Origin of the sequence: Oscillatoria nigro-viridis PCC 7112, assembly GCF_000317475.1 — a bacterium.
Taxonomy (GTDB): domain Bacteria; phylum Cyanobacteriota; class Cyanobacteriia; order Cyanobacteriales; family Microcoleaceae; genus Microcoleus; species Microcoleus nigroviridis.
In genome coordinates this window covers 517,460-567,500 of the sequence record NC_019729.1, presented here as the reverse complement: position 1 = coordinate 567,500, position 50,041 = coordinate 517,460, and the positions used below count along the sequence as shown (strand labels likewise).

The 50,041-nt window shown below is 46.5% G+C and carries 47 protein-coding genes, 1 rRNA gene and 3 pseudogenes (2 of these 51 cut by a window edge); 23 read left to right on the top strand and 28 right to left on the bottom strand.

Annotated features, from left to right (window positions below):
• Positions 1-975 (bottom strand): 16S ribosomal RNA (locus OSC7112_RS02540); it reaches 525 nt to the left of the window's first position.
• A gap of 483 nt (positions 976-1,458) precedes the next feature.
• Here OSC7112_RS02540 and OSC7112_RS02535 point away from each other — a divergent pair.
• From OSC7112_RS02535 to OSC7112_RS42295, 6 genes are all read left to right on the top strand, one after another.
• The gene (locus tag OSC7112_RS02535; RefSeq protein ID WP_015174433.1) at positions 1,459-2,715 is read left to right on the top strand and encodes an ABC transporter substrate-binding protein; all 1,257 of its coding nucleotides are present in this window, start codon (positions 1,459-1,461) and stop codon (positions 2,713-2,715) included.
• Between the two features lie 164 nt (positions 2,716-2,879).
• Positions 2,880-3,830 (top strand): branched-chain amino acid ABC transporter permease, encoded by a 951-nt coding sequence (locus OSC7112_RS02530; protein ID WP_015174432.1) that lies wholly within the window; start codon positions 2,880-2,882, stop codon positions 3,828-3,830.
• A 53-nt stretch (positions 3,831-3,883) separates the two neighbouring features.
• On the top strand, positions 3,884-4,447 hold the full coding sequence (locus tag OSC7112_RS02525; protein ID WP_223300744.1) for a GNAT family N-acetyltransferase: 564 nt from the start codon (positions 3,884-3,886) through the stop codon (positions 4,445-4,447).
• A gap of 39 nt (positions 4,448-4,486) precedes the next feature.
• A complete protein-coding gene (locus OSC7112_RS02520) occupies positions 4,487-5,422 on the top strand; it encodes a branched-chain amino acid ABC transporter permease (RefSeq protein WP_015174430.1) in 936 nt (311 codons plus the stop codon).
• A 146-nt stretch (positions 5,423-5,568) separates the two neighbouring features.
• A complete protein-coding gene (locus tag OSC7112_RS02515) occupies positions 5,569-5,799 on the top strand; it encodes a DUF433 domain-containing protein (RefSeq protein ID WP_015174429.1) in 231 nt (76 codons plus the stop codon).
• Between the two features lie 68 nt (positions 5,800-5,867).
• Positions 5,868-6,155: a DUF5615 family PIN-like protein gene (locus tag OSC7112_RS42295; RefSeq protein WP_397319627.1), complete on the top strand. Its 288-nt coding sequence runs from the start codon at positions 5,868-5,870 to the stop codon at positions 6,153-6,155.
• 201 nt (positions 6,156-6,356) lie between these two features.
• Here the strand turns inward: OSC7112_RS42295 and OSC7112_RS02510 are convergent, their stop codons facing one another.
• Complete coding sequence (locus OSC7112_RS02510) at positions 6,357-6,698, bottom strand: hypothetical protein (RefSeq protein WP_015174428.1); 342 nt, start codon at positions 6,696-6,698, stop codon at positions 6,357-6,359.
• Between the two features lie 502 nt (positions 6,699-7,200).
• Here OSC7112_RS02510 and OSC7112_RS02505 point away from each other — a divergent pair.
• Entirely contained in the window at positions 7,201-7,713 is a 513-nt protein-coding gene (locus OSC7112_RS02505; RefSeq protein ID WP_041622870.1) for a helix-turn-helix domain-containing protein, read from the top strand.
• A gap of 67 nt (positions 7,714-7,780) precedes the next feature.
• Here the strand turns inward: OSC7112_RS02505 and OSC7112_RS37740 are convergent.
• From OSC7112_RS37740 to rppA, 14 genes and pseudogenes are all read right to left on the bottom strand, one after another.
• Positions 7,781-8,010 (bottom strand): annotated as a pseudogene (locus OSC7112_RS37740) (ISKra4-like element ISMiva1 family transposase); the annotation flags it as partial.
• Positions 8,011-8,200: 190 nt separating this feature from the next.
• A complete protein-coding gene (locus OSC7112_RS02500; protein WP_015174426.1) occupies positions 8,201-8,608 on the bottom strand; it encodes a VOC family protein in 408 nt (135 codons plus the stop codon).
• Positions 8,609-8,706: 98 nt separating this feature from the next.
• Entirely contained in the window at positions 8,707-9,117 is a 411-nt protein-coding gene (locus OSC7112_RS02495; protein WP_015174425.1) for a VOC family protein, read from the bottom strand.
• A gap of 91 nt (positions 9,118-9,208) precedes the next feature.
• Positions 9,209-9,640, bottom strand: coding sequence for a YciI family protein (locus tag OSC7112_RS02490; RefSeq protein WP_015174424.1), 432 nt, complete (start codon positions 9,638-9,640; stop codon positions 9,209-9,211).
• A gap of 37 nt (positions 9,641-9,677) precedes the next feature.
• Positions 9,678-10,130 carry a YybH family protein gene (locus OSC7112_RS02485; RefSeq protein WP_015174423.1) on the bottom strand — a complete coding sequence of 151 codons (453 nt, stop codon included), beginning with the start codon at positions 10,128-10,130 and terminating at the stop codon, positions 9,678-9,680.
• 73 nt (positions 10,131-10,203) lie between these two features.
• A complete protein-coding gene (locus OSC7112_RS39260; RefSeq protein WP_190274320.1) occupies positions 10,204-10,356 on the bottom strand; it encodes a hypothetical protein in 153 nt (50 codons plus the stop codon).
• A 93-nt stretch (positions 10,357-10,449) separates the two neighbouring features.
• Positions 10,450-10,809, bottom strand: a complete 360-nt coding sequence (locus tag OSC7112_RS02480) for a YciI family protein (protein WP_015174422.1) — start codon at positions 10,807-10,809, stop codon at positions 10,450-10,452.
• A 197-nt stretch (positions 10,810-11,006) separates the two neighbouring features.
• Entirely contained in the window at positions 11,007-12,251 is a 1,245-nt protein-coding gene (locus OSC7112_RS02475) for an RNA polymerase sigma factor (RefSeq protein WP_015174421.1), read from the bottom strand.
• Positions 12,252-12,401: 150 nt separating this feature from the next.
• Positions 12,402-12,968, bottom strand: a complete 567-nt coding sequence (locus OSC7112_RS02470; RefSeq protein ID WP_015174420.1) for a GNAT family N-acetyltransferase — start codon at positions 12,966-12,968, stop codon at positions 12,402-12,404.
• A gap of 24 nt (positions 12,969-12,992) precedes the next feature.
• Positions 12,993-14,864 (bottom strand): serine/threonine-protein kinase, encoded by a 1,872-nt coding sequence (locus OSC7112_RS02465; protein WP_015174419.1) that lies wholly within the window; start codon positions 14,862-14,864, stop codon positions 12,993-12,995.
• A gap of 196 nt (positions 14,865-15,060) precedes the next feature.
• Positions 15,061-16,020, bottom strand: a complete 960-nt coding sequence (locus OSC7112_RS02460) for an aldo/keto reductase (protein WP_015174418.1) — start codon at positions 16,018-16,020, stop codon at positions 15,061-15,063.
• Positions 16,021-16,657: 637 nt separating this feature from the next.
• Positions 16,658-17,062, bottom strand: coding sequence for a DUF3124 domain-containing protein (locus OSC7112_RS02455; RefSeq protein WP_223300743.1), 405 nt, complete (start codon positions 17,060-17,062; stop codon positions 16,658-16,660).
• A 231-nt stretch (positions 17,063-17,293) separates the two neighbouring features.
• Entirely contained in the window at positions 17,294-18,574 is a 1,281-nt protein-coding gene (locus OSC7112_RS02450; protein ID WP_015174416.1) for a sensor histidine kinase, read from the bottom strand.
• Positions 18,575-18,592: 18 nt separating this feature from the next.
• Positions 18,593-19,270, bottom strand: coding sequence for a two-component system response regulator RppA (gene rppA / locus OSC7112_RS02445; protein ID WP_015174415.1), 678 nt, complete (start codon positions 19,268-19,270; stop codon positions 18,593-18,595).
• A gap of 75 nt (positions 19,271-19,345) precedes the next feature.
• On the opposite strand from rppA, the pseudogene OSC7112_RS02440 reads away from it, so the two are divergent.
• Positions 19,346-19,669, top strand: a pseudogene (locus OSC7112_RS02440) (YnfA family protein).
• 164 nt (positions 19,670-19,833) lie between these two features.
• Positions 19,834-20,220 (top strand): hypothetical protein, encoded by a 387-nt coding sequence (locus OSC7112_RS02435; RefSeq protein ID WP_015174414.1) that lies wholly within the window; start codon positions 19,834-19,836, stop codon positions 20,218-20,220.
• Positions 20,221-20,352: 132 nt separating this feature from the next.
• On the opposite strand, the gene OSC7112_RS02430 is transcribed toward OSC7112_RS02435, so the two are convergent.
• Entirely contained in the window at positions 20,353-20,757 is a 405-nt protein-coding gene (locus OSC7112_RS02430) for a BON domain-containing protein (protein ID WP_015174413.1), read from the bottom strand.
• A gap of 344 nt (positions 20,758-21,101) precedes the next feature.
• Here OSC7112_RS02430 and OSC7112_RS02425 point away from each other — a divergent pair, with 344 nt between their 5' ends.
• The 4 genes from OSC7112_RS02425 to OSC7112_RS02415 all read left to right on the top strand — a co-directional run bounded on the left by OSC7112_RS02425 (position 21,102) and on the right by OSC7112_RS02415 (position 26,995).
• Positions 21,102-23,816: a cation-translocating P-type ATPase gene (locus tag OSC7112_RS02425; protein WP_041622334.1), complete on the top strand. Its 2,715-nt coding sequence runs from the start codon at positions 21,102-21,104 to the stop codon at positions 23,814-23,816.
• A gap of 220 nt (positions 23,817-24,036) precedes the next feature.
• On the top strand, positions 24,037-24,564 hold the full coding sequence (locus OSC7112_RS02420) for a hypothetical protein (RefSeq protein WP_015174411.1): 528 nt from the start codon (positions 24,037-24,039) through the stop codon (positions 24,562-24,564).
• A 568-nt stretch (positions 24,565-25,132) separates the two neighbouring features.
• The gene (locus OSC7112_RS37735; protein ID WP_150111475.1) at positions 25,133-25,321 is read left to right on the top strand and encodes a hypothetical protein; all 189 of its coding nucleotides are present in this window, start codon (positions 25,133-25,135) and stop codon (positions 25,319-25,321) included.
• A gap of 42 nt (positions 25,322-25,363) precedes the next feature.
• The gene (locus OSC7112_RS02415; protein WP_015174409.1) at positions 25,364-26,995 is read left to right on the top strand and encodes a cation:proton antiporter; all 1,632 of its coding nucleotides are present in this window, start codon (positions 25,364-25,366) and stop codon (positions 26,993-26,995) included.
• Here the strand turns inward: OSC7112_RS02415 and OSC7112_RS02410 are convergent.
• The 3 genes from OSC7112_RS02410 to OSC7112_RS02400 all read right to left on the bottom strand — a co-directional run bounded on the left by OSC7112_RS02410 (position 26,952) and on the right by OSC7112_RS02400 (position 28,864).
• Positions 26,952-27,668 (bottom strand): potassium channel family protein, encoded by a 717-nt coding sequence (locus OSC7112_RS02410; RefSeq protein ID WP_015174408.1) that lies wholly within the window; start codon positions 27,666-27,668, stop codon positions 26,952-26,954. The two genes, OSC7112_RS02415 and OSC7112_RS02410, sit on opposite strands and share 44 nt — an antisense overlap.
• A 209-nt stretch (positions 27,669-27,877) precedes the next feature.
• Positions 27,878-28,159, bottom strand: coding sequence for an Asp-tRNA(Asn)/Glu-tRNA(Gln) amidotransferase subunit GatC (gatC, locus tag OSC7112_RS02405; protein ID WP_015174407.1), 282 nt, complete (start codon positions 28,157-28,159; stop codon positions 27,878-27,880).
• Between the two features lie 183 nt (positions 28,160-28,342).
• Positions 28,343-28,864, bottom strand: coding sequence for a photosystem I assembly protein Ycf3 (locus OSC7112_RS02400; RefSeq protein ID WP_015174405.1), 522 nt, complete (start codon positions 28,862-28,864; stop codon positions 28,343-28,345).
• A gap of 627 nt (positions 28,865-29,491) precedes the next feature.
• Between OSC7112_RS02400 and OSC7112_RS02395 the strand changes: the two genes are divergently transcribed.
• A complete protein-coding gene (locus tag OSC7112_RS02395) occupies positions 29,492-30,808 on the top strand; it encodes a hypothetical protein (RefSeq protein ID WP_015174404.1) in 1,317 nt (438 codons plus the stop codon).
• 193 nt (positions 30,809-31,001) lie between these two features.
• Here the strand turns inward: OSC7112_RS02395 and OSC7112_RS02390 are convergent, their stop codons facing one another.
• Together OSC7112_RS02390 and OSC7112_RS02380 are read right to left on the bottom strand one after the other, a co-directional pair.
• Complete coding sequence (locus OSC7112_RS02390) at positions 31,002-31,265, bottom strand: hypothetical protein (RefSeq protein ID WP_223300742.1); 264 nt, start codon at positions 31,263-31,265, stop codon at positions 31,002-31,004.
• Positions 31,266-31,560: 295 nt separating this feature from the next.
• Positions 31,561-32,736: a SpoIID/LytB domain-containing protein gene (locus tag OSC7112_RS02380; protein ID WP_015174401.1), complete on the bottom strand. Its 1,176-nt coding sequence runs from the start codon at positions 32,734-32,736 to the stop codon at positions 31,561-31,563.
• Positions 32,737-33,006: 270 nt separating this feature from the next.
• Between OSC7112_RS02380 and OSC7112_RS02375 the strand changes: the two genes are divergently transcribed.
• From OSC7112_RS02375 to OSC7112_RS02365, 4 genes are all read left to right on the top strand, one after another.
• Positions 33,007-33,945 (top strand): ribonuclease Z, encoded by a 939-nt coding sequence (locus tag OSC7112_RS02375; RefSeq protein WP_015174400.1) that lies wholly within the window; start codon positions 33,007-33,009, stop codon positions 33,943-33,945.
• 406 nt (positions 33,946-34,351) lie between these two features.
• Positions 34,352-37,168, top strand: a complete 2,817-nt coding sequence (gene secA / locus OSC7112_RS02370; RefSeq protein WP_015174399.1) for a preprotein translocase subunit SecA — start codon at positions 34,352-34,354, stop codon at positions 37,166-37,168.
• 241 nt (positions 37,169-37,409) lie between these two features.
• Complete coding sequence (locus OSC7112_RS35160; protein WP_015174398.1) at positions 37,410-37,664, top strand: DUF4160 domain-containing protein; 255 nt, start codon at positions 37,410-37,412, stop codon at positions 37,662-37,664.
• Positions 37,627-37,896: a DUF2442 domain-containing protein gene (locus tag OSC7112_RS02365; protein WP_015174397.1), complete on the top strand. Its 270-nt coding sequence runs from the start codon at positions 37,627-37,629 to the stop codon at positions 37,894-37,896. Before OSC7112_RS35160 ends, OSC7112_RS02365 begins: the two co-directional genes overlap by 38 nt.
• A 384-nt stretch (positions 37,897-38,280) precedes the next feature.
• Here OSC7112_RS02365 and OSC7112_RS34275 read toward each other — a convergent pair.
• The 4 genes and pseudogenes from OSC7112_RS34275 to OSC7112_RS02340 all read right to left on the bottom strand — a co-directional run bounded on the left by OSC7112_RS34275 (position 38,281) and on the right by OSC7112_RS02340 (position 42,213).
• Positions 38,281-39,970 (bottom strand): annotated as a pseudogene (locus OSC7112_RS34275) (IS1634 family transposase).
• A 265-nt stretch (positions 39,971-40,235) separates the two neighbouring features.
• Positions 40,236-40,529 (bottom strand): DUF3288 family protein, encoded by a 294-nt coding sequence (locus OSC7112_RS02350; protein WP_015174396.1) that lies wholly within the window; start codon positions 40,527-40,529, stop codon positions 40,236-40,238.
• Positions 40,530-40,679: 150 nt separating this feature from the next.
• Positions 40,680-41,588: a hypothetical protein gene (locus OSC7112_RS02345; protein WP_015174395.1), complete on the bottom strand. Its 909-nt coding sequence runs from the start codon at positions 41,586-41,588 to the stop codon at positions 40,680-40,682.
• Positions 41,589-41,643: 55 nt separating this feature from the next.
• Complete coding sequence (locus OSC7112_RS02340; protein ID WP_015174394.1) at positions 41,644-42,213, bottom strand: tetratricopeptide repeat protein; 570 nt, start codon at positions 42,211-42,213, stop codon at positions 41,644-41,646.
• 172 nt (positions 42,214-42,385) lie between these two features.
• Here OSC7112_RS02340 and OSC7112_RS02335 point away from each other — a divergent pair, with 172 nt between their 5' ends.
• Positions 42,386-43,126, top strand: coding sequence for an SDR family oxidoreductase (locus tag OSC7112_RS02335; RefSeq protein ID WP_015174393.1), 741 nt, complete (start codon positions 42,386-42,388; stop codon positions 43,124-43,126).
• A gap of 51 nt (positions 43,127-43,177) precedes the next feature.
• Positions 43,178-44,164, top strand: a complete 987-nt coding sequence (locus tag OSC7112_RS02330; protein ID WP_015174392.1) for an NADPH:quinone reductase — start codon at positions 43,178-43,180, stop codon at positions 44,162-44,164.
• 188 nt (positions 44,165-44,352) lie between these two features.
• On the opposite strand, the gene OSC7112_RS02325 is transcribed toward OSC7112_RS02330, so the two are convergent.
• Complete coding sequence (locus tag OSC7112_RS02325; RefSeq protein WP_015174391.1) at positions 44,353-46,407, bottom strand: protein kinase domain-containing protein; 2,055 nt, start codon at positions 46,405-46,407, stop codon at positions 44,353-44,355.
• A 500-nt stretch (positions 46,408-46,907) separates the two neighbouring features.
• On the opposite strand from OSC7112_RS02325, the gene msrP reads away from it, so the two are divergent.
• The 3 genes from msrP (at position 46,908) to OSC7112_RS02305 (ending at position 49,548) form a co-directional block, all read left to right on the top strand.
• Positions 46,908-47,891, top strand: a complete 984-nt coding sequence (gene msrP, locus OSC7112_RS02320) for a protein-methionine-sulfoxide reductase catalytic subunit MsrP (protein ID WP_015174390.1) — start codon at positions 46,908-46,910, stop codon at positions 47,889-47,891.
• Between the two features lie 268 nt (positions 47,892-48,159).
• Positions 48,160-48,822 carry a Uma2 family endonuclease gene (locus OSC7112_RS02310; protein ID WP_015174389.1) on the top strand — a complete coding sequence of 221 codons (663 nt, stop codon included), beginning with the start codon at positions 48,160-48,162 and terminating at the stop codon, positions 48,820-48,822.
• A 66-nt stretch (positions 48,823-48,888) separates the two neighbouring features.
• Positions 48,889-49,548, top strand: coding sequence for a Uma2 family endonuclease (locus OSC7112_RS02305; RefSeq protein WP_015174388.1), 660 nt, complete (start codon positions 48,889-48,891; stop codon positions 49,546-49,548).
• A gap of 109 nt (positions 49,549-49,657) precedes the next feature.
• Here OSC7112_RS02305 and miaA read toward each other — a convergent pair whose 3' ends face one another.
• Positions 49,658-50,041, bottom strand: the final stretch of a protein-coding gene (miaA, locus tag OSC7112_RS02300; RefSeq protein WP_015174387.1) for a tRNA (adenosine(37)-N6)-dimethylallyltransferase MiaA. 519 nt of this gene lie beyond the right edge of the window; only the last 384 of its 903 coding nucleotides appear in the window; the start codon falls outside the window, past its right edge — the gene reads right to left on this strand; the stop codon is at positions 49,658-49,660.

The window sequence follows — 50,041 nt, the reverse complement described above, 5'->3', positions numbered from 1 at the left end:
TGTTTCCAGAAGATTCGCGACATGTCAAGTCCTGGTAAGGTTCTTCGCGTTGCATCGAATTAAACCACATACTCCACCGCTTGTGCGGGCCCCCGTCAATTCCTTTGAGTTTCACACTTGCGTGCGTACTCCCCAGGCGGGATACTTAACGCGTTAGCTACGGCACTGTCCGGGTCGATACAGACAACACCTAGTATCCATCGTTTACGGCTAGGACTACTGGGGTATCTAATCCCATTCGCTCCCCTAGCTTTCGTCCCTGAGTGTCAGTTATGGTCCAGCAGAGCGCCTTCGCCACCGATGTTCTTCCTGATCTCTACGCATTTCACCGCTACACCAGGAATTCCCTCTGCCCCTACCATACTCTAGCTGTTCAGTTTCCACTGCCTTTCCGAAGTTAAGCCCCGGTCTTTGACAGCAGACTTGAACTGCCACCTGCGGACGCTTTACGCCCAATCATTCCGGATAACGCTTGCATCCTCCGTCTTACCGCGGCTGCTGGCACGGAGTTAGCCGATGCTGATTCCTCTGGTACCGTCAGGTTGCTTTCACAACTTTCTTCCCAGAGAAAAGGGGTTTACAACCCAAGAGCCTTCTTCCCCCACGCGGTCTTGCTCCGTCAGGCTTTCGCCCATTGCGGAAAATTCCCCACTGCTGCCTCCCGTAGGAGTCTGGGCCGTGTCTCAGTCCCAGTGTGGCTGATCGTCCTCTCAGACCAGCTACCGATCGTCGCCTTGGTGGGCTTTTACTCCGCCAACTAGCTAATCGGACGCGAGCTCATCTTCAGGCTATAAATATTTTCCCTTTCGGTTCATCGGGGCTTAGCAGTCGTTTCCAACTGTTGTCTCCGTCCTGAAGGCAGATTCTCACGCGTTACTCACCCGTCCGCCACTAAGTATTTCTACTCCGTTCGACTTGCATGTGTTAAGCAGACCGCCAGCGTTCATCCTGAGCCAGGATCAAACTCTCCGTGTTGTTGAGTTCTTTTTGGCTCGTCAAGTTCTTTCTACTCATCCCTAAGGCTGGTTTGTTTCCCTTGACTTTTTTCTCGTTGTTTGCGATATTAAGTATCAGCTCTCGCTTTGACTCTCTACCTTGATTTTTTTGACGAGGTTAATAGTGCTTTAAGCTTTCAAACTATTCTTTTTTCTAGGTTCAGTTTTTACCTTCCGGTTGCGGTTCAGTGAACCGCTTCCCTTCTGGCGCTTTATTAATGTATCAACTCTCCCCAGGGTTGTCAAGCGTTTTGCGAAAATATTTTTGATTTTTTTTTGAAGCCATACACACCAACGGTTTCGGCTAGTCAGCACCGCTCCTGCCTCCCCTGGCTGATTCCTCTTTCCCGGAAGGGGTCTTTTTTTTGGGCAAGATTGGACTTTTGAGGGGAGTATCTACCGCAAATCGGTAGAATATCTCTACGTGTAGATGTTCTATATATAGATGTTCGATCGCCCGCTCATGAAAAAACCTACAGCCCGCCCTAGTGGCTTATTCATTACCTGCGCTTCACTGCTGCTGGCTTGCAGTCAGACGAACACTCCCCAAACCTCTACTACAGCATCTCCGGCGAATTCGCCATCTCCCGGTGCTTCGCCAGAGGGTTCACCTGGGGGGAGTTCCAAAACTATATCTATAGGTATTGGGGTGGCCCAAACTAGCAATGTGGCTTTACTGGGTCAAGAACAGGTGGCTGGGGCGAAAATTGCTGAGAAGTATTTCAACGATAAGGGCGGTGTGGATGGGACGCCGATTAAACTGGTGTTCCAAGATACGGGTGGAGATGAACAAGGGGCGATCAATGCCTTCAATACTCTGATCAATCAGGATAAGGTGGTGGGTATTGTGGGCCCTACTCTCTCGCAGCAGGCTTTTAGTGCCGATCCGATCGCCGATCGAGCAAAAGTTCCCGTACTCGCACCCTCCAACACCGCTAAAGGCATTCCCCAGATTGGCGATTATGTGACCAGAGTCTCCGCGCCTGTCGCCGTAGTAGCACCTAATGCGGTGAAAGCTGCACTGAAGCAAAACCCCAATATTAAGAAAGTAGCAGTGTTCTTTGCTCAGAATGATGCTTTTAGCAAATCTGAGACTGAAACTTTTCAGACAACGGTTAAAGATATGGGGCTGGAATTGGCAACAGTCCAAAAATTCTTGACTACTGATACAGATTTCCAATCTCAAGCCACTAATGGGATAAATGTCAAGCCTGATTTAATCATTATTTCTGGGTTGGCCGCAGATGGAGGCAATTTAATTAAGCAGTTGCGGGAGTTGGGATACAAAGGCGTTATCATTGGGGGCAACGGTCTGAATACTTCTAATGTGTTTGCAGTTTGTAAAGCACTTTGTGATGGAGTTTTGATTGCCCAAGCCTACAGCCCGGAATATGAAAATGAAGTTAATAAGGCTTTTCGCGATGCTTATCGCGCTCAATTTAAGAAGGAACCACCTCAATTTAGCGCTCAAGCTTTTACTGGCGTACAAGTTTTTGTTGAGTCATTAAAGGCAATTAATGCTAAGTCGAAGGTTAGCAAAAAGCCTTTGGTAGAATTGCGTACAAATTTGAATCAGCAGTTGTTGAGTGGAAAGTACGATACTCCTTTGGGGGAAATTTCTTTTACGCCTGAAGGTGAGATTAATCAGAAACAGTTTTATGTGGCACGGATTAAGATGGAGGCGGATGGCAATAATGGTAAGTTTGAGTTTTTGAAATGAAGGCACGACAAGGATTTTGACACGGATACACGGATGAGTTATTGAGTGTGAGTCTGAGGCTAACCCCGCTGCCCCCCCTTGGGGGGAAGTCAGAAATCAGAGTAAAAATTGTATGCTGTTTGTTTTTGAATGATTTAATGTTGATGCCGAATCTCTAACTGGTGATGGACTTAACTCTGTTTTTGCAACAATTTTTGAATGGTTTGTCGATCGGCAGCGTGTATGCTATTTTTGCCCTGGGATACACGCTGGTATTTTCTATTCTGGGAATTATTAATTTTGCTCACGGTGCAGTATTTACTTTGGGTGCTTATTTCACCTATGCGCTGATGGGAGGTGCTTTCGGTTTTAATGGGTTGTGGGCTAACGCTCGAATTCCTGTGGATTTGCCTTTTGCTGTGGCGTTAATTTTGGGAAGTGTCATGGCTGGTTTGGTAGGAGTAATTGTTGAACGAATTGCTTTTTTGCCTTTGCGCCGCCGACACTCTGATTCTCTGCTGACTGTGGTTTCTAGTTTGGGTGTGGCAGTTGCGATCGCCAATATCATCCAATATCTTGTCGGTGCGGAAATTTACACTTTTCCTGCTAACACTTACGGCTATTTACCTGCTGCAATTAACTTCGGAACAGCGGATAAACCTATTCCGATTCGGACTGTTCAAATAGTAATTTTTTTGGTATCAGTTGCGATTGTGGCTGTCTTAACTTATTTAATAAATTTTACTAAATTTGGCAAAGCAATGCAGGCTGTGGCTGAAGATGCAACAACTTCTAGTTTATTGGGGATTGATACTGATAGGTACATTGTGTTGACGTTTTTTGTGAGCAGTTTTCTGGCTGGTTTGGCGGGGAGTTTGGTGGGTTCTAGTGTGAGTATTGCTGGGCCGTATTTTGGGATTGCTTTTGGTTTAAAGGGTTTGGCGGTGATTGTGCTGGGTGGGTTGGGGAGTATTCCTGGGGCAGTTTTGGGTGGGTTTATAATTGGTTTGGTGGAGGCTTTTGTACCTGGAGATTTTTCGGCTTATAAGGATGCTGTTGCTTTTGCTATATTGTTTATTATGCTATTGGTGAGACCGCAGGGTTTGTTTGGACGGCGCTTGATTCAAAAAGTTTAGGATTATTTGCAATAACTGTAGTGGATCAGTCGCTAAAGGGAGGTTATCTGAAAGTGGAAGTTCCATTAATTGTAAGCGATCGCCTTTTTTTGCGATTAGCAAATCAAGACGATATCTGCGAAATTATTAAATTTTACAGTGACAATCAAAAGTTTTTTACTCCCTGGCACCGACATTGGGCGGAGGATTTTTTAACGGAAAGTTATTGGCAAAAACAAGTAGAGAAAGATTTCCAAGGATTTGAGTCTGATAAATCTTTAAAGCTGTGGATTTTTGATAAGGCTAATCCTGAGTATATTCTCGGCAACGTTAACTTTGATAATTTTGTACGAGGTGCCGGTCATTTCTGCTTTTTGGGATATAATCTGGCAGAAGCGCAACAAGGTAAAGGTTATATGAGTGAATCTGTGCGAGTTGCAATTCAATATGTTTTTGAAGAGTTAAATTTACATCGCGTTATGGCAAATTATATGCCTAACAATCAGCGTAGTGGTAATCTACTTAAAAGATTGGGATTTGTGGTGGAAGGTTACGCTAGAGACTATTTGTTCATAAATGGTCGGTGGGAAGACCACATTCAGACTAGCTTGATCAATCGTAATTGGAAACCAAGTTAACCAGATTTTCCCTAATAAATTCCAATCTAAAATCAAGTTATGGCTACATTTTTTATTACTTACGGGTTTCTAATCGTTTCGATGTTGCTGGGTGCGATGTTGGGAATGTCGCTTTATTTGCCTCTAATGACTGGACAATTGTCTCTGGCTAGCCCTGGTTTTTATGCTTTGGGTGGGTATATTGCGGCGATTTTATCTACGACGGTGTTTCAACAGACAGGGGGTTTATTTCCTCTGCCATTGTTGTTATTAGAGATGATAATTGCAGGGATTGTTTCGGGGTTGCTGGGGATTTTGGTGGGAATTCCGGCGCTGCGGTTGAGTGGGATTTATTTGGCGATCGCAACTATTGCTTTTGTGGAAATTTTGCGGGTTTTATCGCTGAATTTAGATATCACTGGCGGGGCTGTGGGCATTTTTGGGATTCCGCAACCGTTTGCAACGCCGATCGAGTATTTGTGGATTGTACTACCTTTACTGTTGGTAAGTATGGCGATTGTCTATCGGCTGGAACGGATTCGGGTGGGGCGGGCTTTTGCTGCGATCCGCGCTGATGAGTTGGCGGCGGATGCGATCGGCATTAACCCAACTTTTTATAAAGTTTTGGCTTTTACGTTAGGTGCTGTTTTAGCTGGGGTTGTGGGTGCAGTTAGCGCTCATTTTCTGAATACTTGGAACGCCCGTCAAGGTACTTTTGATGCTAGTATTATTTACTTGACTTCTGTGTTGATTGGTGGTAGCAGAACGTTTTTGGGAGCAGTTTTGGGCGGGATGGTTTTTACTGCTTTGCCGGAGGTTTTGAGGGGGATGGCGACTATTCAAGGATTGCCGGTTTGGTTGGCGCAATTTCTGCGGGATGGGCGGTTAATTGTGTTTGGGTTGTTGATTGTTTTGGGGACGATATTTTTTCCGCAAGGGTTGGTGACGCCGGAGTTGTTGAAGAGGTTTAAAAAGGGCGATCGTACTTCTGTTTAAAATTAGATTTTTGGTGATGATGGCTACCAGTCACTGGCTTTAACGTCTAGACCAAAAGAGCGATCGCCCTGTCGGTGAAAAAAGACAAAGTGCGCTCGCCAACCTTATGACTTAAAATAGAAGAGACATATAGCTCTGCAGTCAACATGGACAGGATCTCCGTCAACCCTCAAATCCACTTTGGTAAGCCTTGCATAGCTCTTACGCGCATTACTGTGCAGAGCGTCCTCGAATTGCTCAATGAAGGACTTTCCTTTGCAGAAATTATCCAAGACTACTATCCAGATTTGCAAGTGGAGGATATTCGGGCCTGCCTACAGTATGCTATTGCACTGGTAGCGGCTGAAGATGTTCATTTGGCATTAGCAAACTCATGAAATTTCTGATTGACCAAGATGTGTATGCTGTCACCACAAAGTTTTTGATCGACACTTGACACGATTTAATTATTGTTGCTCAAATAGGTCTAGCACAAGCAAGTGATGAAGAAATACTTAGAGTAGCGCAGTCAGAAAATCGCATCCTTGTTACGCGAGACAGAGATTACGGAAATCTTGTTTTTGTTAGGGCGCTCGGAACTGGTGTGATTTACCTTCGAGTCTTACCAAAAACTGTGAACTCTATTCACAACGAACTAGCAAGAGTTATACAAACTTACTCTGAAGAAGAACTAAAAGGGGCATTTGTGGTTGTGGAACCGGATGGACATCGGTTTAGAAAACCACTTACATAAGGATTTGAGTTAGTTCGGTATTGGAAAGGAAAGAGCGATCGCCCTGTCGGTGAAAAAAGACAAAGTGCGATCGCATCTACACTTTTGATCGATCGCCTATCGATCAAAAAAGTAAGGGGCGATCGCATCCACACTTTTCATCTATCGCCTATCGATCAAAAAAGTAAGGGGCAATCGCATCATAAAATCTCAACCAATAACCTAAGTCCGCTTCATCTCCACTGGTTCCACCTCATATCGTCCCGATTTAAGAGTAATATTATACCTTCCTCCACCCCTTAATTGACGCTCAAGTATGTATCGAGGCTGGCGACCATATTCAGTATACAAAAGAAAGGTAGAAGCACCAGAAAAAGTACGACATTCACGAAGATCTAAAGCCTCGCCCTTACCGTTAAGTTTAAAGTGAAATCTTGCTTGAACACCTTCGCCGCTACAAATAGCAACTTGATTAGGTGCAATTTGAGCATTAACAGCGAGTGGCACAAATCCTAACACAGTGCTGAAAACAGTCAAAACGGTTATAGAAATTACATTACGCATTTTAATCAATCCTCCTTAAGGATGAATTCTTTATCTTTCCTACTAAGACCCAAGCCCGATCGCCCTGTCAGTCGGATTGAGTCGGAACTTTTCCAGAAAAATTTGCTCAAATGTCGGAAAGATCGGGTAATATCAGAAAAGCCTGCCTATCTGACCGATCTGTGGACATCGCAGAAGTCTTAAAACTGGTAGATGAAATTCTGTTCACCAATACAGGCGATCGCCCAAAACCTATAAGATAATTTGGAAGTGCGATCGCAACTCGCAAAATAGTAAAGCTCTATAGCTCGCCGTTGATGAGCGGAATTGGATGTGCAACAGCTTCTTCCAGCGAAGCTGATTTTTATCCTTTTCCACATCATAGATCGATCGCCCAAAACTGAAAAGCTAAAAAAGACGGAAAAAGACGGGTATTTCTAAAATCGCGATGCAAGGCGGAAAAAGACGGAAAAAGACGGAAAAAGTCGGGTATACTAACTGTGGTTCTCTAACACCCCTACTGATGGACACTGCCCATATCTTGCAATTTGTAGATGAAGTGCTCAGTGCGAAGACAGGCAAACATCTAAATGACTTGCAGCGTAAAATTATCGAGGGAATACTGAAGCGACAAAAGTATTCTGATATTGCAAATACTTATGGTTGCAGCGCTGGTCATGCTAAAGATGTAGGTTACAAGCTTTTGCAAATGTTATCTGATGTTTTTGATGAACCAGTTGATAAAGGTAATCTGGAATCAGTTCTAAAACGGCAATTAAATATAAATATTGCTCTAAATAATAGTAATAATATTGATATTGAGGGAAATAGCAACACAATTAACTATATAAATTCTTGCTCAGAACAACCCAATCCTACCCCAGATAAAAATCTGTCTGAAACTCCTGACTTCCAGGGAAACAAGAATCAAGTTAAGATTGAAATGGTTGGTAAATTACGGCAGTTGGGCTTGAGTGATGAGCAAATTGCAGAGGTGTTAGGGTTAGCCTTGGAGGTCGTGAAGCAGATGGATTGAAAAAAATGAGTTTATTAAAAGTTTAGTAATGGTTCATCAGCTCAATTGTTGTACGAGAACCGCTATTGAGGAACCCGACTACGGATTTTACTTTTCGGCTTCTTCCTGTTTTAATTCCTGATACTGTTGAAAGAAAAGCTACCTAGTTCGGAACCCACTTCTTTTAACATTTTTTGACGTAGAGATTTCTCGATACTTTCAGGCATTTGAGAGAGCGGCTGAATCTGTATTTCTGTAAATAATTTCTGCTACCCCTTTTAAGTATGCTTTTAGCTGCTGTTTATCTGAGGGTGTAATTTTCTCTATCTCATCCTTTTTTTACAGTTTTACTAAATTTTTTATTTTAGCCATTTTTACAGGGATTTGCCAAACTGAGATGCACCCTTTTTGGATTTTTGGAGATTCGATCGCTCTTCTCAATGCGATCGCTAACTTGGACCCATTGAGAAGAGCTTTGTATTGTTTTCAGGAAGCAGATAGAAAATGCCTAACCTTGATTGACTGCGCTGGGTTCCATGAACATAGTTTCCCAAATGTGACCATCTAAATCCTGAAAGCCATGACCATACATAAATCCGTAGTCTTTGGGTTCATTGTAGGTCGTTCCGCCAGCAGCAACTGCCTTGCCAATCATTTGATCCACTTCTTCTCGGCTCTCGGAAGACAAGCACACCAGCACTTCTGTACTCTTGGTAGCATCGCAAATTGGGTTGGGTGTAAATTCCTTGAACTTGGCTTCTGTCAAAAGCATGACGAAGATGTCTTCGCTCACAACCATACAAGTGGCAGTTTCGTCCGTAAACTGGGCGTTAAAACTGAATCCAAGTTTAGTAAAAAATTCTACAGACCGATCGAGATTTTTGACGGGTAAATTCACGAAAATTTTAGTGGCCATGTTTTCTCCTTTTTAACTTCGATCGCAAGGTGACACATTAACGATTTTTCGCTAATGTTTGAATTGAAGGGCAAGGCCTGTGAGCAAACTGGAAAGGGTTAGGTAGCTGGCTGGACATTAATCATCCACGGTGTGCCAAATCGATCGACAAGCATTCCAAAACGGGTAGACCAGAAGGTCTCTTGGAATGGCATCTTTACCGTTCCGTTTTCTGCCAATTTTTGAAATATCCGCTCCGCTTCGACCCGATCGTCAAATTGAAGATTCACAGAGAATCCCTGTGGTTTTTTAAAGCCATCGGGTGGAGTGTCAGAACCCATCAATACCATTCCACCAACAGTTAAGTTAGCGTGCATGATTCGATCGCGCTGTTCGGAGGGAATTTCCTCAGACACGGGCGCATCCCCATAGGTCATCATCCCGTCGAGTTTGCCACCTAAACACTGTTCGTAGAATTTAAATGCAGCTTCGCATTCACCGTCAAAAAAGAGATAAATATTCGATTGCATCACGTACTCCTTTGGTTAATAGTCGATCGAGCAATCCATTCACGGGAAATGATGTGGTGGCCGGACGAAAAGTTAGGCAGTATTGATGCCCTCAAGAACGCTGGAGTTGCTCTGCCCCCGCCCGAATGCGTTCTTCCTGTTCCCGGAGTTCGGGCGTCAAGGATTCGCCGAAGTCCTCTGCTGTAAAGATCGGGCGAATTTCGATCGCGGATTCTCCTGGCATCGGGTTGGGGCAGCGTTTGACCCAGGCAATCGCTTCGTCCATCGACTCCACTTGCCAGATCCAGAATCCGGCAATCAGTTCTTTTGTCTCTGTGAACGGCCCGTCAATCACGCTGCGATTTGTGCCTGAAAACGTCACCCGCGCTCCTTTTGAGCTCGGATGCAGCCCTTCGCCAGCGAGCATAATTCCCGCCTTGACCAATGCTTCGTTGTACTGCCCCATTTCCGTCAGAAGCTGTTCGCTGGGCATGACGCCTGCCTCTGAGTCTTCGGTAGCTTTGATTAAAACTATGACTTTCATCGTGAAATCTCCTTTTGTTTGTGGTTGTTGAGCTGGGCTAAGGTGCGATCGTGAAAACGGCTTTAGACGTTTCTGGATCGAAGGGGACAGAGCAATGCTCGTGCACAATCTGCCATCTGCCCTGTTTCCGCTGGCACGCAGAGGTGATTCGCATCCACATCTGCGCCCCTGGGTGATCTTTTGGCATCCCTGTGAAGTGAAAAAGCCAGTGCGCGATCGCCAAATCACCGCTCACGGTGAGGCTGAGGTCTCGCATCTCAATCCCGAAGGAGTCCGGGAAGCAAGGCAGGCACGCCTCCCACGTCCGTCGAAATTCATTTGCACCTTTGGTTTGGAACGGCGGGATTGCATCGAAAATAATCACATCTTGGGCGTAGTGCGCCATGATGCGATCGATGTCTTTGGCGCAGATGGCACTGGCGGTATCTGCGATGATTTGTCGAATCTGGGCTTCGTCTCGTGTTTTGGTGGTTTCGGTTGTCATAGTCATCGCGGTATCTCCTTATTGATGTCGATTGGTTTTCCGGGCGCAGATGGAAAACTGCTAACCCTTGCTCTACCATCTAGTCGAATAGAGGTGCGCCCGATCGACAAGTTGAACATTTTTTCTGAAAAAGTTTGTCAGTGCGGATGTGGAACTTGGCGTTGAGCGGTATTGACAAGCGAATTTCAAAGGTGGTACCCGCCACGCGATCGATCCGTGGAATCAATCCCAAATCGAAAATCGAAAATCCTCAAGAAAGAGCATTTATCTCGCGCAAGTCAATCCAAAATCTCAAATCTAAAATCGCGCAATCGATTGACGGCAACTACCGGTCTGATGGCAAGCCCGACAGTTCCACGATCGGGCGAATTTCAACCGTACCTTTACTGGCGCTTGGTATGCGTGCTGCGATCGCGATCGCTTCGTCAAGATCCTCGGCATCGATCAGAAAGTAGCCGCCGAGTTGTTCGCGCGTCTCCGCAAACGGCCCGTCGGTAACAAGTTTTTTGCCGTCACGCACTCGAATACTGGTTGCTGTGGCGATCGAGTGCAGCGGCGAAGCACCCAAATATTGACCGTTCGCTTGCAGTTCTTGGGTTAGCTGCAAAGACTTGACGTAGCATTGCTGCAGGTCGCTTTCAGTCCAGGCCTTTTCGTCGCTATAAATCAGCAATATGTATTTCATCGTTGTTACTCCAAAATTCGATCTGAGATAGTCGCCTGGATTTATATCAATTCCGGTTATATCGGAATGATTAAACCACAGAGGACACAGAGGACACAGAGAAAGAGAAGAGAGAGATAATAATTCTGATGTCAACGGATTTGATATTAGTAGTCGTTCGGCGAAGCTGCAAATCGACAGTAAAGCAAAAAATTTTTTCAGCCTAACTCGCGAAGGCGTTTTTCGAGAAAACGACGCTCTGGTTCCTGTTTCGCGATCGCCAGCGCTTTTTGGTAGGATTCTCTGGCATCAGCGGTTCTGCCCAGCCGCCGACACAAATCGGCTCGCGCGGAGTGTGCCAGATGGTAGTCTGCCAAATCGCCGCGCGCTAATATTTGGTCGATCGATTGCAGTCCCGCTAAGGGGCCATCGCGCATTGCCACTGCCACCGCCCGATTCAAGGCAACAACGGGCGACGGCTCTAATTGCACGAGCAGGTCGTATAAGCCCACAATCTGCGCCCAGTCCGTTGCAGCAGCACTCTGGGCCTCTGAATGCACCGCTGAGATCGCAGCCTGAAGCGTGTACGAACCAAACCGTCCTGATGATAGCGATTGCTGCACCAGTAACCTGCCTTCAGAAATTTGTGCTTGATTCCAGAGCGATCGATCTTGGTCTTCGAGAAGGATGAGGTCGCCTGTGGAGGAAGTGCGTGCGGTGCGCCGCGATTCTTGCAGCAGCATCAGCGCCAGGAGTCCAATTACCTCGGAGTCTGGCAACAGTTCCATTACCAGCCGTCCCAAACGGATCGCTTCGTCAGCGAGATCTGCCCGCGTCAGCGATCGGCCAGATGAGGCCGCGTACCCTTCGTTAAACACCAGGTAGATCGTTTGAAGCACGGTGTCCAATCGATCGGGCAAATCGGCGATCGACGGCACTTGATAAGGAATGCGCGCGGATCGGATCTTCGCCTTGGCCCGCACGATCCGCTGCGCCAACGTGGGGGGAGGAATCAGGAAGGCGCTGGCAATTTCCTCGGTACTGAGTCCGCAGACTTCCCGCAGCGTCAACGCCACCTGAGCTTCTGGCGACAGGGCCGGATGACAGCAAGTGAAAATCAAGCGCAGGCGATCGTCCTCAACGTCCTCGTCATCGTCGATTGCGGTGTCACTCGGATCGAGTTGTTGAGCGAGTTCTGCCAAGTGCGTATCAAAGCGGGCGCGACGGCGGATGGTGTCGATCGCTTTAAAGCGACCCGTAGATACAAGCCACGATCGCGGGTTAGCGGGAATGCCGTCGCGGGGCCATTGCGCTAGGGCCGCAGCGAAGGCTTCGTGCATCGCCTCTTGGGCGCGGTCGAAGTCACCGAGCAAGCGGATCAGTGTGGCTAAAACGCGGCGCGACTCGGATCGGTACACAACTTCCACCTGCTGACGGATTTGATTGGCTGCTGTCTCGTTCATAAACCGTTCACAAAACAAACATATATAGCGGTTCTCGGAAAAATGAGGTATTCACGAATTAATTAACAATTCCCCAATCCCCCAATCTAAAATCTAAAATCTAAAATCTAAAATCTAAACTTGTACCTGATCTATCTGAGAAAGGCTATATTATTGGCCGTGCCGCCGAGTGCGATGCTCCCATTGCGCCCGTGCAATCCGCCAATCGACCTCGCTCCAACCGCGATCGGACATCCATGATGACCCCGGGCGGGTAGCAACCACCTCTGCTCCTATCCACTCGGCCAACCGAGCGATCCGGGTATTTGCACTCACGGTAGACCCGGAGATCGCCTTCAGATCGAGTTCTGTGAACCCAAAGTCGAGCAGCGCACGCCCCGCCTCGATCGCGTAGGCATATCGCCCCCAATAGGCTGGTGCCAGTTCAAGACCAAATTCCATCTCGCCAGTTTCGCACAACTCTCCCCGCAGTCCACAGCAACCGACAAGCGCGTAAGGTTCCTGTCGTTGTACGATCGCCAGTTGGTAATTGAGTCGAGGGCGATCGTCAGCCCATGCCTGAAACATCTCGAATAGACGTGCGGCACGGTCGGGAGTAGATTGAGCGGGTTCGTAAAATGTCTGGTTGCGCGGATCGGCTTGATACTCCAAGAATGGCGATCGATCGGCATCTACAAAGTCACGCAGCAGAAATCTTTTGGTTACAATTTTTATCATGATTTACAACTTTAATTATAGCAATTAAACAAACATCATATTCTGCCAAATCTTAATAGTTTTGTCACTGCTGCCGCTAGCCAAAAACTCTCCTTCCGGGCTAAAATTAACAGAATAAACCGAGTTATTATGACCCCCAATATTACAAAGTTCTTGGCCGTCTTTCACTCGCCAAATCTTGATAGTTTGATTGCTGCTGCTAGCCATAATCTCGCCATCGGGACTAAAAGCAATAGAATCAACATACCAAGAATGTCCTGCGATCGTTAAAACTTCTTGCCAATCTTTGACCCACCAAATTTTAATAGTATTGTCATGGCTGCCGCTAGCCAAAAACTCTCCATTTGGACTGAAAGCTACGCAGCGAACCGAGTCTGTATGACCTGTAAGTGTGCGAATTAGCTTCCCATCTTTAACTCGCCAAATTTTGACTGTTCTGTCCCAACTGCTGCTAGCAAGAGTTTCGCCATCAGGGCTAAAAGCAACAAAATAAACTAAATTTATGTGACCCGCAAGCGTGCGAATTTCTTGCCCGTCTTTGACTCGCCAAATCTTGATTGTTTGGTCCCAACTGCTGCTAGCAATAATTTCGCCATCGGGACTGAAAGCTGCGCCGTAAACTGAGTTAATGTGACCTCTTAGAGTCCGGATTTCTTGCCCATCTTTCATCCGCCAAAGTTTTACTGTTTTGTCGTGGCTGCTGCTGGCTAGCATCTGTCCGTCCGGGCTGAAAGCTACTGTATAAACCGAGTTAGCGTGTCCTGTAAGAGTCACTATTTCTTGTCCGTCTTCTACTCGCCACAGCTTGATTGTTTTGTCATCGCTGCCGCTGGCTACAACTTCTCCGTTGGGGCTGAAAGCAACAGAGTAAATTAAGTTTTTGTGACCTGTGAGGGTGTGAAGACATTGCCAGTTATAGGTTTGCTTTTGGGGCTGGGCGGGAGTTTTTCCGGGTTTAACTAACTTGGAATTTATTTGAGGAATTGCTAGGTCGATCGCAACTTGGGGATTAATTTCTTTTAATACTTCAACAGCCGTTTGATAGCGGCGGTTGGCAGCATTTTCAATCATTTTATCTAAAATTTTTCCGAGTTGTTCACTCACCGGGTTGTTGGCCAAATACTGCCGCCAGATCCAGGCATCCTCGCCAGGATCGAACAGGTCAAATGGGGAAACTTGAGTTAGCAAATACAGGCAAGTTACGCCTAAACTGTACAAATCGCTGGTAAAAAATGCTTTGCCTCTAGCTTGTTCTGGGGCGATGTATTCGGGGCTGCCGATGCTGGTTCCTGTTTTGAGTAATGCTGTACCTGTGGCAATTTTGGCAGCGCCAAAGTCTACTAAAACTAATTGTTGGTCAGGGCGGCGAATGATGTTTCCGGGTTTGATGTCTCGGTGAATAACGTTGTGGGAATGGATGAAGTGAAGGACGGGTAGTAAGCTATTGAGTAAGTCTAGAATTTGATTTTCTGTAAATCTGCCTTCTGTTTCTACAATTTGTGCTAAATTTTGCCCGTCGATAAATTCTTGGACTACATATTGTCTGCTGTCTTGGATGGAATAGGCTAATAGTTCTGGAATTTGAGGGTGTTTTCCCAATTCGTCTAATCGCATTGCTTCTTGTTCAAAAAGTTCGGCTGCTTTTTTGCTGTTGCGATTGCTTGCTGAGGGGATGAGTTGGGTTTCTGCGGGTAAAAACTGTTTGATGACGCAGCGGGGTTTTGAGGGTTTGTCTTCGTCAACGGCGAGGAATGTTCTGCCGAAACCGCCTTGTCCGATCGCCTTTATGGCCCGGTAGCGATCGCGCAACAGCAGTTTCGATCGGCAATTTCGGCAAATTTTGGCGGCGGGTGGGTTTTGCGGTTGAGAACAGTTGGGATTTAGGCAGTAACTCATTCGATTTTAGATTTCTGATTTGAGATTTTGGATTTTAACTTTTTGAATATTTCCACAGCGCAGTAAATATTATACCTCTTGCACAAGTCACACTCCCATCGACTGGTAGGGTGCGTCAGACGAATTTTTAGGATTATTATCTAGGATGTAGATTCTGACGTACCTTAGTATATATGCCAGTTGCGTCAGTTCTGTTTTAGAAGTTCCACATTACGGGATTGTCATCTAGATAGTCGGTGACGGTGCGCCCGATCGCGTCAATTTCTTTTAATTCCTCTTCACTCAATTTTACCTCAACAGCTTTAGCATTTTCGGCTGCTTGTTCCCCGTCGCGCGCGCCGACAATTGCATTTGTTTGTGGCTGAGAAATCAACCACGCTAAAGCTAAATTTCCTAAGCTTGTCTGGTGGCGATCGGCAATTGGCCTGAGTTGATTTAATGCTGTTTGCACTCGGTCGTAATTTTCTTTGAGGAACAGCTTATTTTTGGCGCGGTGGTCGCCTTCTTCAAACTTGTGTTCTGGCCCGAATTTACCTGTCAATATTCCTTGAGCTAGAGATGAATAGGCAAGGATGGAGATATGATTGTCCGCACAATAGGACATAGCATCTTTTTCTACCCAGCGCCAAAACAGAGAATATGGCGGTTGCAGGCTGTCGATGCGTCCGTATTGGGCGGCTTCTTCTATTTGGGCGCGGGAGAAGTTGGAAACGCCGATCGCCCGAATTTTTCCCTCTTCTTTTAATTTGTTCAGGGCGTCCATTGTTTCTGCAATTGGCACTAATTCACTATTCCAAGTGCCGGCGGGCCAGTGGATTTGGTAAAGGTCGATATAATCGGTGTTGAGGTTTTTTAGCGATCGATCGCAGGCTTCGATTAACAAATCTGGTTTCAGGTGGTTGGCGAAAACTTTGCTAGCATAAACTACTTGCGATCGCAAATCTGAAAGTGCTTGACCGATAATTTGTTCGGCATGCCCTTCTCCGTACTCCTCAGCCGTATCAAAGGTGGTAATACCTGCCTCGAAAGCCGCGCGCATTGCTTTGACAGTTTTAGCATCCTCAATTCCCACCCACATCTGCTTCCCAGCTTGCCAACTCCCCATAATTATCGGGGTTATCTCAATTTCCGATGTCCCCAATTCTCGCTTTTCCATACCCTAAGTCCTTATTGAAATTTTTAGTATCCACCCTCAAGCTATCTAATTTTAACCAAAAAAAGTTGGGTAGTCATGGACAGTAACGACTCTGAATAATAGTACAGGACAATGGCACCATACACCGATGTTATGTAGTCCAATAGTTATGGTCACAGTGGGAAAGCCAGGGTTTATACATCTTCTTTTGACCCAAATATTGTTCAGAAATGACTCCAATTGAATTGGAGTAGCAACCCCTCAAAAAAGAGGAACTATAGCCTTTCTCGGAAAGATGAGGTACTCTCGGCCTCCGTGGGAATAGGGAATAGGGCATAGGGCATACCTCACTTTTTTGAGAACCGCTGTAGCAGGGCAAATATTTGAGGATTAATTAGAGATTGCTTATGTCGTAATTGATGGGTAGGGGCTAGAGAAAAAAAGGAAACTCTCGTAAACAACGTATTAAATCTAAGTCCGATCGCCTACTTAATATTTTCTTAAACAATTATATTGTCCCAGCCATCTACTTAAGAAATTTATTTTATATAAATATACAGAATAACATTTTAGTTGCAAAGTACAACCTTTTGCTAGCAATTTATCAATCACTTATAAGGTAGCCTCAAACTACCTGGGAAAGCAATAGTTGAATACTCTAAAATCTGTTTTGTATTTTGTGCTGTTTGAGAACTTTAGCGGGACTGATAAATGAAATACCTTGAGAAGAGGAGGTACTAATCATGACAGCTTCAATGACAGGATCGTAAACCGTTTTTTCTGCAACCCACTCCACAATAAAGTTTGCACCTGAGCCTCCGCTTGTATCATCGGCTGCAATGAAAAAGTCTGTGGAAGCAAGTGGCTTGAGTTCTACAGGACTCTTAATATCCTGCCTAATCAATTTCCCATCGGTATCGTAGTAACGCACAGAAGTGATAATAATAGAATTTGTCAGATCCGTATTGCGGATACTGAGCGTGGCTGACAAATTCATCACATTATTTTGGCTGTTGAAGTGATAAATATGCGAGTAAATAGGGACATATACGGTTTGTCCCATCACAACTTTTGTTTTATCTAACGTGACCGATCTCAGTGAGGTTTCAGGTTTTGTATCAGGTTGTTGCCTTTGTGAGGTAGTTTGCTCCCAACAAGAGGTAATGACGATCGCCCCGATCGCCCAACCAACCCAGAAATGCTGTTTCAGCTTCATCGGCATCCATCCAAATACATCAGATACATTGCAGTTACGCCTAAAGCAGAGTGCACCTTCTCTCTCGTTTGAGGCGGCTTAGCGATAAGGTTTGAGCGGCAGTTCAATCTGAAACGTTGAGCCTTTGCCCACTTCACTCGTCACATGAATTTTTCCACCGTGGGCCTCGACAATCTGTTGGACGATCGCTAACCCCAGTCCAAATCCACCACTATCGAGAGATCGCTCAGTGTCCACCCGATAGAAGCGATCGAAAATATAGGGTAAGTCCGATTCTGGAATGCCGATGCCCGTGTCGAGTACCTGAATGATTGCGGAGCCTGGATGGAAAATTAAGCGTAATTGTACCATTCCTCCAGCAGGCGTGTATTTACAGGCATTGTTGAGCAAGTTTTCGACTACCTGCCGTAGCAAATCTGGGTCAGCCCACAATTCGCTCCGTTGCTCAGAGGGTTTGTAGGTTAGTTTGAGGTTCTGAGATTGTGCAAGCGGAGCGAACTGGGTTACTAAATTGCCCAGCAGATCGTTGAGATTGAGTAACTTGAGCGATTCAGGCACAAGCCGTCCTTGATGACGGGCCAACAGCAGCAAATTATTCACCAGCAGTCCCATTGATTTGGCACTGTCTACAATGTTTTCCAAGGGGGGGTGGTAGCGCGAGTCATCAGTCGCAATCATTAACCCAAGCTGGGCATTTGTGAGGATGGCAGAGAGGGGCGATCGCAACTCGTGAGAGGCATCGGCGGTAAAGCGCTGAAGCTGCTGATAGGCTTGCCGAATCGGTTGCATGGCCAGCCCGCTGAGAAACCAACCTGTGAGGGCAATTAAGCCCAGTGCGATCGGGACAGCGAGAGTTAGCACAATCTGATGCTGAGTAAGCCTGTTTTGAGTTTCTGTCAGGGGAGTTGCAACCTGAAGATAACCGAGTACCCCTGTTCTACCTTCAACTGGCAATGTCACCTGACGCAGCCAGATTTCTTTTCCCAAAAGTGGATCGGTCGATCGAACAGTGAGATAACCAAAGGGCGTATTTAACTGCTCTGATGGAGGAGTCCCAAAAAAACGAACTAACCGCCTTTGTGCGTTATACCAGCGTACATAAATCAGATCTTCTGCAACGGGATAAGACCCACTGCCTAACAAGGGGACATGACTCAGATCGACCTGGTTCTGGTTTTGGCGAACTTCATAATACACGCTGGCAGCCATGATTCTGCTTTTGTCATATAGCAGTAGGTCAAGGGCTTCTAGTTTATCTTTCACCTCAATCTGATAAATCACCCCCGCAAACAGCACGAGAATGCTTCCCATTGAGAGGGCGAACCAACGAGCCAGATTGCGACGACTTTGATTGAACACGGCTTGCCTTGACGATCGTTACTTTTGAGGGGAAGTGAGGCGATAACCCATACCGTAAATGCTCTCAATCCAGTCTGCCGATCCCACAGCCTGCAAGCGTTGGCGGAGTTTGCGAACTAGAACCGTAATTGCATTGCTCTCTGGTTCAGTCCCCCATTCCCACACCGCTTGTTCAATCTGATTCCGAGTCAAAACTTGCCGGGGATGGCGCATAAAATACTCCAACAACTGAAACTCGCGACTGGAGAGGGAAACGGTTGCACCTTGTCGCTCGACGGTAAGAGTATCGAGGTGGAGGTGCAGATCCTCAAGGCTGAGCGTATCTCCTTGCCAAAGGGGCGATCGCCGTCTTAATGCCCGGACTCGTGCCATGAATTCAACCAAATCGATCGGTTTCACCAGGTAGTCATCTGCACCTGCGTCCAACCCGGTCACTTTTTCAGGAGTTGTATCTCTTGCCGTAATCATCAAAATCGGCGCTGTTTTCCCTGCCGATCGATATTGACGGCAGATATTTACCCCGCTGATATGTGGCAACATCCAGTCCAAAATCAACAAATCATAATCTTTTTCTGATAACAGCCACTGCGCCGTCTCTCCATCTTTTACCCCATCCACGCTATGTCCTGCCTGAGACAGCACTGTTTGAAGCGGCATCAGTTGCTTTGGGTCGTCCTCCACCAGTAGGATTCTCATATATTTCTTTAATAATTTTGCTGATAAACATTGATATGCTGATGGAATTTACTTATTTTAAGCATTAATCTAAAAATGCCAACACTTGCTTTTTTTCTACTTGCAGCTTTAGGAGAAATCTCCGGGTGTTACGCTTTCTGGGCATGGGTGAGACTTGAAAAGAGTATTTTGTGGGTTGTTCCAGGCATTTTAGCTTTAATCAGTTTTGCGCTTTCTCTAACTCAAGTCAATGCTTCAAACGCTGGCAGAGTATATGCTGCGTAGGTCGGTATTTACATTCTGGCATCTCTGGTTTGGTTGTGGCTGATTGAAGGAGTTAAGCCAGATAAGTGGGACTTGCTTGGTGTTACAATTTCCCTGATGGGAACCGCTGTAATTTTGTTCAGCCCACATCGCTAATCGGTGTTAATATCGAACTGGAACAGTTGACGCATCTCCCTTGAGTAGGATTTCAGCAGAGCGATCGCTCAACTAAAGTGCAAATATAGCAATCCTAAATCATTTGTGAATTTCTTACTCCCTCCCCGCGGGTTCGGGGAGGGTTGGGGTGGGGTAAAAAATGTATGTGGCAGGTTACTAAACGTTGGCTAAAAGCATCAGGCGCAGAATTTTGGTTGCCGCTACCGTTTGTGGCGATCGCGTTTTGGGTTGGTTCCAGTTTCCTAATGGCTCAAGAATTACAACAACCCCAGATTGCAGAGAAGAAACTTCAGGCAGATACCCAGCTTAAAGCAACGGTGTCTGTCAATATATTGCTCATCAACGCGGTGATTAACCGAAAACAAGGAACAACCCAGGTTGCGGTAGAAACAGCAGAACCCATTTTGAAACGATTGGAATTAGAATTGCCAATGACTGATGCAACCCAGATAGAGAAAGCGATCGCGCAAGAACTACAGTTATCGCGTCAAAATATTCGCCAGTTAGTCCGTTACGAAATTGTTGAATAGATTTCTTGTTTCAATATTGCGATCGCATCCAGTCAAATAAGGTTGGCTAATCCATAGGTTTCCTGGCTGCGATCGCGCAATTCCTCAAGCGGCAATAAGCGCCAAATACTCTTGCCGCTTGAGGATTAAGAACTACTGAAAGACGATTTCGTTATTGATGGAAACATTCGCTGCAACTTGCCGAGCAATTTGTTCTGCCAAGGCTTTTTGTTCTGCCGTTTGAACGCGCCCGGTTAACACAATTGAATTACCCCGATCGTCTGCGTCCAAATCGAATTGCTTGAGGGTGCCATCGGAGTCCAAGGCATCTTCTACGCGATCGGCAATATCGTCAATGTCTTGATTCTGAGCCGTCTGTGCGGGCGTGGTTGCAGGCGCAGGAGGGGTTGGAGCAGTCGTATTTCCAGTGGCAATTGTGGGTGCAGAAGTAGATGGAACAGTTGTCTGTGAATTATTGGGCGGGTTGCAAGCACCTAAACCCAAAATTGCAACTGTGCTGACGCTGATTCCTTGCACCAATAGCTTTAATAATTGCATATTCTTTGTTTGTTTTGTTTGTTGTGAAACGCAATTTTGCCGATACAACTCAGCAAGAAGTCTTTGAGCCTTTCAACTTAACAAGTGAATGTACGATAGTTCATCCATCAAAAGGAATGCTTTTTACAACCCTATTAATAAAAGGCAACAATAAATCAAATCTAGTGAACTAAGGTTGGCAAATCTATCAGTTATCTCAATCGGTTTTGTTCCTAAGTATAGGGAGCAAATGTGATCCAAATGTGACTAACAGAAATCAGTCCATCACTTTTGGCTCACTTTCATCAATGAGGCTAGAAACAAGACGAAACAACAGACAAGCAGTTGGCTTGACAAGAAACGTTATGACTGCAACGAATGTAGAAAAATTGCTAGAACACTCTTGGCATCACCTCTCTGTCGAGAAAGTAGCTCGCCTTTTAGAGAGTGACCTGGAAACAGGCCTATCTTCCGATGCGGCAGCCCAACGGCGCGAGATCCTCGGCCCCAATCAACTAACGGCTCAGAAGCCGCAAAGTGCCTGGTTGCGGTTTTTTCACCAACTGAATCAGCCGCTAATCTACATTTTGTTAGCCTCTGGTATAGTAACAGCATTTCTGAAAGAGTGGATTGATTCAGGGGTAATTTTGGGGGTGGCTCTGACGAATGCCACCATTGGTTTTGTTCAAGAGTCAAAGGCAGAAAATGCGATCGCCGCTTTAGCAAAATCTGTTGCAACTGAGGCAACAATTCTCCGCAACGGTCAAAAGCAAGTGGTTTCATCCAGCGAACTGGTTCCTGGCGATCTCGTCTTGCTGTCTTCTGGGGATAAAGTGTCTGCGGATCTGCGGCTGATCGAAGTCCGTGACTTACAGGTGGATGAGTCAGCGTTAACGGGAGAATCTGTTCCGGTTCAGAAGCAATCCCGGGCGCTAGAGGCAGACGTTCCACTGGCCGATCGCACGAACATGGCCTATACCGGAAGCCTGGTAACGTTTGGACAGGGACGCGGACTGGTCGTCAGCATTGGTGACATGACCGAGACCGGACACATTTCCCAACTGATGCAGCAAAGCACCGCGTTGGAAACCCCACTGAGTCGCAAAATTGACAAATTTAGCAAAACCTTGCTCTATGTCATTTTAGGTTTGGCTGCCTTCACCTTTGCTGCAGGCATTGCCCAGAGATTTTCTTGGGTTGAGGTGTTCAAGGCCTCTGTAGCGCTTGCCGTCAGCGCAATTCCTGAAGGCTTGCCCGCGATTTTAACCGTGACACTGGCGATCGGGGTTTCCCGAATGGCAAACCAACACGCCATTATTCGCAAACTTCCGGCAATTGAGACGCTGGGCAGCACCACCGTGATTTGTTCCGACAAAACCGGAACCTTGACAGAGAATCAAATGACAGTTCAAGAGATCGATGCCGGTGGAAAGCGATATCGGGTTAGCGGTGGAGGATATGCACCAGACGGGAAAATTTCTGTAAACGGACACTCGGTTGACCTGGCGAACGCACCTGCTTTATATGAATGCCTGCAAGCAGGATTGTTGTGCAACGATTCTTATCTAGACGTGCAAGACGGGAACTGGACTGCGATCGGCAGTCCGACGGAAGGGGCGCTGGTTGCCGTAGCCCAAAAAGCGGGGTTAATCACTGAGAAACTGGAGGAAGCGCTTTGCCGGCTCGATACACTGCCGTTTGAATCTCAGTTTCAATACATGGCAACCTTACACGACGATCGCCCAGAACGGTTGATTTATGTCAAGGGTTCGATCGAGGCAATTCTCAAGCGGTGTCACCAGATGCTTGATGAAGAGGGAGAGCCGATCGCCCTCAACCGGGCGCCGATCGAGGAAACTGTGGACAGAATGGCGAAAAAAGGGTTACGAGTTCTAGCACTTGCCAAGAAAGTTGTACCCGCTTCTCAATCTTCAATTGACCATTCCGATATTGAGCAAGGGTTAACTTTTCTGGGTCTGCAAGGCATGATCGACCCGCCTCGCCCCGAAGCGATTCAAGCGATTCAAGCCTGTCAGTCTGCGGGAATTCAGGTCAAGATGATTACGGGCGACCATGCCAAAACAGCAGCAGCGATCGCCCACCAAATGGGACTAAATCAAACCCAAGAGGCTCCCGTTTTTACCGGTCAAGAACTCGCTCAAATGAATCCGCAGCAATTCGCCAATGCTGTTGAACAATGCTGTGTATTTGCTCGTGTCGCACCAGAACAAAAGCTGCGGATTGTCGAAGCACTTCAGTCTAAGGGCGAGATTGTGGCGATGACTGGAGATGGGGTTAACGATGCTCCCGCCCTGAAGCAAGCTGATATTGGGGTAGCGATGGGCATCACGGGCACTGAAGTCACAAAAGAAGCCGCAGATATGATTCTGACGGATGACAACTTTGCTTCGATCGAGAAAGCAGTTGAGGAAGGACGCACGGTTTATAAGAATCTGCTGCGGGCGATCGCCTTCATCCTGCCCGTGAATGGTGGAGAGTCCATGACCATCTTGATTGCCGTACTTCTGGCAACCCCGCTACCCATTTTGCCAGTACAAATTCTCTGGCTGAATATGGTCAGTTCAGTTGCGTTGAGCTTACCGTTGGCATTTGAGCCGCCCTCTCCCGATGTCATGCAACAGCCGCCTCGACCTGCCAATGAACCGCTGCTGTCTCGCAGGCTGACGGCTCGCATTCTGACAGTTTCAGTATTTAACTGGATTGCGATCTTTGGGATGTTTGAATGGATCGTCCAAACCACAGGCAATGAAGCTCTAGCCCGGACGATGGCAATTCAAGCATTGGTGGCGGCCGAAGCTTTTTACCTGTTAAGCATCAGTCGCTTCGTTCCGGCGATCGCAGCCAAACTACGCGGTAAAGATGAATCGGTTGGCTACGCGGTAGCGATCGGCATTGCGGCTATTTTCATTCTCCAATTCCTGTTTAGCCAATGGGGCATTATGAATCAGTTATTCGACACTCAAGCTTTGAATACAATCCAAGGCTTAATTTGTATCGGATTCGGACTGCCAATGATTCCTTTATCAGCTTTGCTAAAGCGTTTTGCACCTCTGAACTAAGTAGTTTTTGTGATGCGGCTATTCACAGCAGCTTTAGCAGAAAGAATTGGTTTAAAGCCGCAAGCCTTGTAGGGAGAAATTAAAAGAAGACTATTCATTACTCCAATCCTCGGACTTCCAGGTAGAGGTCGTCCTCTTGCGGTCAACTGTCAACTGTCAACTGTCAACTGTCAACTGAAACACTATTTACCAATTTTGTAGCGTTGATTAAATATTTCTCATGAATTACCAAAACCTCAAACGTGCTAGCGGCCTATTTACTAATCATCGAAACGCAAAGCAGGCGCTAGTTGAGCTAAAAAGCAGAGGCTTCCCCATGCACAAGATTTCAGTGATTGCTAAACCTTCTGACAATAATGATTTGGAATCTCTGGGCGTGAAGCAAATTTTAATGACAAGAGCAGCAGGCGCACAATTAGGCGCGATCTTAGGCAGCCTACGACTAGGTTCACTAGCCTTAATTGTTGGACTCAGCAGCCTGCTAATTCCCGGTCTCGGTCAGGCAGTAGCGGTAGAAAGCATTTTAGCAACTTTCTTTGGAAGTGGGATTGCTGCAACTGCTGGCGGTCTCTATGGCGCACTTCAAGGATGGTTGGTGCCAGAAGAACAAGCAAGAGTTTACAATAACAGATTTAACGAGGGAGATTATTTGATCGTCGTGGAGGCAAGAGAAAATGAGATCGTGATTGCTGAACCTGTCCTTAAACGTTGGGAGATTCTGACGTGGCGTGTCTGTGATGCTACCTAAATTTAAGGTAAGAAAGGACAAGGGAGCATCTCAAGGAAAGCAGCTAAGCTAGAAATTGGAGTTGGGAGCTAGGAGGAAAGAGTCAGAAGGAAAGAGTCAGAAGAAGTGTTTTTACAAATATGAGATGCTCCCGTGTGAAGTTTTACGCTCAGTATCAGATTGTTGCTTTTTTGACAACTCTGGGCCCTAGAAGGGCAGAGATTCTTGTATCATTCAGTCCACTTAATAAGTACAGCTTCCTGTACTTACCAGAGATGGTTCTGTCCTCAAGCTTTCGACTCATTGCAGAGTCTTGTTCCCGTGTGCCCCACGGTACAATTCAAAACCCAAAATACTGGTTTCTCTGGTACTTGTTGCTCGAAGTTTTTACCCGCGCAAGCTTTTCTGCGCCCAAGCCCATAACTTCAGTTTTCAAGGTGCGTTGCCTTCAGGCGACTGGGTTTTTAATGTGGTTGAATACCCTAGCCACATTACAATATTATCACGACCAAGAATAAAAAGTCGTCCTAGAAGGAACGGGCTTTAGACCCAATTTTTTGGTAAGGCAGTTTGGGCTCAACAGGAGGTAATGACGATCGCAGCGATATCAGATTGTTGTCTTTGTCAGGTAGTGTGGCCCCAACAAGAGGTAATGACGATCGCCCGGATCGCCCAACCAACCCAAAAATCTTGTTTCAGCTTCATCAGCATTCATCCAAATACACCACATGAATTGCAGTTGCGTCTACAGCACAGTCAACCGTCTCCTGTAGACTAAAACCGTAGTTAATCTGTCAATTTATTTGAGGAAAACGAGTGTATGAGAGGAGTATCGGCGATCGAGTCGATTGTAGCGCAAGCACCTCCCTTGGGCAGCAATCCTGCTACCAATAGCCCAACGGCAGGAGGCATTCCTGAATTGGTCATCATCTCGATCGTTCTGCTGCTGATTGCAACTGTTGTGGCACTCGTAACCCAACAGTTGCGAATTCCCTATGTGACGGGCTTAGTGTTAGCAGGCTTGCCCATTACGGAGGTATTGTCGCGTCGAATTGGTTTAGACCCCTCTTTAGTATTAAATCTTTTCCTACCAATTCTGATTTTTGAAGCAGCTATCAATACTGATATCAGCCGTCTCCGCAGCACCTTTAAGCCGATCGCCCTGCTGGCGGGTCCAGGCTCGATCTTTTCCTCAGCAATTATCGCTGTTCTGGTTAAATTTGGGCTGGGGCTAGACTGGATTCCAGCGTTGCTGATCGGAGTCATTCTGGCAAACACTGATACAGTCTCAATGATCGCGGTCTTTAAGGAGATCCGCGTGCCTTCCCGGCTATCCACCATCGTGGAAGGAGAAACGCTGTTCAATGATGCGGCTGCGCTGGTTTCATTCAATTTGATTCTAGTCGTTTATGCTACAGGTTCTCTTACCGTCGTGGGAGGACTTAAAGAACTGCTGGTGGTTGCCTTGGGTGGGGGACTCGTGGGTGTCATCTTAGGTTACTTGAGTCTGCCGATATTTGTTCGATTAAATGACCCGTTGAGTAGTCTCTTGCTGACCGTTGCGCTGGCGTTAGGAACATTCCAGATCGGGCAATTTTTTGGGGTATCCGGTGCGGTGGCTGTGGTTATCGCCGGACTCATTTTTGGCAATCTGGGGCTTTCTCGCAGTACCTCAGCCTCGGATCGAATTACGCTACTGAGCTTCTGGGAGTACGCTGGTTTTGGGGTCAATACATTTATTTTTCTGCTGATCGGCATTGAGATTAACCCGCTGACGCTGTGGAGAATTTTGCCATCCATCCTGTTCGTCATTTTGGCGTATCAACTGGGACGGATTCTCTCGGTCTATCTGTTGTTAGCGGGGCTGCGGTGGTTCGATCGTCCGATTCCCCTGCGCTGGCAGCACATTCTGTTTCTGGGAAACATTAAAGGCTCACTCTCGATGGCACTGGCGCTGAGTATTCCTCTGGGATTGACAGGACGAGATAACATCATTGCGCTGGTTTTCGGTGCAGTTTTATTCTCCCTGGTAGGACAGGGATTAAGTTTGCCGTGGATGGTAAAACGGTTACAAATCAGCCGTGTTTCTGATGTAATGCAGGAAGCTGGGCAGTTACAGATTCAGTTGATCGCTTCCAAAGCGGCTCAAGATGAGCTAGATAGTTTGCTGAAATCTGGCGTGTTGCCGAAGGCAGTTTACGAGGAGTTATGGGCATCGTATCAAGCACGAGTAGCACAGTCTGAGCGAGTGCTGCGCGATCTCTACAATCAACATCGGGCCGGGCAACCACAGGGCGATCGCAGCGGGTTAGATACGATTCGACGGCGATTGCTCCTAGCAGAAAAAGGAGCCGTTAGCGATGCCCTCCGCAAGCGAATTGTTCCAGAGGATCTGGTTGAGCCTTACATCAAAGATTTGGATGAGAAACTTCTAAGGTTGGCAGATGACTAGCGCGAATGCCGAGGTAATCAATCATCTGGTGAACTAGCTCTGGACGAGTAACAACGAGAATGGTAGAGCCTGATTCAAGAACAGTATTGCCGTTCGGAATCTCCAGATTGGCGCAGGCATGGCATTGATAACCAATAATCAGCGAACCTGTAGGAAAGCGGGGGTCTTGAGCAATTTGAGCAACGGTGCGACCTGCGACCTTGCAATCGCCTGGAACTGGCAGCTTTAGTACCTCGACTTGCCCGTGTTCAAAGTGCATCATCGACTCGATTTGGGGATATTCAATCGCATTCGCCATTGATGCAACTGCCAAATCAATAGTGCTGATGATGTGACTGGCTCCGGCAAGTCGATACGCTTCCATGAATTCGCGATCGCGCATTCGCACCACAATATGGGAAAGGCCATAGCTCCTGGATAGGGTAATCAGCGCTAAATTGAGTGCATCATCCCTGAGTGCTGCAACGACTGCGTTTGCTTGTTTAATTCCCGCTTCCAGAAGAACCGCTGTACTCACCGCACTGCCTTCAAATGCCATCACTCCGATTTTTTCACGAGCAAAGCGACAGGCAAGCGGGTCGGCATCGATGATGGCAACCGTATGACCGACTTTTAAGAGCTGCTGGGCTAAACCCAGCCCCGTCATTCCTGCTCCACCAATTAATACGTACATGACTATTTTTTACCCCAAGAATGAACGCTACAGACTTATCCCTATGAGCGAGATTGTGTTGGGTTTCTATCAGTTTAATCGGCTTGTGGAGTGGATTCTACCGGGCTTACTTATTACCTGTTCGACAGTTAATTTAATCTGCTTTTGGGGTAGGCATTGCTAGCCCGCCGCTGCATAGATTTTCCTCAGTTAGGTGAGTAGCGGGAACTCTACATAATCTTAGGCACTTTAAAAAACTCCCCATCGCGATCGGGAGATCCCTCCAAAATACTTTCTCGCTTGGGAAAAGGTTGCAAATCGTCCGATCGCATTACATTACTAACATCGATCGCCCGCGTTGTCGGCTGCACCTTACTCGTATCTAGTTCGCTCAACTGCTCGAAATAATCCAAAATACCGTTGAGTTGACCGGTAAACTGCTCTTCTTCTTCCGGCGTTAATTCCAATCTCGCTAAATTCGCTACTTTCCGAACTTCTTCTCTGTCAATCATAAAAATCGGGAATGGGGAATGGGGAATGGGGAATGGAGAATGGGGCATTGGGCATTGGGAATTGGGGATAGGGAAGTGGTAATTAAAAATTGGTTATTTGTGATTATAGAAACGACTAACTACCAACTATTAACTACTAACTATGCCCCATGCCCCATGCCCCATGCCCGATTCCCATCATAGTTAAAAATACACATCAATCTGCGATCGACCTGTCGTCTTCAGCCAATTTTGTACCTCAATGTAATTGTTCGGGGCCAATCGAATAGCCTCTTTCCAATAATCCGCAGCTTTATCAAACAGCCCTTCAGCCGCTTCAATATTGCCTGCTTCCTTTTCCTTTTCGCCTTGATAGTGATAAATCACAGCAATATTATTCAGCGCTTGCGGCATTCTCGGATTGAGTTCCAGGGCCTCGCTGTAATACTCCAAAGCTTTATCGTGTTCGCCGTTGCTAGTATGGATCAGGCCCATATTGTACAAGACATAACTGCGATCGTAAGGATCTTCCTCCAACTTCAGCGCTTCATGATAATTGTCGAGCGCTTCAGCATATTCGCCATCTGCTTGAGCTGACATACCATCCCGGTAATAAGCAAAAGCTTCCTTCGCCTGCTTTTTGGCCGGCATAATCTTGAGGATGATATCAGCCATTACCGTGAAACTTTTGTCAATAAAGTTATCGTTGCGTTGAGTTCTTGGCATATGCGATTCTTTGGTTAGCGGCCAATCAGAAAAATTAGCCTGTAAAGTTTTGCTATTAATAATTGCGCCACTGTTGTAGTGGGCCGTTGTGTTGAGGGCGCTAAAAATTTTAGTCGATCGCAACTGCGAACCTTAAAACACGCCCTTGGGTTTAACACCCGCGCAAGCTCTATCTATTTTATAGAACTCTTGCAAGACTTGCAAAAAAACTAGATTTCTTTAACATATCTCTGGCACTCTACACAAAACTTACAAAAACCCGCGCCGAAGGGAAAAGTTTTGCTTTAGAGTGCAGGGGCGATCCTGTTCTAGGGCTTGCCTTCGGATCGAGAAAGCTAACGCCAACGGGCGATCGCGGGCCCTACCCTACTAACTGTACCCATAATCCCCCCTTCTTGACCCTCAGAGCAAACCCGCAAATAGCCTGCCGAAGAGAAATTCAATCGCAAAGTTTTATTAAGCTATCCGGGTTCAGGCAACACTTAAAAGTTATTCGGCAAAACACTAGCAATATTTGGCCCCAAAGTCAAGGGCAGCAAAAAAATCAGAAACGCGATCGCCAAAACCCGCTCCAATTCCCGCAATATATAATAAAAATAACCGGGTAATTTTCACAGAGAGAAACCTATGGCTCCGAATCCCACCATTATGCAAGCCGTCGAACAACTTGGCTACCGCGTTACGGTTGGAGACGTGGCGGCAAAAGCTGGATTAGATGTCAATTTTGCCCAACGAGAACTGTTAACCCTCGCCTCCGAAGCAGGCGGCAACCTGCAAGTAGCAGAATCCGGCGACATTGCCTACCTATTTCCCAAAAACTTTCGAGATATTTTGCGAAACAAATTCTTGCGCTTGCAGTTGCAGGAATGGTGGCAAAAAATCTGGCGTGTTCTATTTTATCTGATTCGGATATCTTTCGGCATAGTGCTGGTAGCTTCTATCCTCTTAATTTTTGTTGCTATCACGATTTTACTCTCCAGCGGCGACAGCAATAACGGAGGAGGAGGAGGAGGAGACGGTGGCGGCGGGGGCGGCAGAGGCGGCGGCTTTTCCTTTTTTCCCTACTTCTGGAACGACTTAATCTGGATATTTTACTGGAACCATGACGAACCATACTACCAGCAGCGATCGCGCTTAACTGACCAAAAACCCCAGATGAGTTTTCTGGAAGCAGTTTTCTCCTTTCTCTTTGGAGATGGCAATCCCAATCACAATCTAGAAGAGCGTAAATGGAGCGATATTGCCACGGCAATTCGCAACAATCGAGGCGCAGTCGCCGCCGAACAAATTGCCCCCTATCTCGACAATCTCGGACAGGGATACAGCCGAGAATACGAACAATATATGTTACCAGCCCTCGCCCGTTTTGACGGCCGCCCCGAAGTCAGTCCCGAAGGGCAAATAGTTTACCACTTTCCGCAATTGCAAACCACAGCCACCGAGAGAAATTCTGAACCAGTAGCAGCTTATTTGCGAGAAATGCTGTGGCGTTTCAGCAACGCCAGTTCAGGACAAATCATGCTCGCAGCAGGGTTAGGAGCCGTCAATATTGTCGGTGCGTTAGTTTTAGGGAATCTATTAAGCAATAGTGCGATCGCAGGTGGATTTATTGGTTTCGTCAGCGCTATTTATCCAATCCTCCTGATTTATGGCGTCGGATTTCTCGCAATTCCTTTAATTCGCTACTTCTGGATTCAGTGGAAAAATAGTCGGATAGAATCCCGCAATCAAAAGCGCCAAAAGCGAGCAATGTTATTAAACGAACCCGATGCCAACTTGCTCAAAAAACTGGCCTACGCCCGGGAATTTGCAGCAGAAAACGTTCTGACTGGAGAAGACTTAGCTTATACAACAGAAACCGAATTAACCCAACAAGAACTAGAACAGTCAGCAAAAATAGATGCCGAATGGCAGCGCAGGATCGATCGCTCGGAAAACTTGTAATACTAATGAAAAAAACAGTTGTTTGTTGTTAAGTTAGGTTGCAATAAAATCTGGCAACCTTTTTAAGAATAGGCAAAATGCTTGTTCCACAATAAAATATCTTTGTTGGGGAACGGGCTTTCAGCTCGTTGCTAATAATTGTGGAAAATATCAATATTTATTGATGTCAGAAGTTTTTATACTCCGACTTTTATTAAATAAGCTTAGGGCGTTTAAAAATCAAACAATTTTGGTCATACTTGGAGTCGTGATCTAGAGCCACAAGTTCCCATCCCTCCTCGCCCAAATGATTGACAAATAGATGCAGCGAGCCTTGTTTCCAATCTCGCTGTTCTTCACCGTTTACATATAAACTAATCAGCTTGTTTCCAAAAGGATACATATTCGCATCCACAAATAAATACTCCCACTTTTGCATAGCAATCCTTAATGTAGTTAGCGATCGGTCATTAGTCATTAGTCATTAGTCATTCCCAATTTCCAATTTCCAATTTTCAATCCTTCGGCTACGGGGTTCCTGGCCTTCCACTACGCGGTTCCTGAGCGAAGTCGAAGGGCCGTACAGGTTCCCTATTCCCCATTCCCTGTATTCAGGACACCGAAGCCACGGATACAGGAATAGCTGTTTTTCCCTTCTTCCTTCTTCCTTCTTCCTTCCCCCTTCTTCCTTCTTCCTTCCCCCTAACATCAGTTACATACCACGAAAGCGAATCCGTTGCCGAACTTCCTTCTTTCTTCTCCATTCCCAGCAGTTACTGCACTGCAATTCTAGCCAAAGTAGCACCTCGGTAATAGTGCAACAAAATCTGCTGGTAGCCGTATCCCTGTCTGGCCAAATTGTAGGCCCCCCACTGACTCATTCCTACAGCATGACCGAAACCTTTGCCAGCAACTTGAAAACCGATAGGAGCTTGGCCGCTGTTTCTTGGGTTCCCACCACCCCCATACTGAGGAATCACGGTAAACCGCGTACTCCTCAAATTTAAAACCCGGCGTAAATCTGCGCCTGTCATGACCCTAGAACCGCCATCTCCGACTACTTTCATCCTCAAAACGCTGCCGTAAGCGGTAGTCCGTTCTGGCTTCATCGAGATCACATTGCCCACGCCAGAAATCTTACTGCTGATTTGAGCCCGAGAAAAATTTTCTTTCCATTGGTAAACTGGCGCCCCTTGGTCGAAGTCAGGAACAGCACGCAGGTAAGGCAGAGGTTCCGTCCAAACATCCTCGACATTTTCAGTATGTCCCCCAGAGGCAGAGTGGAAAACGGCTAAAATAATCTGACCGTTGTAGGCAAGAACTTGACCGGCGGTGGCATCGACTGCGGAATAAGTGCTAGAAGATTCTGTTTGCAGTCCTTTGTAAACCTGCGAAGACTGAGTGCTGTCCACGTCGTAAAGCTCGGTTTCGCTTTTGAGGCGCTGGTGGATAGCGTAGGAACGGGCGGCGACTGCTTGGGCTTTCAAAGCTTCTTGAGGCCAATTGCTACTCATTTCGGCGCCGAGAACGCTGTAGAGATATTGTTCGATATCGACGTAGTTGACGGCAGTCAAGGCTCCTTTTTCGGGAACTAGAAGCGTGCGCCCCCGATACCAACGATCGCCAATCCAAACATAACCGTTTCCCGTCGGCTCGATCCAAACTTGGTTGGCGGCCCAGCGACCGATCGCCACTGTTCCCGATCGAAATTGAGCTGACTGAGAACTGTTTGCCGGCAGTTCGCCCAAATTGCGCCCGCTACCGTCGCGGATTGCAGCCTTAGTAGAACTGCCGACTTTTACCTGACTTGCCCCGTCTTGTACCGCCACTCGCAAGATCAGCGCGGCCTGCGCTGGGGCTACCATTGCCAGCCAAAACAACAGCGAAATCCAAAAGTAGCGTTTTTTTAATGTCGAAAGAACGGAAGCAAAAAATACTCCTGACTGCATTTGAAAATTTTCCTTTTATGCTGTATGCGTTTGACAATTTTTAAGGGGAAGCTGGGGTTCGGTAAAAAGGAAGAGGAACGAAAGAAAGAAAACGTTAGAATTGGGTTTGGCACTCTGTGCCGTTGTCGAAAATGATTTTAGCAACTAGATGTTCGCAGGAACAGCGATTTATCCCGGTTCCTGCCTGCGACTATTTCCTATATGTCGGATTTGTCGCACTCTGGATATATGTAACATATTTTTTAAGATTTAATTGAGGTGATTTGACTCTTGCAGATTACATTTCTCGGAACTAGCTCCGGTGTCCCCACGCGATCGCGCAATGTTTCCAGCATCGCCCTCCGCTTGCCCCAGCGAGCGGAACTCTGGCTGTTTGACTGCGGCGAAGGAACTCAACACCAGTTTCTCCGCAGCGATCTCAAAGTCAGCCAACTAAGCCGCATTTTCATCACTCACCTGCACGGCGACCACATTTTCGGCTTAATGGGTTTGCTGGCTAGCTGCGGTTTGGCGGGGAATGTCAAGCGCATCGATATTTACGGGCCTCCGGGACTTGAAGAATATTTGCAAGCTGGCGTTCGCTATTCTCAAACTCATTTTTCTTACCCGGTTAAGGTACACAAAATTCACGAGGGAGTCATCTATGAAGATGACGAATATATTGTTAGTTGCGGCCCTTTGAAGCACCGAGTTACTGCTTTTGGTTATCGAGTAACTGAGAAAGACCGTCCGGGACATTTTGACGTAGAAAAAGCGAAGGCTGTGGGTATTCCTTCCGGGCCGCTTTACGGTCAATTAAAACAAGGAAAGACAGTCAAGTTATCGGACGGGCGACAGTTTAAAGGTACTGATTTTTGCGGCCCGGATCAAATCGGGCGCAAGTTTGTGTATTGTACTGACACGGTTTTTTGTGACGGGGCCGTGCAATTAGCGAAGGACGCTGATTTGTTGGTTCATGAAGCTACTTTTGCTCATCAAGATGCTCAAATGGCTTTCGATCGCCTGCATTCAACTTCGACAATGGCAGCTCAAGTGGCTTTGACCGCTGGGGCGAAACAGTTAATTATGACGCATTTTAGCCCGCGTTACGCTCCGGGAAATGCGATCGTCCTGGATGATTTGCTCGAGGAAGCCCAGGCAATTTTTCCGAATACGAAAATGGCCTATGACTTTTTGACTTACGAAGTGCCCAGGCCTGTTTCAAACTAGGGTTTATCTGACCTGAGATGTGACAGCTTTTTCAATAAGGGCGATCGGGGCGGGCTAGGAGGGCCCACCCCACAAAAACATTAAATTAATCTCTTGTGGAACAGGCATCTTGCCTGTTGCTGAAATTAATGCAACAAAAACATTAATCTCTTGTGGAACAGGTATCTTGCCTGTTATGCTCTGCAATTGTCAATAAGCACCGATACCTGAGTGGCGATCGCTACCCACCTTCACCAACTTCAATCGAAAATCCCCAATCGAAAATCCCAAATCGGTCGATCGACCCCAGCGACGGCCCAGGATAGCCAATGGTTGCTACAATCGGGAAAGGTAAATGTTGTGGCTAAAACTACAGCCCCTAATGCTGCAAACTAAAGCTAATTATTAAAAATCTGCCTCTCCTGCCATGTTTAAAAATCTGCTCGGCGACCCCAACGCACGTAAGCTTAAGAAATTTCAGCCTTGGGTAGCTGATATCAATATTTTGGAAGAAGACATCCGCGCACTCTCAGACGACGGCCTCAGAGGCAAAACGGCGGAGTTTCAAGAACGTCTGGCAAAAGCTAGATCTCTCAACGAAGAGAAAGAGATCCTAGACGAAATCTTGCCGGAGGCTTTTGCAGTCGTGCGGGAAGCGGGACAACGGGTTTTAGGAATGCGCCACTTTGATGTCCAAATCCTCGGGGGGATTATCCTGCACAAAGGTCAAATCGCCGAAATGAAAACAGGTGAGGGCAAAACTCTCGTGGCGACGCTGCCGGCTTACCTCAACGCCCTCAACGGTAAAGGCGTACACATCATCACCGTTAACGATTATCTGGCAAGGCGGGACGCGGAATGGATGGGACAAGTGCACCGCTTCCTGGGATTGACTGTGGGACTGATTCAGCAGGGCATGGATCAGGTGGAACGCAAGAAAAATTATAACTGCGATATTACCTACGCCACTAACAGCGAGGTCGGCTTTGATTATTTGCGCGACAACATGGCTACTGTCATGGAAGATGTAGTGCAGCGTCCTTTTAATTTCTGCGTGATTGACGAGGTTGACTCGGTGCTGATTGATGAAGCACGGACGCCTTTAATTATTTCCGGCCAAGTGGAACGTCCCAGCGAGAAGTATATCCGGGCGGCTGAGGTAGCTGCTGCTCTGAGAAAGGAAAATGAAGAACATTACGAGGTTGACGAAAAGGCTCGGAATGTGCTACTGACCGATGAAGGGTTTGCGGAAGCTGAGCGGTTGTTGGGTGTTACGGATTTGTACGACCCGGCTGACCCTTGGGCGCATTACATTTTTAATGCGATTAAGGCGAAGGAATTGTTTATTAAGGATATTAACTACATCGTCACTCCCGATCGCGAAGTCGTGATTGTGGATGAGTTTACCGGTCGGGTGATGCCGGGACGGCGCTGGAGTGACGGTTTGCACCAGGCGATCGAAGCCAAGGAACGGGCGGAAATTCAGCCGGAAACTCAGACGCTGGCGACGATTACCTATCAGAATTTCTTTTTGCTTTATCCCAAGCTGTCGGGGATGACTGGGACGGCGAAGACTGAGGAGACGGAGTTTGAGAAGATTTACAATCTGGAAGTAACGCTGATTCCCACTAACCGCATTACCAGCCGCACTGACCTTTCCGATATGGTTTACAAGGCGGAGGCCGGGAAGTGGAATGCGATCGCCCAAGAATGCGCGGAAATGCACGATATCGGTCGGCCGGTGCTGGTGGGTACTACAAGCGTGGAAAAGTCGGAGTTGCTGTCGCGGCTGCTGCAGGAGAGGAAAATTCCTCACAATTTGCTCAATGCTAAACCGGAAAATGTGGAGCGGGAATCAGAAATTATCGCTCAAGCCGGACGCAAAGGCGCTGTGACGATCGCCACAAACATGGCGGGACGCGGTACAGATATTATTTTGGGCGGTAATTCTGAGTACATGGCGCGCCTGAAGTTGCGGGAGTATTTTATGCCCCGAATCGTGCAACCCGAAGATGAAGAAGGGTTTTCGGTGGTGCAAGTGCCCGGTATTGGTGGGCGCCCCGCGGCTCAAGGTTTTGGTCAGACTGCGAAAAAGGTAAAGTCTTGGAAAGCTTCGGCGCAGATTTTCCCGACGCAGATATCGAAGGAAACCGAGCAAATGCTGAAGGCGGCGGTGGAGTTGGCTGTCAGAGAGTACGGCGAGCGATCGCTTTCGGAATTGCAAGCCGATGATAAGATTGCTGTGGCTTCAGAAAAAGCGCCGACAAAAGACCCAGTAATTCAAAAGTTGCGGGAAGCTTACAAGCAAATTCGCCACGAATACGATGCTTTTACCAGCACCGAACACGATGAAGTCGTGCAGTTGGGAGGCTTGCACGTCATCGGTACAGAACGCCACGAATCGCGCCGGATCGACAATCAGTTGCGCGGCCGGGCGGGACGCCAAGGAGACCCGGGTTCTACGCGGTTTTTCTTGAGTTTGGAAGACAATTTGCTCAGGATTTTCGGCGGCGAACGGGTGGCCGGTTTGATGAAGGCTTTCGGTGTCGAGGAAGATATGCCGATCGAATCTGGAATGCTGACTCGTTCCCTCGAAGGCGCTCAGAAAAAAGTCGAAACCTACTATTACGATATCCGCAAGCAGGTATTTGAATACGACGAAGTGATGAACAATCAGCGTCGAGCAATCTATGCGGAACGCCGCCGAGTATTGGAAGGTTTGGACTCCAAGGAACAGGTAATTAAGTATGCCGAACAGACGATGGACGACATCGTGGGAGCATACATCAATCCCGATTTACCTTCGGAAGAATGGGAGCTCGACAAACTTGTGAGCAAGGTGAAGGAATTTGTTTATCTGCTCGCTGACATGACACCGGATCAGCTAGAAGATTTGTCCGTTGAGGAAATTAAAACATTCCTGCACGAACAAGTCCGCAATGCTTACGACATTAAAGAAGCTGAAGTTAATGCAATCCGAGCTGAATTGATGCGAGATGCGGAACGGTTCTTTATTTTGCAGCAAATTGATACTTTGTGGCGGGAACACTTGCAACAAATGGATGCTTTGCGCGAGTCTGTAGGGCTGCGCGGTTACGGGCAGAAAGACCCGCTGATCGAGTACAAAACTGAAGGTTACGAGCTGTTTTTGGACATGATGACGGATATCCGCCGCAATGTGGTTTATTCGCTGTTCCAATTCCAGCCGCAGCCGGCAATGCAAGTTTCGCCAGAGATGGTTTGAAAATAGTTAACAGTTGACGGTTGACTGTTAACTGTTGCTGGTTCCCAGGCTTTTGCCTGGGGAGGCAGATCCTCCGGATCTGCCTCCTGTTTTTCTCCCCTAAGCAAGGCTCTTTCTCTGGATATCGGTTCCTAGGCTCTTCCTAGGAACCAGTTGATTTTACACCACCCGTGTCATGGAAGAAGAATAAAAGAAGACCAAATACAGATATTCGCATTGCAATATTGTATAAACTGGAATTATGCCAACTATTTTACGAATAGGCCCTTACCGACTTTACTTTTACAGCCATGAACCAAATGAACCACCTCATGTTCATATTGACAGAGACAAATCATCGGTTAAATTTTGGTGGGAGCCAGTTAGTTTAGGAAACAACCTTGGTTTTAGTGCTAAAGAACTTCGTAAAATACAGTCTGTAGTACAAGAAAATAAACAAACGCTATTGGAGGCTTGGTATGGGTATTTTGGCGATTCGAGCGGACGAGAGAGTTAAGCACATTCATTTTACAGAAGAAACCATTAGTGTTGATTTGATGGATGGACGAATCATTACCGTGCCTTTAATTTGGTATCCAAGATTGTTTCATGCAACGCCCGAGCAAAGGGAAAAATGGGAAGTATGTGGAGGAGGCTATGGCATTCACTGGGAAGAAATTGATGAAGACCTCAGTACAGAAGGAATGCTGCGAGGTGCACCGGCTCCGAGGCCCAAAATTCCTCATTAATTTCGACCGCTAGTTCACTTCTAAGCTTTCGTAATATACCCTTTCTCACGTAAGAGATAAAGGAGGTATTTAAGCCCACATTCCGCACCCTCAACTGGCACACACGCAGTTGGGGTGCTCCGTCCGAGTCTCTCGTCCGAGATAATAATCAAAAATACCCGCGACCTGTTGGGTCACAATCGCATCGACCTGTTGGGGCAAGTTGAAAATTAACTGCTTTCGGGCAAATCCTAGATTCTCGATATCTAACAACACCTTCATCCGTCATAATTAACTATTAATCGACAGCAGATATTTCCAGCAGCCTGATAATTACACATCACTACTGAATCAAATATTTATGAAATTTCTGTCAGTTTTGCTCATCAAACAAACTGCTCGATCTCAGATTAATAAATAATAAGACTTACAGGAGAGCGGCAGCAAGTTCAATATAGCCATTCGCTCGGCTGTTAAATTAGAAATTTGTTGAATCCCTTGTAGGCTCACCAGATGAATTGATTGAAATATCTGGCAAATCCAACGGAGCGTCGGTCGATTAGTTTGTTTGCCCAACTGATTTTTCAATTGGGAATTAGTGCGTTGCAAACTGTGACGCAGTAACCTTTGACCTAAAGTATAGACTAACAAACACAAACCCATTACCAATGCCAAAGCTTCGATTCTTTCCGGCGACTTGAGAAATACACTGTCCGTAAAAACAGCGGATCTTTCAAGAACCCAAACCCTCTTTCTGCTGACTGCTGTTCTTTGTATTTCACAATCATATCGTCAGGCTCTAATTGCTGAGTTTCCAGCACATTAGTGGCGAGAATAAACCTGCCACAGGCTTTGGTTTCTTTGGCGATCGCACCTGTATCTGGTTCCAGTTTTGCTTGAACTTTAAATCTCTGTTTCGAGCTGGATTTCTCGCGAGCATTTGGATCGTTAGTATTAGTCTTTACTGTAATTTCTTTGCTACTAACTTGGGTGATATTGTAAAATTTTAGTTGTTTGGATAAGCGATGAGCTGCGGCGGCAGCGTCGGCGGCACAAGCAAATTCAATTTTTGAGAGTTCTTGCAGTTTATTCTCAGCTTCAGCCTGGGCTTTTTTGAGTTTTTTTTCGAGTTTTTGTTCGGTCTGAATCGCGTCGCAAACTGCTCTCTACTACTAGCCATCTTTGTTCAATTCCACCATAATTACTTTTGTGTTCTGACCAGCTATATCCACTCACAGAACTGGGGGTAAATTCTGCTTCATTTAACTGAGATACCAGTTGCTGCGCTTGCTTGATACTCAACGGTACGCGGGTTAACCATCTTAAATTGGTTAACATTTCTAAGTTAGGAGCTGAATATAATGCACTATCTGCAACCATTAAACTGTCAAGGTTTAACTGTTGTTTAAACTCCTGACAAATTGATGCGAATATGGCTCGATCTGATTCATTTCCCGAACCCACCCGTAAAATAGCGGTACATCTCCATCGCTACTACAAATTAAATCTAAAATGAATTGTTTTAAGTCGGGTCTGCGATCGCGGGAGTAGCCGTAGGTAATCTTAATTGGCACGGCAGATGACACGGGTTTATTGACTCGCTATCTTCGCTATCTTCGCTATCTAGCGCCGTTTCTGGCTCGATAACAGATACAGATGGTAGCTCGGATTCGTATTTGCCATGCAGGTGAAAGGAAGTTGAATCTAAATGGGATGTCTCTGTATCGAGCTCAAATTTTTGAGCTGCTGAAGCGGCAATAGTTGTAAATATTTGGCTGCTGCCTGCTAAATATAGCTTGTCTAATACTCTACCTAAACGGTATTCATTCAGGTGTGATGCTTGAATACCTTCACCCATTAAATGTTCGAGCGCTTTGCCTTCAAAAAATTTAGGAAATAAGTATAATGGAGCGGAAACAAGCCCTAACCCATTGATAATCATTGCTTTGACTGCTAGACCTGGACTGACAATCTCACCCGGTTGTTCCCCTACTAACTCATTGATTTTTTGGACAATTTCTATTTCATCAACTAGACCTGCTATTAAACCAAGATGGTCGAGGTTAGAGACGGCGAGTTCAGTTGCTTGATGCACGGGTTTCATTCGATCGAGCGAATTGTTTGCTACTTGAGTTTAGACTATTTTTATCCTCCGCGTCGCACGGGGGATAATTGGTTTTTGTTGTTAATTTACACGCTCGTACATTTTCCAACTGAATCGATCGCTTGCTCGATCACCTGACACGGCAGGCGAGAGTATTTCTACTCATCTAGAGCCGACTGATCGACTCGGACGGGGCACCCCAACTGCGTGTGTGCCAGTTGAGGGTGCGGAATGTGGGTTTAAGGTAGATTTGAGATTAAAGCCAATCTTCTTGATCGCTTTTTTGTTTCCTGTAAACTTCACCTTTGGCGTGAATTTTACGGGTTTTTTCGTAAAGACTTTCTTCGGTATAATTCCATTTTTGCAGGACTTTTTTTAAGTCGGATTGAATATCTCTAGCGCCGGGAAAGCCTCGGTAGCGAATTATTAATCTTGCTAATTCTGATAAATTGTAGTCGGTTGCTTCTCCTGCTAATAAACTATCGACACTGGCTCGATCGCGCTTGTATTGCGGATGCTGCTGATCTTGAGTTTTTTCTACTGAATCCATACTATTTATGTTTCCCAATCATCTGAAAATGTTGCTACAAGCAAGCACCACCCAAAAGCGCGGACATAAATAACTATCATGAATAGAGTCTTAAATCCGCGCTTCCTAAACGGTTTGATTCGGGTATCATAACAGTCAACAGTCAACTGTTTAATTTGGCGCTTCAGTCAGCCCCAGAAATTTTTGTGTTTGTTCAGTAATACCAAATAGTCGATCGCCGTGACAAAAGATTTCCCAGGCGCGAATTCCCATAAAACCAATACCTGCAACCGCTAAGGGCATCGCTGCGGCACCTAAAAGCGCGGCAATGGGGGGAAATATCATGCACAGTGTTAACAGAATGCCAGTAATAACACCGCCAGCAATACCAGCTTTGGCGGTGGCGGTGGCGACTTGTTCCACTAACTCTGACTGGGTAATTTTGCCTTCCACGCACAACAAAGAGTTTTCTAATATCGAAAATACTAACTCAATTACTGCTGCGGCGATCGCCCCTTTCATTGCAGCGCCAACGATTTCCGCAACTGCTGCTTTAAACGCTGCATCCGCTAAAACTTGCTTAGCGACTGCTAATTCTGCAGCAGTCATGTCTGCACCACCGCGAGCACGATTCACCCAAAAATATTCAAAAATCCCGTTAGCAGCTTCGCTTCCGCCTCCATTGACGTGCGCTTGGATGTGACTCCAATCTTTATCTTGACAGAAGTTGCGAATTGCTTCTGGGCCTTGGGCGCGAATTTGGGCGGGTATGGATTCAAAGACTTTTGCTGCTTCTTGAACATCTCGGATTCCGTCACGCACCCCAGCCCTAGCAAATTTCAATTGCAGATTTCTTGGCAGGTTCTCAAAACGGATGTTATGTGCTATTTTAAAAGCTTCTTGAGTGGCGATCGCCCCGGCACTAACCATTGAACTTGGCGCTGATTGTACCCACGCCGTTAATCCAGTTGCACTTTTCTCAACCTTAGCAGCGATTTCGTTGGCTAAGTTTTGGGTGTCGGCAACAGTTTCTCGTACTTTAGCCGTTAGCAATTCGAGCGGATTCTGGTTAATTTCCATTTCGATCCAGCTTGCATAGTTAATGATTGAATTATTCCGACTATAACATTCCTCTTCAGTAAGTGTTATTTTTTACTGAATTGCTTCTCGCTTCTAGCTCCGGCTGTAAATTGAGAGCTTTTTTTTGATAAAATAAACCTTCATTGATTCGACCTTGCTCTTCTAAAGTTTTGCCTAAATTCCAATAAGCGACTGCTAAATCTGGTTGAAGAGCAATAGATTTTTGATAGTAGGTTATGGCGTCATCGAGCAGGCCTTGTTTGTAAAACATACTGCCCAAATTAACATAGGCTTCGACCAAATTAGGGTCGAATTCGATCGCCTTGGAGTAGGCGCGAATTGCCGCGTCTATTTTGCCTTGGGCTTGCAGGATATTGCCTAGAGTTTTGTAGGCGGCGGCGAAATTGGGTTGCTGGCGAAGTGCTTGGTAACAGGAGGCGATCGCCTCTACATATTTCTGTTGCGTATAATAAATTTCAGCTATCTTGTTGAGTGCAACAGCCTCATCGGTTTTTATGGCTAGTAATTTTTGATATTGAGCGATCGCCTCCTCAAGCTTTCCTGATTTCTGAAGGCGATCGCCCGCTGACAAATACTGCTCTGCTAACTCGGAATTTGCGGTCATACATTTTACTTTAACAGCCGACACTACTTTACCACAACTGTTAGTTAGCCACCGCGATTTCTCAAAATCTTCTGACTATTTAAGATTTTAAAGTTGTTTCTGTACCGGAATGCCGAAAAAAATAGTATGATTATTTTGAACCAGCATCAACGCTAATTGCAGAGGAAATGTCATGCCATCACTAGCAGGAAAAGTGGCAATTGTGACGGGTGCATCGCGGGGAATTGGACGCGCGATCGCCCTCCGATTATCCCAAGAAGGGGCATCGGTTGTCGTCAACTACGCCAGAGGCGCAGAGCAGGCTAAAGATGTTGTGTCAGCGATTGAAGCAGCAGGCGGCAAAGCATTAGCCGTCCAAGCCGATGTCAGCAAAACCGCAGAAATTCGCGATTTGTTCGATCGCACTATCGAAACCTATTCACAAATCGATATTTTAGTCAATAATGCCGGAGTAATTCTTTACAAACCTGTAGCGGAAGTTACCGAAGCAGAGTTTGATAATCTTTTTGCCATTAACGTCAAAGGCACGTTTTTTGCTTGTCAAGAAGCTGCTAAACGCATGGCAGACGGAGGAAGAATTGTCAATTTTTCCAGTTCGACAACGGCGATGCTACTGCCAACTTACGGGGCTTATGTGGCGACAAAAGGCGCGGTGGAACAGCTAACTCGATCGCTGGCTAAGGAATTGGGCGATCGCCAAATTACAGTCAATTTAATTTCTCCTGGCCCAACAGATACAGAACTCTTCACTGTCGGCAAAACCGCCGAACAAATACAAAGATTTACCCAAATTACTGCTTTGGGAAGACTCGGAAAAGCTGAAGATATTGCCGATGTGACGGCTTTTTTGTGCAGCGAACAAGCCCGATGGATTACCGGACAAAATATCCGCGTTAACGGCGGAATTGCCTAAAGTAACGCGGGGCGGGTTTATGAAGATTAAAAACATCAGGAGAAAACAACTGTGAAAGCTGCTTACTACGAACAAATCGGCGACGCCAAAGATGTCCTCAAAATTGGCGAAATGGATGTTGCCGAATTGGGGGCCAGTGAAGTGCTGATTAAAGTACGCGCATCCGGCATTAACCCCTCCGATGTCAAGCAGCGCAGCGGTTGGGGCGGACTCACAATGCGACACCAGCGAGTCATTCCCCACAACGACGGTGCAGGAATAATTGAATCAGTAGGAGAAAGCGTGCCGCCGTCACGAATTGGCGAACGTGTTTGGATTTATGAAGCTACATTGCCCCGCCGGTTTGGTACGGCGGCGGAATATGCGGTTGTACCCAGCGAACAAGCGGTTTTTCTGCCAGATAATACAGAATTTGTAGAAGGTGCTTGTTTGGGAGTACCCGCAATGACAGCTCACAATTGCGTTTTTAAAGATGGTGCTGTTACGGGGAAAACAATATTAGTTGCGGGCGGCGCGGGTGCTGTTGGAAATTATGCAATTCAATTAGCAAAATGGGGCGGCGCAAATGTTATTTCAACTGTAAGTTCGGCTGAAAAAGCCGAAATTGCCAAAACGGCGGGGGCAGATTATACTGTTAATTATAAAACAGAAAATGTGGCGGCGCGCATCAAAGAAATTACTAAAGGGGAAGGAGTCGATCGCGTAATTGAAGTTGATTTTGCTAGCAATCTCGAAACCAACTTAAAAGTCCTCAAACGCAACGGTGCGATCGCTACTTACGCTTCTGATTCCGATATAACGCCTCAAATTCCTTTTTACTCATTAGCTTACAAAAATTTAACCGTTCATTACGTGCTAGTTTATGTGATGGACAAAGCAGCCCATCAACAAGCCGCCGCAGATATTACAACTTGTTTAAAAGCAGGAGTTTTCCGCCACGTTATCGCTCAAAGCTTTGGTTTGGAGGAGATTGTCAAAGCGCACGAAATGCAGGAAAGCGGAAGGGCGATCGGGAATTTGGTTTTAGTTATCAATTAGAAGAAAGAAGGAAGAAGGAAAATATGATATTCCTACAGTCTCGCGTTGCGCGAACTTCGTTTGCGTGGCCGTAAACTCAGCGATTTCAACCGCCCAATCCCCAACCAGAATCTTTGATTTGGTTGGGAATTCTTCAAATTCGATCGCCCGTGTTCTTCAAAACTTGCTCGAAGGGGCGATCGCAAAAATCAAGGAGACAGCCGCCACACCTTAATCGTGTCGTCAAAACTGCCGCTGATCAGAGTTTTGTCTTGAGGATTAAAAGCCAATTCCACCCAAGTAGAATGACCCTTCAGCGTGCCCGCCATTTCGCCGGAACTCATGCGCCACAGCTTGATAGTCCCGCTCAAATCGGCGCTGGCGAGTTTGTCTCCGTCGGGACTGAAAGCCAAGGACTTAACCTTGTCGGAATGGCCGATCAAAGTCCGCAGCAGAGAACCGTTGGGCTGCTGGGACTGATTATTTGCGCTGATATCCCACAACTTCACCGTCTTGTCCCAACTGCCGCTGGCGAGAGTTTGACCGTCCGGGCTGATGGCCAGAGACCAAACCGCCTCGGAATGACCCCAAAGAGTTTGTTTCAATTCCCCAGTCTGCCAGTTCCACAGGTTGATCTTGCCGTCGCTGCTGCCGAGCGCCAAAGTTTCTCGATCGGGACTGAAAGCCACCGACTGCACCTCGCCAAAAACCCCCTTGAGAGTTTCCAACTCGGCCCCGCCTTCGACTTGCCACAACTTCAAAGTTTTGTCCTTACCGACACTCGCCAGGGTTTGGCTGTCGGGACTGAAAACCACCGAGAACACGCCGTCTGTGTGTCCGTCCAAAGTCTGAATTAACCTGCCCGAATAGAAATTCCACAATTTAATCGTACCGTCAGCGCCGCCGCTGGCGATCGTCCTGCCGTCGGGACTGACGGCCACCGACCACACAGGCCCCAAATGTCCTGCTAAAACCTTGAGAACCTTGCCGTGACGCTTGTGCAGCAGGCGAATTGTGCCGTCGTTGTTCCCGCTGACTATCACGCGGCCGTTGGGAGCGACTGCAACCGCCCAAACCGGGTTTTTGTCTCGATCCGCCAGAGTCCGCACTGCGGGCCGGGACTGCGATGCCTCACCCCTGAAATCCTGCATCGGGGGCGGATTGAACCGAATATCGGGAATGCTAGAAACAGGCTCAGAAGAAGTGAAAGCCTGCGGTGCAGGAGATGGCAAGCGAACACCCAGCACTGCAGACAGCAGGGCAACCGTACTTGCTGCCCACACGGCCACAGTCCACTTGGGTTTGCTGAGAATCACTTCTACCGGTGCCGGGCCGTATTTCATGTCTGTGAGAATTGCCTCGACTGAACGATAGCGTTTTGACGGTTCTCGCTGCACCATTTTATCCAGAATGCGGCCGAGTCGCGCCGAAACCGGTACTTTCAAATAGTGTCTCCAAGTCCAACTTTCGGCTTTGATGTCAAACAAATCAAAGGGCGACATTCCCGTTAACAAGTGAATGCAAGTGACCCCCAAACTGTAGATGTCGCTGCTCTTAATCGCTTGACCTTTAATTTGTTCCGGGGCCGCGTATTCGGCAGAACCTGTCACTGTTTCTGTTTTCAGCGGCCCGCTGTTTGCCGGAATTGCCGAACCGAAATCGACTAAAACTAGCCCAGAGGCACTTTCCTGGGGCAGGGGATGTATATCCTCTTTCCCTGCCAAAGCTGGGGATGCTTGGGGAGTTTTGCGGTGAATAATATTGGACGGTTTGATATCTCCGTGAATCAGTTGATGTTCGTGAACAAATTGCAGGACTGGCAACAATTCGCTCAGCAGATACCAAATTTGAATTTCTTTAACAACACCTTTTTCTGAAAGCCGATCGGCCAAATTGCGGCCTTCGATGTATTCTTGCACTAAATACTGGCAGCCTTCGACTTCAAAAGATGCCAGCAGTTTCGGTATTTGCGGATGTTTCCCCAACTCGTCGAGAACTGAGGCCGAGCCGCGAAATGTCCGGTTTTGCTGGTTTTGACCGTCGGCTGCTGCTGCGGGCCCGCAGAACTGTTGAATGACGCAGCGGGGCTGCGAAGGTTGGTCTTCATCGACTGCTAAGAAGGTGCGGCAAGCGAGACTTTGACCGAGGGTGTGAAAGACTCGGTAGCGACCTTTTAGCAGCAAATTCGACTCGCAACTTTTGCAGACTGTCGCGCGATCGAGATTTTGGGGATTCTGGCAATTGGGATTGGTGCAGTAACTCATTTGTCTTTCCGCTGGAGACCCCCGTCCGACACAGTAGAGGAGTGGGGGAGGAAAGCGGGGCGGTGCGTGCCGCTTCCTGTGGACAAATTAAATAATTGGAATCTTTGCTCGATCATAATTGTTTCCCAGATTTTCGCCACAATTGCTGCGGTCGATCGCGCGTAAATTATTGCTGACTTTCCTGCGAGCGAGGTTTAATAGGTCGATCGTAGGGGCGGGCTCTCCTGCCCACCCCACAAGAAAATCATTCTTCGCTTCACAGGCATCTTGCCTGTTCTTGAGAATGGTGCAATATCTCAGTTGTTACCGAATTACGCTATACTGTCATTGCGAATACTTTCAGGGCGATCGCAGCAAAGCAATCGCGAGGTATTACCAAATAAATATCCGCGATTCTTTCTCCTATGGAGTCAATCTAAAACTTCCAATCTCAAATCGACTAACCGATTAAACTTTTGGCAAAGTTAGCCAAACTAACTACTAACTTTTAACTATTACTTATGCCCTTAATTCGCGTCCCCAAACCTTGGGAAATTCTCGACTCCCAAATTACCCCAGAAACAGCCTTTCTCAACCGCCGCCGCTTCATGACCAATTTAATTGGCGCCGGCGTGACTGCTTCGCTGCTACCGCTGACAGGCTGCCAAAGCAATGCTAGCTCAAAAACTGCCCTGGAGCAAAGCTCAACCCAAGCATATGCGGGATTGAGCCGGAATCCTGCCTTTGCGAAAGTCGATCGAGCGATTACCGACGAAGCCTTAGCTACAAAATACAACAATTTTTACGAATACGGCGGCACAAAATCTATTTGGCAAGCCGCTCAAGCTTTGCCCACAGAAAACTGGAAAGTAGAAGTAAGCGGTTTAGTAAAAAATCCCCGCACTTATGATATTGACGACCTCTACAAAAAATTTCCTATCGAAGAACGAGTTTATCGATTTCGCTGTGTAGAAGCGTGGGCGATGGTAGTTCCTTGGGTCGGATTTCCCATGAAATTGCTGATGGCCGATGTCGAACCTAAATCAAACGCTAAATTCGTTCGCTTTACCTCATTTTACGACCCAAAAATTACCAAAGGTGCCAGTTTATTTTCGCAATTTTATCCTTGGCCTTATACCGAAGGTCTGCGAATTGAAGAAATGGCCAACGATTTAGCATTTTTTGCCACAGGCTTGTACGGCAGAAAACTACCTAAGCAAAATGGCGCGCCGCTGCGGCAAGTAATTCCTTGGAAGTACGGTTTTAAAGGTGCAAAATCGATCGTAAAAATTGAATTTGTCGAACAACAGCCCGCCACTTTTTGGAATACAATCGGCCCCAGCGAATACGCCTTTGAAGCAAATGTCGAACCCGACAAACCGCACCCCAGATGGTCCCAGGCCAGCGAACGCATAGTCGGCCCCGGTAACAGTTGGTCGTGGGAAACTCGCCCAACTTTGCCCTATAACGGTTACGGCGAATATGTGGCGAGTTTGTACAGTTAATTAACTACGCTAGATATAATTTGAGGAACAGGCTTTTCGGCTTGTTCCTCAAATTATTATTAATTTCTCTACTTTCTCCTTCTCTGCGCCCTCTGCGTTCTCTGCGGTTAATTAAAAAAACTTTTTTGTTCGCTTCAGGAAAATGAAATACAGGACACAGCAGTGCCGTATCCCTACCGGATACCTGCACTATAATTGTAAATTTTACTTTGATTTTGCAGTCGAGCGACTACAATAAAAATTGATGAAGCTACCAAGGAATTGTTAAATGGTAACAACAACATCAACTCCCGTAGAGCAGCAAACTACCCCAGAAAACAGAGTTATTTTAAAAGGTGTCAGTTGGTCAACTTTTAAAGCATTGCTGGCAGATGTTGGGGACGATAGAGCTTGGAGAATTGCTTACGATGGAGGAGTATTAGAAATCAGGATGCCGCATCTAGAACATGAAGTTCCGAAAGGACTGATAGAAAGCTTTATTGAAGCGACAGCAGACGAGCTAGAAATCGAAGTGATGAAAGCTGGTTCTCTGACTCTCGAACGGGAAGATTTAACTCGTGCTGTCGAACCTGATACTTGTTTCTACATTCAAAATGAAGCCAGCGTCAGAGGTAAAAGAGATATAAACCTCCCAGAGGATTTGCCGCCCGATTTAGCAATAGAGTCGGATCACACGAATTCTTCAGTTAATAAAGATTCCATATATGCTGCTCTTGGTGTTCCCGAACTTTGGAGGTATCGGCGGGAATCCCTGCAAGTTTATCACCTTGTAGATGAAAAATATGAAATGTGCGATCGCAGTTTAGCATTTCCGTTTTTACCCGTTGCCGAAATTCCCGGTTTCATCGAACAAAGCAGAACAATCGGACAGCGTGCTGCTGTGCGTTTGTTGCGGCAAAGAATTAGAGAAATGTTACCGAGTCAAAGTTAACGCAAAAATCAGACTTACTCCAATCGACTACAATAAAAATTGATGAAGCTACCAAGGAATTGTTAAATGGTAACAACAACATCAACTCCCGTAGAGCAGCAAACTACCCCAGAAAACCGAGTTATTTTAAAAGGTGTCAGTTGGTCAACTTTTAAGGCTTTGCTGGCAGATGTTGGGGACGATAGAGCTTGGAGAATTGCTTACGATGGAGGAGTATTAGAAATCAGGATGCCACTGGAAGAACACGAAGAACCCAAACGACTGATAGAAAGCTTTGTGGAAGCCATTGTAGATGAGCTGGAAATTGAACTTAGGAGTCTGGGTTCGCTGACTCTTGAACGAGAAGATTTAACTCGTGCTGTAGAACCTGATTCCTGTTTCTACATTCAAAATGAATCTTTAGTTAGAGGCAGAAATATCAATTTGCCAAATGACCCGCCTCCTGATTTAGCAATAGAGTCAGATTACACGAATTCTTCAGTTAATAAAGATTCCATATATGCTGCTCTTGGTGTTCCCGAACTGTGGAGGTATCGCCGGGAATCTCTGCAAGTTTATCACCTTGTAGATGGGAAATATGAAATGTGCGATCGCAGTTTAGCATTTCCGTTTTTACCCGTTGCCGAAATTCCCGGTTTCATCGAACAAAGCAGAACAATCGGACAGCGTGCTGCTGTGCGTTTGTTTCGGCAAAGAATTAAAGAAATTTTGCCCAGTCCAAGTTAACGCAAAAATCAGACTTACTTTAGTTGAAAAACTAGCCAATCAATTTAAATTACATCAGCGTTAATCAGCGTTCATCTGCGGTGAAAAAATCTTTAATTTCGCTATAAAATCACTTGACAAATTCCTGCACTCTCTGCCAAACTCTTTCTAGCAAATCTGGTGCGCTAACATCAAACCATTCAATTTCAGGATAAGCTCGAAACCAAGTCCGCTGTCTCTTCGCAAATTGTCTCGTGTGCAAAATTGTTAATTCTTTAGCTTCTTCAAGCTTAATGTCGCCCGCCAAATATTGTTTGATTTCCTGATAGCCCAGCGTGTTCAACAGTGGCAAGTCGCAGCCGTATTTGTTACACAAATATTCTACTTCAGCGATCCAGCCGCGTTCTAGCATTTGTTCGGTGCGCTGTTCGATACGATCGACCAAAACATCCATTTCGCAATCCAACCCAATTTGTAAAATAGGATAATTGGGAGGATTTTCGCCCTGCTGTTC

Excerpts from the sequence above, each read along its gene's own strand:
- OSC7112_RS02535 (WP_015174433.1), top strand. The coding sequence starts at position 1,459 with ATGAAAAAACCTACAGCCCGCCCTAGTGGCTTATTCATTACCTGCGCT.
- OSC7112_RS02530 (WP_015174432.1), top strand. The coding sequence starts at position 2,880 with ATGGACTTAACTCTGTTTTTGCAACAATTTTTGAATGGTTTGTCGATC.
- OSC7112_RS02520 (WP_015174430.1), top strand. The coding sequence starts at position 4,487 with ATGGCTACATTTTTTATTACTTACGGGTTTCTAATCGTTTCGATGTTG.
- OSC7112_RS02515 (WP_015174429.1), top strand. The coding sequence starts at position 5,569 with ATGGACAGGATCTCCGTCAACCCTCAAATCCACTTTGGTAAGCCTTGC.
- OSC7112_RS02510 (WP_015174428.1), bottom strand. The coding sequence starts at position 6,698 with ATGCGTAATGTAATTTCTATAACCGTTTTGACTGTTTTCAGCACTGTG.
- OSC7112_RS02505 (WP_041622870.1), top strand. The coding sequence starts at position 7,201 with ATGGACACTGCCCATATCTTGCAATTTGTAGATGAAGTGCTCAGTGCG.
- OSC7112_RS02500 (WP_015174426.1), bottom strand. The coding sequence starts at position 8,608 with ATGGCCACTAAAATTTTCGTGAATTTACCCGTCAAAAATCTCGATCGG.
- OSC7112_RS02495 (WP_015174425.1), bottom strand. The coding sequence starts at position 9,117 with ATGCAATCGAATATTTATCTCTTTTTTGACGGTGAATGCGAAGCTGCA.
- OSC7112_RS02490 (WP_015174424.1), bottom strand. The coding sequence starts at position 9,640 with ATGAAAGTCATAGTTTTAATCAAAGCTACCGAAGACTCAGAGGCAGGC.
- OSC7112_RS02485 (WP_015174423.1), bottom strand. The coding sequence starts at position 10,130 with ATGACTATGACAACCGAAACCACCAAAACACGAGACGAAGCCCAGATT.
- OSC7112_RS02480 (WP_015174422.1), bottom strand. The coding sequence starts at position 10,809 with ATGAAATACATATTGCTGATTTATAGCGACGAAAAGGCCTGGACTGAA.
- OSC7112_RS02475 (WP_015174421.1), bottom strand. The coding sequence starts at position 12,251 with ATGAACGAGACAGCAGCCAATCAAATCCGTCAGCAGGTGGAAGTTGTG.
- OSC7112_RS02470 (WP_015174420.1), bottom strand. The coding sequence starts at position 12,968 with ATGATAAAAATTGTAACCAAAAGATTTCTGCTGCGTGACTTTGTAGAT.
- OSC7112_RS02465 (WP_015174419.1), bottom strand. The coding sequence starts at position 14,864 with ATGAGTTACTGCCTAAATCCCAACTGTTCTCAACCGCAAAACCCACCC.
- OSC7112_RS02460 (WP_015174418.1), bottom strand. The coding sequence starts at position 16,020 with ATGGAAAAGCGAGAATTGGGGACATCGGAAATTGAGATAACCCCGATA.
- OSC7112_RS02455 (WP_223300743.1), bottom strand. The coding sequence starts at position 17,062 with ATGGGACAAACCGTATATGTCCCTATTTACTCGCATATTTATCACTTC.
- rppA (WP_015174415.1), bottom strand. The coding sequence starts at position 19,270 with ATGAGAATCCTACTGGTGGAGGACGACCCAAAGCAACTGATGCCGCTT.
- OSC7112_RS02435 (WP_015174414.1), top strand. The coding sequence starts at position 19,834 with ATGTGGCAGGTTACTAAACGTTGGCTAAAAGCATCAGGCGCAGAATTT.
- OSC7112_RS02430 (WP_015174413.1), bottom strand. The coding sequence starts at position 20,757 with ATGCAATTATTAAAGCTATTGGTGCAAGGAATCAGCGTCAGCACAGTT.
- OSC7112_RS02425 (WP_041622334.1), top strand. The coding sequence starts at position 21,102 with ATGACTGCAACGAATGTAGAAAAATTGCTAGAACACTCTTGGCATCAC.
- OSC7112_RS02420 (WP_015174411.1), top strand. The coding sequence starts at position 24,037 with ATGAATTACCAAAACCTCAAACGTGCTAGCGGCCTATTTACTAATCAT.
- OSC7112_RS37735 (WP_150111475.1), top strand. The coding sequence starts at position 25,133 with ATGACGATCGCAGCGATATCAGATTGTTGTCTTTGTCAGGTAGTGTGG.
- OSC7112_RS02415 (WP_015174409.1), top strand. The coding sequence starts at position 25,364 with ATGAGAGGAGTATCGGCGATCGAGTCGATTGTAGCGCAAGCACCTCCC.
- OSC7112_RS02410 (WP_015174408.1), bottom strand. The coding sequence starts at position 27,668 with ATGTACGTATTAATTGGTGGAGCAGGAATGACGGGGCTGGGTTTAGCC.
- gatC (WP_015174407.1), bottom strand. The coding sequence starts at position 28,159 with ATGATTGACAGAGAAGAAGTTCGGAAAGTAGCGAATTTAGCGAGATTG.
- OSC7112_RS02400 (WP_015174405.1), bottom strand. The coding sequence starts at position 28,864 with ATGCCAAGAACTCAACGCAACGATAACTTTATTGACAAAAGTTTCACG.
- OSC7112_RS02395 (WP_015174404.1), top strand. The coding sequence starts at position 29,492 with ATGGCTCCGAATCCCACCATTATGCAAGCCGTCGAACAACTTGGCTAC.
- OSC7112_RS02390 (WP_223300742.1), bottom strand. The coding sequence starts at position 31,265 with ATGACTAATGACCGATCGCTAACTACATTAAGGATTGCTATGCAAAAG.
- OSC7112_RS02380 (WP_015174401.1), bottom strand. The coding sequence starts at position 32,736 with ATGCAGTCAGGAGTATTTTTTGCTTCCGTTCTTTCGACATTAAAAAAA.
- secA (WP_015174399.1), top strand. The coding sequence starts at position 34,352 with ATGTTTAAAAATCTGCTCGGCGACCCCAACGCACGTAAGCTTAAGAAA.
- OSC7112_RS35160 (WP_015174398.1), top strand. The coding sequence starts at position 37,410 with ATGCCAACTATTTTACGAATAGGCCCTTACCGACTTTACTTTTACAGC.
- OSC7112_RS02365 (WP_015174397.1), top strand. The coding sequence starts at position 37,627 with ATGGGTATTTTGGCGATTCGAGCGGACGAGAGAGTTAAGCACATTCAT.
- OSC7112_RS02350 (WP_015174396.1), bottom strand. The coding sequence starts at position 40,529 with ATGGATTCAGTAGAAAAAACTCAAGATCAGCAGCATCCGCAATACAAG.
- OSC7112_RS02345 (WP_015174395.1), bottom strand. The coding sequence starts at position 41,588 with ATGGAAATTAACCAGAATCCGCTCGAATTGCTAACGGCTAAAGTACGA.
- OSC7112_RS02340 (WP_015174394.1), bottom strand. The coding sequence starts at position 42,213 with ATGACCGCAAATTCCGAGTTAGCAGAGCAGTATTTGTCAGCGGGCGAT.
- OSC7112_RS02335 (WP_015174393.1), top strand. The coding sequence starts at position 42,386 with ATGCCATCACTAGCAGGAAAAGTGGCAATTGTGACGGGTGCATCGCGG.
- OSC7112_RS02325 (WP_015174391.1), bottom strand. The coding sequence starts at position 46,407 with ATGAGTTACTGCACCAATCCCAATTGCCAGAATCCCCAAAATCTCGAT.
- msrP (WP_015174390.1), top strand. The coding sequence starts at position 46,908 with ATGCCCTTAATTCGCGTCCCCAAACCTTGGGAAATTCTCGACTCCCAA.
- OSC7112_RS02310 (WP_015174389.1), top strand. The coding sequence starts at position 48,160 with ATGGTAACAACAACATCAACTCCCGTAGAGCAGCAAACTACCCCAGAA.
- OSC7112_RS02305 (WP_015174388.1), top strand. The coding sequence starts at position 48,889 with ATGGTAACAACAACATCAACTCCCGTAGAGCAGCAAACTACCCCAGAA.